The following is a 57671-nucleotide window of genomic DNA, read 5'->3' as shown; positions in this document are numbered from 1 at the left end:
TGCCACCAGACACTCTGTCATCGATAGCCGGTAATGCTCATACTGGATAACCTGCCTGACGGAGTTTCTCGACGGAGCGGAGACTGCCGACTTTGACAAGACTGCCTTTGACTTTTTCTCTTCGCCGTCCTCCATCCCTCTTCTTCTGCCCCTCATCCGATTCCTCCTCAAACCGAAACAGCGGATTCAACTGAATCTCCCCGTTCTCAAAGTCCCCCACCTCGACAATCTCGAGAACTTTCCTGCTCTTGTCCCGAAGTCTCCCGAGATGCACCATGATGTCAAGTGCTGAAGCGATCTGGCTTCTCACCGCCATCAGCGGAAGCTCTCCCGCCATCAAGGTCATCGTCTCAAGTCGCGAGAGCATATCTTTCGGACTGTTCCCGTGACCGGTCGACAGACTCCCCGCATGACCGGTATTGAGCGCCTGAAGCATGTCGAGACACTCTTTTCCTCTGACCTCTCCGACGATAATTCGATCAGGACGCATTCGGAGTGATGCCCGAATCAGATCGCTGATCTCAATCGCTCCCTCTCCCTCCGCATTTGCATTTCTCGTCTCAAGGCGCACAAGATTCGGCACTTGACGGATCTGCAACTCCGCCGAGTCCTCGATCGTCACAATTCGATCCGTCTCCGGGATAAACGCAGACATCGCATTGAGAAATGAAGTTTTTCCCGATCCTGTTCCCCCGCAGATAAAGATGTTGTAACCCGCACACACAAGTTTTTTCAGAAACTCGACAGCTTCCTCGCTCAGAGATCCCAGTTCCAGTAAACGTTGTACCGTGATTGGTTCCGGGAATTTTCGGATCGTCACGACAGGACCATCTAGCGCAATCGGTGGAAGCACGATATGGACACGCGAGCCATCAGGAAGTCTAGCATCTGCAATCGGATTTGCCACATTGACGGCGCGGTTGATTCTGCTCACAATCTGCTGAATCATATCCTCAAGCTGTTGATTGCTGTCAAATCCCTCCTCCCATCTCGAAATCCGTCCATGCTGTTCCACGAAAATCTGATCCTTTCCATTGATCATGATCTCTGTGATCTCCGGGTTATCCACAAGTTCCTGCAAGATATCAAGCCTCCGAAATGCATTCACAAGGCGATTTCTGAGTTCGAGCCTTCCCGCCAGTGGAAGATAGCGCGCTCTCGCCTCTTCCTCCACAGCTTCCTCAATACACGCATAGAGAACATCGTCTTCCACCTGACTTCGATCCCTCAATTGGATCCGAATCTTCTCCTTGATCTGCTCTAAATGTTCCCGCTTTTCATCCCGAGTCTCTTTTTCCATTCGATTCTGACTGTTTCCCCCCGTTTCACTCTGACCATCCGAATTCTCTTTGCGCATCTTCAACTCCTAATATTTTCGCTATTCTCCTTTTCTCACCTTCCTCTCTCGATCAATCTCTCATCCCTTTTTCCGCTCTTCCGGTCATCTCCCTCACAAAGTCTCCGACCGGTCCCCAGAGCAACTGTTCAAAATACTCTCCGGCAGACATGCAGTCCGCAGGCATCGGAAGTCTCAAAATCCGAATCTTCTCCGAGAGATTCATTCGCCCTGAATCCTCGAGATACTGCCTCCAATCCTGAATCTTTGTCTCTGATACAATATCTTTACGGATCGGCGCATACACGACATCACTAACTGCAAGAACTGCCTCCACATTTCTGAGAAAATGACCGACATCCACAATCAATACATCATACCCGCACTCTCTCGCGATCTTCTCAATCAGACCGGCCACCTCTGCGCCCTCCATCTGCGCGAGATCCTCCGCATAGGCAACCGGCGGTACATAATCAAGTCCCCCATAGTCATAGATCACACTTCCAAGCCTCATTCGATCAAATTCTCCCTGGCGACTGTAATAGACGAGATCCGAAAAACTTCCAGAATACTGTGTCCCCATCATCTGAGAAAAACCAGAAAATTCTTCCAAACTCAAAAACAGTACCTTGCTGTCTTTTGCAAGCACCTGACCGAGTGTGACGGCAAATCCGGTCTTTCCGCATCGTCCAATCGGAGAATACACCCCGATCACCCGGCTTCTCGTCCCCATAGCTGTCATTTGCTCTTCCCGATCTCCGGTCTGATAACATGCCATAACCTCTCTCAAAATACTGTCCGATGCCTGATACTTATAGACTGCCGGTGTTCCCGTCTTCACCATCGTGACCTCCGAGAGTCTCACAATCTGATGAATGCCGAGATCCTCAAGTTCCTGATCTGCGACCTCATCTCCCGCAAGCAGGATCTCAATCTGCTGTCTCTGCGCAAATGCTTTTAAGCGCGCCAGACTTGTAAACGCAATCGCCATAAATGGAGTCGATTCCTTCTGGTTGATAAACTCTGAAAATCTCTCCGCATAGAATGGGTCCACATCATAGACCGCCATGATTCTCTTATTCATTCGCACCTCCCTATCTCATTTTTACTTATCTGTTCTGTTGTCACACTTTCCCAACTTCATACTCGCCCATCTTCACACCTGCCCGTTGTCACACGAGTTTCTCTGGCATAACTCTATGCCCATATTCGATGCCACTCTGCATGCTCAGACTCTACTCGCCGCACTTCATTTATTCAATTCATCCGGCTACCCAGAAAAACAGCTGTCTCATAGATAAAAACTCCCATCGCCAGGCATGCCCCGAGAGGAATCTTCTCCTGTTTCGTCATCTGCTCAAATTGGACATAGGGTTCGATCTGTCCCGTCCGCCTCACAGTCTGAGCGTATCGAAACAAGCGAAGAAAACGCTCTTCCAAGCCAGCTTTCACCGGTCCTGCCCTCGCGATCTTCCAGATTGACCAAAGACATGCAATCAAAAGTCCAAGTCCAATCGCCAAACACCCCTGCCAGATGCCAAGATACCCGCCGACCAGAGACGAAAGTTTTCCGTCTCCTGCTCCCATCATCCGAAAACGAAACAGCAGAAAGCCCGTCACCCCAAACAACACAGCTCCGGGAAAGAATTCCGCTCTCCTCAACACAACTCCCAGAATCACGCCGAGAAGAATCCACTGATTCTTGACCTTTCCCGTTCGCAGGTCTGTCCATCCGGCTCCCACTGCAATCACCAAAAGACTGACCGCCGTTCGCCACTCCAACAGACATCCCCCTTTCTCCCGATATTGACCTTTCCTCTCACCAGAAAAAAATGAGAATCGTTCTAAACACCTGATTTTCCAAAACACAAAAACTCAAAAATACAAAAAGTTTAAAGAAATAAAATAATTAAAAAAATTTAAAAACTCAAAAAATCTTAAAAATTTAAAAATAAAATTAAAATACTGAAATTTTGCCGATTCGGCTGAATGTTCCTGACACATCCATAGACAGCGGATGTCGGAAACAAAAGATAGAAAATCTTCCACCCGGAACAGGTGGTGATTGTTGTCTCATTATGGCACACCGATCCCCAAACTGTCAATCCCCTTTTTCAAAATTGACATTTCCTCCAAATTTTCGACCGTTTTTTGTATGTATTGACCAAAGCAGTCGGATTTCTGTGCCTTTTTTTAGTTGACGTTGCCTATAAATCGTGATAGAATGGTTTTAGTTTAATTTTTTAAACCAAAGGAGGATTTTATGACAAACGGCAAAGAGCTGGAATCTCAGTTTCACTGCTGTATGCCCCTCTTCATCGCCCTTGGAGATGAAGTGCGTCTGGGGATTATCGAGACGCTGAGCCGGGCAGATCAGAACGGACGGACAGAAGGGCTCAACGTCAACGAAATTACACGGCAGACCAGCCTTTCTCGTCCGGCAGTCTCCCACCACCTGAAAATTCTGAAAGATTCCGGGCTTGTACAGGTAAAGCGCTCCGGAACCTCAAATTTTTACCGGCTTTCGCTGATCGCCGGCACCCGCAAACTCATGCAACTCGGCAATCTCGTGGAGGAAACCTTCCGCGACCGCCAATAATACCTGATGATTTTATGTTACAGTCCCTGTATTCCATTCCTGTATTGCACAAACTGTAACGATTTTATTCCATCTCCTGTATAAATTTCCATTTCCGGAAAATACTAAAACAAACGAAGGAGATGAAAACATGAGTTCAAAAACTTTTTTCAGAAAATTTCAGAGTGACCTGCTTTCCTTGGAAAGCCGGAGGCTGAAAGCAGAGATTGATCAGACACGGACCTCTATGGAATCTGCGCGAAACCATTTCGAGCAGGCAACCGATCCGTCACTGATTGACTGTTATATTTATGAACTGAACGCAGCCCAACTGCGTTATCAGTTTTTGCTCCGTCGCTTCAAATTCCTTGAGGAATCCTAAATCAACACAAAAATTCCAGAAAATCTGGATTTTTTAATACCTAAAAAGGACTTTTAAAGACTTCTCAAAAGGCATTTTAAGCGGATTTCGGAGCTTCGACTATATGATCCACATCAGGAGGACTTGCAAGTATGAGCACTTGGTATGAAAAAGCTGTATTTTATCACATGTATCCGCTGGGAATGACCGGCGCACCTCGTGAGAACCACGAGGAGGGCGTGACTCACCGCTTCGAGGAACTGGAACTCTGGATTCCTCACATGAAGAAGCTGGGATTCACCGCTCTTTACATAGGGCCGCTCTTTGAGTCCTCTTCTCATGGGTATGATACCCGCGACTTCCGCCTTGTTGACCGCCGTCTCGGCGACAACGACGATTTCATCCGTTTCGTGAAACTCTGCCACGAAGCCGGTATCCGCGTTGTTGTCGACGGTGTCTTCAACCACACCGGAAGAGAATTTTTTGCCTTCCAGGATATTCAGAAAAACCGTGAAGGCTCCCGATACTGTGGCTGGTATCGAAATGTGAACTTCGGATGGAGTTCTCCATATGGGGATGGATTCGGATACGACGCATGGCAGGGTCATTTTGAGCTCCCGTGCCTGAATCTCCAGAATCCGGAGGTCAAACAGTATCTCTTTGACGTGATCCGTTACTGGATTGACACGTTTGACATCGACGGCATCCGTCTCGACTGTGCGAATGTTCTGGACTTCCAGTTTATGCACGAAATGCGCGAACAGACCACCCCGATGAAGGAAGATTTCTGGCTGATGGGCGAAGTCATCCACGGCGACTACGCGCGCTGGGTCAACGATGGAATGCTTCATTCTGTCACAAACTACGAGCTTCACAAGAGCCTTTACTCCGGACTCAACGATCACAATTTCTTTGAGATCGCCCACAATGTTCGTCGTCTTGAGGCAATCGGAAGAAAGCTCTACACCTTTTTGGACAACCACGATGAGAACCGGATTGCGAGCAAGCTGAAAAAGAAAGCGCATCTTCCGCTCGCCTACCTGCTTCTCTACACGCTCCCGGGCATCCCGTCTGTCTACTACGGCGGTGAGTGGGGAGTTGAGGGCATGCGAACCTCAAACAGCGACACCGAACTCCGCCCCTGCATCTCGATGGCAGAAGGCGACAAAATGGAGTGTGAACTCACAAAATACATCGAAAAACTCGGAGAAATCCACGGCAAAGAACCGGAATTTCACAATGGCGTTTATCAGGAACTCCTTCTGACAAACCGCCAGTACGCGTTCGCGCGCAAGGCAGATCATTCGATTGCGATCACCGCCGGCAACAGCGATGATGCCCCGGCGAATCTGTCTGTTCCGGTCCCGATTCATGCGTCCGAAGCGAAAAATCTGATGGATGGAACCATCATTCCAATTACGAACGGAAGACTCAATCTCACATTACCAGGCAACAGTGGTGTTGTCCTGAAGATCACGGAGGAATAGGCTATGGCTGGCAAAGCTGTCAAAGATAAGAAAAAACAGGCAGGTATCGGTATCATCACAGAAGGAGACCGCTATCTGTTCGGCGAGGGCACCCACTACGAAATTTATAAGAAGATGGGCGCTCATCCCGCCACAGTGAATGGAAAGAAAGGCATGTACTTTGCAGTCTGGGCACCTCACGCCGTTCAGGTCAGTGTCGTCGGTGACTTCAACAACTGGGACCCGGATGCAAACCCGATGGAAGTGCTTGAGACTTCCGGCATCTATGAGACCTTCGTCCCGGGACTCGGCACGGGCGAACTCTATAAATTCACGATCACGACAAATACCGGCAAGCTCCTGTTCAAGGCAGATCCGTTTGCTCAGTATGCGGAGTATCGCCCGGGAACTGCCTCGATCACCGCAGATCCATCATTCAAGTGGAATGACGATACCTGGATGGAGCACAGAAAAGAAGTCAATCCGCGCGAACAGCCGATCAGCATCTACGAGGTACATATCGGTTCCTGGAAGCGCAAAGACCGCGAGGAAAAAGATGGATTTTACACTTACCGCGAGATGGCAGAGGAGCTTGCTGCCTACGTTCACGAGATGGGCTACACTCATGTCGAGCTGATGGGAATCGCCGAGCACCCGTTTGACGGCTCCTGGGGCTATCAGGTCACCGGCTACTACGCTCCGACCTCCCGCTACGGCAAGCCGGAAGACTTCATGTATTTCGTCAACTACCTGCACAAGAAGGGCATCGGCGTCATCCTCGACTGGGTTCCGGCTCATTTCCCGAAGGACGCTCACGGACTCGCTGATTTCGACGGTCAGGCACTGTATGAATATGCAGACCCGAGAAAGGGCGAACACCCTGACTGGGGCACAAAAGTCTTCAACTACGGCTGTCATGAGGTTTCCAACTTCCTGATCGCAAACGCCCTCTACTGGCTCCACGAGTACCATGTCGACGGTCTGCGTGTCGATGCCGTTGCCTCAATGCTCTATCTCGACTACGGTCGTCAGGACGGACAGTGGGTTCCGAACGAGTACGGTGGCAACCAGAACCTCGACGCGATCGAATTCTTCCGCCACTTAAACAGCATCATCGACCGCAGAGAGCACGGCGCAATGGTGATCGCGGAGGAGTCTACCGCTTGGCCTCTCGTGACCCACGATCCGAAGATCGGCGGTCTCGGCTTCACCTTCAAGTGGAATATGGGCTGGATGCACGACTTCCTCGAGTACATGAAACTCGATCCGTACTTCCGCAAATTCAACCACAACAAGATGACGTTTGGTCTGACCTACTTCAACAGCGAGAACTTCATTCTGGTACTCTCCCACGACGAGGTTGTCCACCTGAAATGCTCGATGATCAACAAGATGCCGGGATCTCTTGAGGATAAGTTCAAAAACCTCAAAGCCGGTTACACCTTCATGCTCGGACACCCGGGCAAGAAACTTCTGTTCATGGGACAGGACTTCGGTCAGCTCCACGAGTGGGATGAGAAAGTCAGCTTAAACTGGGAAGAGACAGAAGATCCGCTCCACAAGGATCTTCAGAACTACGTCAAAGATTTGTTACATATTTATCAAAAATATCCGTCTCTCTCCGAGGCAGATGACGACTGGGATGGCTTCCAGTGGATCAATGCAAACGACGGCGACCGGAGCATTTTCAGCTTCGTGCGTTACAGCCGTGACCACAAAAAGAGTCTCCTCTTCGTCTGCAACTTCACTCCTGTCGCACGCCCGGATTACCGCGTCGGTGTCCCGAAACGTGGCAACTACACGCTTTTGCTTGACAGTGAGCATGGCATGTACAAATCTCCGCAGAAACCGCCGGTTCTGCGCGCACAGAAAAAAGAATGCGACGGTCAGCCATACTCCGTAGCCCTTCCGCTTCCGGCATACGGAACCGCTATTTTACGTTTCACCTAAACAAAAGCGGATATTTTCTGACATTACCTGACGGGTAACGTTTTTCAGGTTTGAAATTTCGTTAAAAAATTATCAAAAAGTAGATGACATTCTGAACGGTTTGTAGTAAAATGATATCGGCTGATTGAATAATTACCAAGACGGTAACGTGTACGCTTGGAATCTCTCTCTGCCCGCTCCTGAGAGGGGAGTGTTATCCTCAGAAGCAAAAGCGTGAGAAGGACCAAGGTGCATGAGTGGAGAAAGGAGAGTTTCGTATGGCAAAAGAATTAGTATCCAGTAACGCAACCAAACGTGTTTACCGCGATGGCGACAAGGCGATTAAGGAATTCTGTAAGGGATTCCCGAAAGCAGAAGTTCTGAACGAAGCTTTGATCAGTGCCAGAGTTGAGGAAATCGGGGGAATCAATCTTCCTGCTACTCTGGCGGTATCCGTTGACGAGAACGGTTGCTGGTCCATCACAAGAGATTTTGTTGAGGGCAAGACCCTTCAGCAGTTGATGGAAGAGAACCCGGACAAGATGGACGAATACCTGAATCAGATGGTTGACTTACAGCTCTTGATTCATTCCAAGACCTGCCCTCTGCTGAACAAGTTGAAAGACAAGATGACACGGCAGATTTCTGAGATGGATGAACTGAACGCAGTCAACCGCTATGATCTTCTTACCCGGCTGGACAGCATGCCGAAGCACACCAAGCTGTGCCACGGTGATTTCCAGCCAAACAACATCCTCGTAAAAGAGGACGGCACGATGTATGTGCTCGACTGGGTTCATGCAACCCAGGGTAACGCAAGTGCCGATGTAGCAAGAACTTACCTGCTGTTCTGCCTGAAGGATCAGGGCATTGCTGACAAGTACATGGACCTGTTCTGCGAAAAGACAGGCACGGACCGCCGGTATGTACAGCAGTGGTTACCTCTGGTAGCAGCTGCACAGCTTACCAAGAAACGTCCGGAGGAATCCGAACTGCTTCACCGTTGGCTGAACGTCTGCGATTATTCATAAAGCCACATTCGGGGACGCAAAGGGCAGGTTCTCTGCCTGATGTCCGATCCGAAACTTTGGAAAGCTCACGCTGGGATCTAATCCTGGCAGACTTTCTCACCGAAGGGCGGGGGATTTCCCCCGTCCTTTTTCTTTTCCTGCCCCAATGTATTTTATGGTTAAGGGAATGTACCCAAGCATATTCTTTTTTGTGAATCGTGATTGCGACAAAATTTAATTTGCGTTATACTGATTCGTGAATCCCCCTAAAAGGAGGGTTGTGAATCCCACAAAAGGGATTGCAGATTGGAGGAACTTTTATGCAGAGAATTCTAGTATGTGATGACGATAAACAGATCGTCGATGCGATAGATATTTATTTGAGCGGGGAGGGCTTTGAGGTCGTCAAAGCCTATGACGGCTATGAAGCCCTCGAGATCCTCGACAAACAGCACATTGATCTGATGATCATCGATGTGATGATGCCGGGGCTTGATGGAATCCGCACAACGCGCAAGGTGCGCGAGACGAGCAGTATCCCGATCATCATCCTCTCCGCAAAATCCGAGGACACCGACAAGATTCTCGGACTGAATATCGGAGCAGATGACTATCTCTCAAAACCGTTCAACCCGCTTGAGCTTGTCGCCCGCGTCAAGTCCCAGCTTCGCCGTTACACTCAGCTTGGCAACCTCGCTCAGCAGACGAGCGACCAGGTTTACAAGTGTGGTGGTCTTGTGATCAACGATGACACAAAGGAAGTCTGGGTCGACGAGGAACCGATCAAGCTGACTCCGATTGAATACAATATCCTTCTGCTCCTCGTCAAGAATGCCGGAAAGGTATTCTCGATCGACGAGATCTATGAGCAGATCTGGAATGAGGAGGCAATCGGCGCAGACAACACCGTCGCCGTACATATCCGCCACATCCGTGAGAAAATCGAGATCAACCCGCGCGAACCGCGTTACTTAAAAGTCGTGTGGGGCGTCGGCTACAAGGTTGAGAAACAGTAAGGACGGGACGGTGTTGAAAATCGGATGATATGGAAGAATTGTTCTATGAGAATCAAAAAGAATTTTGCCGTTGTCCTTCACATTATCTTTCTGCTGACCGTAGTCGCAGGTATCAGCATCATGTACCTGCACTCTCAGATTGGCGCAGGCATTGGATGGATCTCGGACAACCATTATGAGGACTCAGAAGCCTTTCAAAAACAATTTCAGAGCGACATTGATCACATTTTAAAATACTCCGCCTACCGCGATGTCTTTGAGTCTGACGGAAGTCTCGATCTGTCGAAGCAAATGTTTTCCGTCTCGCGCGGAGACTCTCCGGAGGTTATCTACACACTTGAGGAGGTTCTTCGATACGCAAAGAGTCAGGGGTTCTACCTGAATGAACAGTTTGAGGTCGTCAATGATACCTTCATCTACGACAATGCCTCGACCGCTCGCGATCAATATGTCAACTGGAGAGCCTACGACCCGAACGCAATTCTCAAGGAACCGGGCGATGCCTACACCTCGCTCCTTGATCTGTGCCGGGAGGTTTTAAACTGTCTGAGCGAGTACTACACGGTTCACTACCGGATGCTCGTGAACCCGTCGAATTTCTACTTTAAGATCGTCTACCAGGATGAGGATCAGACAGAGCCGGACGCGATTTTCTCCAATACCGGCAACATGACGATCGATGAGATGAAGGAACTCGGACGCTACTGCTATCTGACAAGCGATTCAATTTTTATTGAAACGAACTTGAGCGAGATCCCGCAGAATATCACGGTCTCAATGGAAGACAACAATTTCTATGACGCAGACAGCTATTACATTATTGCGGGAGTCGACACGACCTACTCTGCCGAGGATGTCTACGCCGATCAGGCAAACGACTACCAGTTGCTTCGCAGTCACTTCCTGGAGGGACTTGCTGCCCTGCTGATCGGAATTCTCGGTTGCATCGTGACACTCTACTACCTGATTCTCGTCTCCGGCTACAAGACAGAGGAGCGCATCAATCCGTATCTTCACGGCTTTGACATGATCACGACAGAGAGCTGTATCGCGATGACGGCACTCAGCACAATGTTTGCCCTGTTCCTCGGGGAGAAAATCATTTACCGGTTGATTCACCTGCTCGTCATCGAATCAGAGTGGGATTATGCAGAAAGGATCGTGCGGGCACTGATTGTCTACGGTTGCTGCATGACCGGCGCCTTCAGCCTTCTGCGCCGTTACAAGAGCCGACAGCTCTGGGAAAACAGCGTCGTCCATCATGTCACGCAGAATATTCAGACTTATTTTGCAAACGGAACATTTTCCAAGCGTCTCGCCTGCCTCTACGGTGGATTTATCTCTGTTCAGGTTGTCGGTCTCGGACTGATCGGCGTTTGTCTTCGCTTCTGGAACTACCCGATCGCCAAGGCAGGAGCGATTCTTCTGACTGCAGGGCTGATCACGGTTGATTATCTCGCGTTCCACCGGCTCTACCTCTCGTCAACACAGGAAGATCGGATTGCCGACGCGATCTCGATGATTGCAAGCGGGGACACCGGATACCAGATGGATCTTGACGGACTCTCGGGCAAGGAGCTCGGTCTCGGAAAAATGATCAACAGCATCGGAACCGGTCTTGAGCAGGCACTCAAAGAACAGCTCAAGAGCGAGCGAATGAAGACCGACCTGATCACGAATGTCTCCCACGACATCAAGACTCCGCTGACCTCGATCATCAGCTATGTCGATCTGCTCAAGCGCGAAAATCTGCCGGGCGAGAAAGTTCAGGAGTACTTAAAGATTCTGGACCAGAAATCACAGCGCTTAAAGAATCTGACTGAGGATCTCGTCGAGGTCTCCAAGGCAAGCTCCGGCAACCTCAAGCTGGATATGACGACGATCAATTTCGTCGAGATGATCTGGCAGACAAACGGAGAATTTGAGGAAAAATTTGAGACCCGCCACCTAGAGCTCGTCTCCAACCTGCCGGATGAATCGATTCTGATCCGTGCCGACGGGCGCAGACTGTGGAGAGTTCTCGAGAACCTCTACAACAACACGTTTAAATATGCGATGGAGCACAGCCGTGTATACACCGACATCGCCAAAGTCGACAATATGGTTTACTTCACGATCAAGAATGTGTCCGAAAATCCGCTGAACTTTCAGGCGGATGAGCTGACCGAGCGTTTTGTGCGCGGGGATGTCTCGCGTGCGACCGAGGGAAGCGGTCTCGGACTCTCGATCGCAAAGAGCCTCACAAAGCTCCAGAAAGGCACGTTTGAGATCATCATCGACGGCGATCTCTTCAAAGTCCGTGTCGGTTTCCCTGTCGTGGAAAAGGAAAAAGAGAAAGAAAAATCCGAATAGGAAAAAGAAAGAAAGAGCCAATCACTTTTTGTAAAAAAATCGCTCAGACATATGCCATATGGTCTGAGCGATTTTTTATTTATCTGATGATTTATGTTATCCGAAAATTCTCCATCCAACGATGAAGTTCTTTGCCCACCAGGAACTCAAAGAACGGTGAACGACCTTTCCGTTACCGGAGGAGGCATCGATTACTGTACCGCCACCTGCGACGATTCCGACATGACCGCTTACCACGACGATATCACCGGCTCTCAGATTTGAGAAACTGCTGATTCTCGTGTAACGACCGACACTTCTCCAACCGGAGGAAGTGATGTAACTCTGGCGCACACCGACCTGATTTAAGCACCAGTAGACGAAACCGGAACAGTCAAATGTGTTCGGTCCCTTTGCTCCCCAGACGTAACGGCTTCCGAGTTTCGAGCTTGCAACTGAGATCAGAGCGCTTGCTCCTCCGCTTGCAGATCCGGTGTTGACCGATCCACTGCTTCCCTTGCTTCCAGAATTTCCCTTTGCGACAGAAGTCTTGTTTCCGCTTGAAGAGTTTTTCTTTCCTCCGGAAGTTCTCGCCGGAGCCTTTCTCGCATCACTCGACGTCAGCTTTGCCATCGTCTGCATGCCGACCTGACCATCCGGGCTAAGTCCATTCGTATTCTGGAAGAGCTTGACTGCATCCTCCGTCATCTCTCCGTAATATCCCGTCACGTTTCCGGAATTCAGATAACCCAGCTTGCTAAGAAGTGTCTGCACTCTCGAGATATTGTCACCGCTGTCTCCGATGCTGAGTGCATTCGGAACGGCAGTCGAACTGTTCAGAGCGATTCTCGTCGACGGTCCAAGATAACCATCCACGATCTGATCGTTTCTCGACTGGAACTGCTTGACAGCAACCGTCGTGTCATATCCGTAAGTACCATCCGGATCGGTCGTCAGATAGCCGAGCTCCTTCAGTCTCTTCTGTGCTGCGAGAACCACCTCACTCTGCTCGCCGTAGGAAAGCATATTCGGCTTCACCTCATCGCTGTACAGAAGGTTCATCGTCTTTCGTCCGACTTTACCATCCTGATCCAGACCATTGACACTCTGCATCTTCTTTACCGCATTCTCGGTGCTCTCATCAAAGTTTCCCGAAACCTGCTCTGCCTGAGCCAGATAGCCGAGCTCATAGAGACGGCTTTGAATCCGGCTGATATCGTCACCGACATCTCCCGGCTGAGCAGCGTAATATTTTGCATCCGGAGAGAACACAGCCGCCAGCGTATCCGGTCCGACGATGCCATCCTGTGCCAGATGATTCTGACGCTGATAGATCTTGATCGCGCTCTGTGTCACCTCGCCGTAATAATCGGTCGGCTCATCGTTGTCCATGAATCCTAAATCCATCAATCTCTGCTGTAATTTTTCCACAATCGGATGCTGTTCTCCGATGCGCAGATAATCCGGAATCGGATCCGTGTACTCGGCATCTACTCCCGCCACTGACGGCAGAAGCGGTCCATCCGGAGAAAGTGCCATCACAGTCTCATCCGCTGCCGTCTGAGGCAGGGTCTCGTCCGTCAGAACCAGCTCCGTCTCAGCGGACGCATCGGCAGATTTTCCATTTGCCTGACATCCTGCCAGTAAGGCTCCGGTCAGAAATACGGCTCCAAACCGGCATGCTCCACTCATCCATCGTTTGTATCGCTTGTATTTTCCTGTCATAAATATAAACAGTCCCTCGCTTCCTTTTCTCAACGGTTTCTCGTTACAATTCAAAAAAATTTCTATCCATGTACCGCAACCGTTTCTTCCTGTAACCTGCACGCACCCGTCTATTTATCTTTCGTCTGTCCGCATGTTTACGCCCTCGCCCTGTTGCTCATTCTGGCGATCTTCTCAAACGAGTGCAAGAAATCTCATCTATTTTATCACATTCCGATTTTGCTTTCAATGTACGAAATTCTTATAAAAAAATTAAATAGGAGGTAAAAAAACATCCCCCTGACCAATTTCCCGTGCGGTGGAGAAACGGTCAGAAGGATGTCTCGTAAAGCGCTTATGATCTTTATGGATGCGCAGTGTTTTTGATGGTAAGATGTCAGCAAAACTGACCAAAATCACGCGCCAAGTCGATGTTTGCGTCGACTTGAAAAAAATATAAATAACTGTCTCTGTCGAAAATGTTTGTTTTTCCAATCCGGATTCTTGGGGAGAAGTCCGGATTGTGTGGGGAAAAGGTAAAACTGATTGCTTAAATCGTCAAGACTCCGAGGATCAGACCTGCCACCATGCAGACCAGACTCACGCCCCAGATCCAGAAGAAGCTCGTCTTGATGTGATCCTTGATCTCAACTCCGGCAAGGCCGACACCGAGGAAGGTAGCCGGTACAACCGGGCTGATGAAGGTTGCACAGTTTCTGCACACAACCATCGTGATTGCTGTATGAATCGGATCTACGCCGAACTGGTTTCCCACTCCGATGAGTACCGGAAGCAGTCCGTAGAAGTAGGAATCCGTACAGAACATCAGCGTCAGCGGAACGGACAGAACACCTACAAACAACGGCAGGAAGCGTCCCATAGACTGCGGAATGAATGCTGCCAGAATCGTTGCCATGTGGTTCATGATCTCGCTCTCCTCCATGACACCGAGGAAAACACCTGCTGCCAGAATCGTGGAAGCCATCGTCAGAGCCGGACCGGCATGGGACTTGATGATCTTACCCTGCAACTTTGCGCCCGGGTAGTTTACAAGAAGGGCAACCACACAGCCGACCATGAAGATGTAGTAAGCCGGAACCTTTAACAGGATCAGAGCTACAATAATCAGAAGCGTCCAGATCAGGTTCACTGCAAACAGCTTCGGTCTTGCAAGATCGGTCTTGCTCGCACCGCTTCCTGCCTCTTCCATATCACCGTACTCAACCTCAAGTGTGCTGTTCTCGCCTGCACCGCGCTTCTTCTCAACTGTACCCCAGAAGAATGCAGTCAGCAGGGCAATCACCATTCCGACAGCCTGCATCGGCAGAATGTGCATCCAAAGCAGGTTGGAGTCCATGCTCAGAACAGATGCTGCACGCATCGTCGGACCGCCCCACGGCATCAGGTTCATAACACCCATTGCGGTGACACAGATCAGAAGCAGGGTCGTCGGACGCATTTTCAGTTTCTTATAAACCGGCAACATTGCCGGGATCGTAATCAGGAAGGTTGCTGCGCCGCTTCCGTCAAGATGAGCGATCATTGCGATAATGCAGGTCATCATAGCGACACCCACTACATTATTGCCTACTCTCTTTAACAGGGCGCCGATGATGACATCGAACATTCCCGCGTCGGACATAATTCCAAAAAACAATACCGAAAAGATAAAAAGTGCTGCGGTAGAATGAACACCTTTTACTCCGGCAGAAACAAAATCTCCCATCTCGCTGACTGAATACGTTCCTGTAAGAACCAGAATCAGCGCCGTCACTGTGGATACCCCGATAAATGCAATCGCCGGAACGGTCACATTTCTTAATAACAGCACAATGATCGCAATGATGGTTGCAAACCCCAGCAGGGCAAGCATCTGCTCACTCATGATACTCCTCCTTTGAACATCGCTACATCATTAATAAATTAACAATGTTTATTCTACGATACAATTCTTACAGGAGTACCATCTTCGCCTTACAAACTGTTCAGTTTCCCCTTAATGTTTATTAAGATTCCCGGAAAATCCTCCATTTGGATTTCTGAGCATACTGGGGCGCAACTTTCTATGAAACAAAAAAAATCCGAACACCTTCTCTACCGAAAATGCTCGAACCTTTTCTTCTAGTGCGCCTTCAGGGACTCGAACCCTGGACAAATAGATTAAGAGTCTACTGCTCTACCAACTGAGCTAAAGGCGCATATTCTGTTTTCTGTTATTGTGCTGTCTCACAAGCACGAGTGTTATTCTATCGCAGTTTTTCACTTTTGTCAACAGTTTTTTTGATTTTTTTAATTTTTTATTTTAAACCCAATTTTGAGTGAATTTTGCAAAATAAAAAGCACCAACCCCACAGCTCTCTGTCTGCAAAACCAGTGCTCTCGCGTGCGCCTTCAGGGACTCGAACCCTGGACAAATAGATTAAGAGTCTACTGCTCTACCAACTGAGCTAAAGGCGCATTCCTTATTCTGTTCGTACTGATGAAGTGTTTACCTCAACAGCACGAACATTATAATACCGCAACTTCCGACAAATGTCAACAGTTTTTTTGAAATTTTTTCAAGTCGATGCTTGCGTCGACTTGGCGCGTGATTTTGGTCAGCTCTGCTGACATCTTCCTATCAAAATCACTGCGCATCCATGCAAAGCTATGCTTCCTGAATCAGGCGCTCGATCACTTCTTTTGGCTGTACGCCGACGAGCTTTCCGGCAACCTCACCATTCTTAAATGCGATCAGCGTCGGAATCGACATCACACCGTAGCGAACTGCGATCTCCTCATTCTCATCCACATTGAGCTTTCCTACAACCGCGCGGTCTGCATACTCCTCAGCGATCTGTGCCACAACCGGGGCAACCATCCGGCACGGTCCGCACCAGTCTGCATAGAAGTCCACCAGAACCACTTTATCGGATGCCAGAACCTCTGTGCCGAAATTTTCCGTCGTAAATTTTTTCTCCATAGCGTTTCTCCTTCTCTATTTATTTTTTCCACATTTCCCGCGATTTATGCACGCATCCACTTCTTTCATACATTTCGCAAGATGAAGAAGTTTTCGGTTCAAATCAATCTTGTCGCAACAACTGCATTGCAGGCTTCGCACAATCTTGTCTCTCAGACACATGGCTTCTCTTCCTATTCTTAAATCTATCAGGTTTCGCCCTATCTTATGCGCTCTGCCTTTCATGATGCACGAATCTGCACAAATATGCACGAAGAACTATCTGCTCGCGATCAGTTTGCAGATCGGGTTTCCCATTGAGGAGAACTTGACCTCATACTCGGTCATGACATTTCCCTCAGCCATCTCGCTGTGGTGCAGATCGCGCGTGTACGCGTCAATCTTCCAGCCTGCCTCCGGGATCGACTCGAGGGAGTAGGTGAACAGATCCTGATTGTCCGTCTTGAACTCCACAGTTCCGTCCTTTCTCAGAATCTGATCATAGACTTTCATGAACTCCGGGGAAGTCAGACGTCTCTTCGCATGGCGATCCTTCGGCCACGGATCGGAGAAGTTTAAATAAATCCGCTCTACCTCCTCCGGCGCAAAGATCTCCGACAGTCCCTTCGCATCCACACACATAAAATAAATATTGGAAAGTTCCAGCTGTTCTCTCTTCTGGATCGCTCTCAGAAGAACACTGGAATATCGTTCAATTCCGATGAAATTGATCTCCGGATGACGTGTCGCAAGCTCCATCAGGAACTGACCTTTTCCCATTCCAACCTCAATACGGATCGGATGATCATTTCCAAACAGTTCATGAAAATGACCTCTGTGCTGTTCCGGCTCCTGAATCACAAACGGGCTGGTCGCAATCGTCTCCTCCGCCCCCTGAATATGGCGCAATCTCATATTTTCTTTTTCCTCCAAAACTGATTTACAGCACAAACCGCTGTTCCTTCATTCTAGCAGACTTCCCGACCATTGTCGACACATAACCTGCTAAATATCAACTATTTCTGAATAAAACTGTTTCCACTTCTTCCTGCGTTACAAAAACGATTTCATGCGTCGCAAAAACGGTAACAGCGATAATCCTCGCCCAAAATCTCCGAAACAGATCTCACGATTTTTAGGTGTACATGAGACCGGAAATTATAGTATAATGAAGGTGACCACAAAAGTACTTTGCGGTTATCAAAAAAGATATCATCCTGCATGTACAGTTGTTTTTTCGCTGTACTGCTTATACAAAGGAGGACGGCCTATGGGAACAAATTCAAATATCAACTGGGAAAAAATCCAGCAGGGCGTAAATGAAGTAGAACGGCTGATTGGTCAGAAGGAATACAATTCCGCGATGATCACAGCACGTCAGACTCTTGAGCTTATGGTCAGACTTCAGATGGAACGCGCTGACATCGTGACTGGAAGCAGTGATTTGATGAGCATGATCGACTGCCTGTACAAGAATCGCTGGATCAGCAAAGCCACCTGCGAGCGCTACCACAAGATTCGCATGATCGGCAACAAAGCTGTCCATGACGGGGACAACAACGCATACAGCGCCAATCAGGCATACCACGAACTCTCTCAGGAAGTCTACACCTTTGCCAATGACTATCGCAATGCACAGAAGGGTGTTCGACCCGCTCCCGCACGTCAGCCTGCCACCCGTCAGAACCGACCGGCGCGAAGCACCGCATCGGCAGGTGCCGAGTCGTCCAAGAGAAGCAGAAAGCAGAAAGGCATCACCTTCACTGGGGCCGATCTTCTCAAACTTCTGATCCCGATCGTCTGCATCGCACTCCTCTTCGCTGTCATCAAGATTGTGCGTCCGAACTCTGACACAGGAAAGAAGAAGACAACCGCTCCGATAACGACAGAAGCAGTCACCAGCGCAGATTCCACGGACGAGACGGATTCCGCTGAGACGGCTCCGGAAGTCATCTACCGCACCACGAGCAATCTGAACGTGCGCTCCCGCCCCAGCACGGACGGCGACAAGATCGGTCAGCTCTCCGCCGGCTCCGCGATTGAGTATATCGGCGACAGCGATGACGGCGCCTGGGCGAAGATCAACTACAACGGTCAGGAAGGCTATGTCTCCAAAGAATATCTGACTGCGGAGTAGCCATTTTCTTTACAGGATACAGCACAGTTTCTGCTGTATCCTGTTTTTTTGCCTTCCAATTTTATTTTTCCCACCGATCTCAATTCCCGTACTTGTTTCTTTTTATGCACTTTTTTATTTTTGTATCCATTATTTCTAATTCTGTATATGTTCCATGAAAAATGCTCCCATGCTCCCTCTATATTTTGTGCACAATGTTGTAAAAACTTTGTTAAAATTTTATTCTTGTTGCATTTTTGCTCTGGCTTTTTTTTGTAAAAGGTGTATGATGATACAGGAAAGACCTATTAAGTCAGAGCCTATTGTAATTATAGGTCGAAACTTATAGATCTTTTTCTTTCTCTCTCCGGATTTTTCCGTTCTGTTCGATTATGAGCCCATTTTTGATTTCTGGGACTCCGTTTTCGAGCTGAGCTGAAACAATTTCCGGACAGACATAAACAGACAAGGAGGAACGCGATGGATAAGGTTATCAAAAAGATTTCGGAAATCGAGGCAACCGCTTCATCCGTCATGGAAGATGCCAATGAACGCAAAAAGGCATTTGCCAAGGAAATGGAAGAAAAGACTGCCGAATTTGATCGAAATTTGGATGCACAGACAGAAGAAAAAATCCATGAGCTTCAACATCAGATGGAAATTGAGATGAATTCCAAGTTGTCAAAGCAAAAATCGGATGCAGATGCACTTCTTGCGCGGATGCAGACGAACTACGACAATCACCATCGGACTTATGTCCGAAAACTATTTGAGCAGTTGGTAAAGGAGTGATGGTATGAGCCTTCTGACTTACAGTGGAATCACAACCAAAGTAAGAGCCATGCAAAGCCGTCTGCTCTCAGAGGAACAGTTTCATGAGATGGCAGGACTTGAGGATGTCCGCAGTGCTGCCGACTATCTGAAACAGCTCCCCACCTACGCGGAGATCTTTGCGGGTGTAGATGATTCCAACTTGCACCGCGGTCACATCGAACAACTGCTCACGCTGTCCGAATACCGGGACTTTGCAAAACTTTACCGCTTTTCCAATCTCCCACAGCGCAGATTTCTGGATCTCTACTTCATGCACTACGAGATCAATATCATCAAGCGAATTCTCAGGCACGTCATGGGACATCAGGAAGCTGTCCTTGATCTCTCGATGTTTCAGGAATTCTTTGATCGCCATTCCAACATTGATCTGCCTGCACTTGCACAGTCAGAAAATCTGGAGGACTTTCTCTCACGGCTGAAAGGTTCCCCTTACTACGAGTTTCTGTCTGAGCTGGCTTCCAGAGAAACCTGCACAATGTTCGACCTTGAGATGAATCTGGATCTCTTTTATTTCCGGACACAGTGGAAGGTCAAGAACAAGATGCTCAGCCGTGAAGAACGTCACGCACTCGAACAGTGCTTCGGATGTCGACTCGATCTTCTGAATATTCAGTGGATTTACCGCGCGCGCCATTACTATCACCTGTCGCCGTCCGACATCTACGCACTTCTGATTCCGGTCAACTACAAGCTGAAACCGGATCAGATCCGTCATCTCGCGGAGTCCGCAGATAACGAGGAATTTTTCTCTGTCCTGCGCGAGACGTTTTACTGGAAGTTTCAGAAAGGCGAGATCACCGGAAAACCGGATATCGAGACGCTTTACCATCAGATCTGCAACCAGATCTATGCAAATGCAGGGCGCAGATATCCCTACTCCGTCGCGATTCTCGATTCCTATCTTTATTCAAAGGAACTGGAACTTCAAAAAATCATCACCACGCTCGAGGGCATCCGTTACCGGCTTGACGCCGGCGAGATTATCGCGCTGGTAGAGAAACAATAAGGGGGTCTTACCTGTGATAGAAAAAATGAAATTTCTGCGTATCACCGGTCCTAAGGCCGACATCGATCGCGTCATCGACCAGTATCTCTCCAAATATGAGATTCATCTGGAAAATGCGCTCTCCGAGCTCAAATCGGTGTCAGGACTGAGACCATATGTGGAAAGCAACCCATACAAGGGAGAACTTCAGACTGCCGTAGAACTTGCGACCGCCTTTCGTGACCCGCTTCCGGAACATCCCGCAAAGGATGTCACAATCGAGGAAGCTGTCCGGACTGTCCACACTCTTGACGAGAAGTTAAAAAAGCTCTCCTCCAAGAGGGAAACGCTCTTGAAAGAGCAGGACAGAATTCAGACATCGATCTCCAACATCATTCCGTTTACAGATCTGAATTACGAAGTCCGCGACATTCTGAATTTCAAGTATGTCCGCTTCCGTTTCGGACGCATGACGCATGAATATTACGAGAAATTCATGGCTTACGCTTACGACACGATCGACACCGTCGTTCACAAGTGTCAGGAGGATGCCGAGTATGTCTGGCTGATCTACTTCGTGCCGGATTCCGTTCACGAGAAGATCGACGCAATCTATGCCTCCCTGCATTTTGAGCGTTTCTTCCTGCCGGATGAGTACGAGGGAACACCGGTCGATGCGACGCACAGCCTCGAAAAACAGCTCGCCGACATTGACGAACAGCTTCGCAGTCTCGACAAACAGATCTCTGAGATTCTGGATTCTTATAAGGAAGATCTCGCCTCGGCGAAACATCGTCTCTCTGTGTATGCCTCGAACTTTGATGTCCGCAAGCTCGCCGCCTGCACGACAAACCACGATCACACCTTCTACATTCTGTGTGGATGGATGACCGAGGAGAATGCAAATGCATTCTGCAAGGAGATCGAGCAGGATGCTGACACCTTCTGTTTCCTTGAGGACAACCACGAAAACGTGATCAGCAAACCGCCGACAAAGCTGAAAAACCCGGGACTCTTCAAACCGTTTGAGATGTTCCTTCAGATGTACGGACTTCCGTCCTACGGGGAGATCGATCCTACGATTCTTCTCGGTGTCACCTACTCGATCCTCTTCGGATTCATGTTCGGAGATGTCGGTCAGGGACTCTGCCTTCTGATCGGAGGCTTCGTGCTCTACCGGACAAAGAAGATGAACCTCGCTGCGATCATCTCCTGCTGTGGAATCTTTTCGACGATCTTTGGATTCCTCTTCGGAAGCGTCTTCGGTTTTGAGAACATCATTGAACCTCTTTGGTTGAGACCAAAAGAAGCGATGACGAAACTTCCGTTTATCGGAAACTTAAACACCGTCTTCGTCGTTGCAATCGCACTCGGAATGGGAATCATCCTGCTGACCATGATTTTAAACATCGTCAACAGCCTGCGCTCCCACGATCCGGAGAAGGCATATTTTGACAACAACGGAATCGCCGGCATCGTCTTTTACGGATCTGCGGTTCTCACGATTGTCCTCTACATGACCGGACAGACTCTCCCGGCAACCGGAATTCTGCTCGTTATGTTTATCCTCCCTCTGCTGATTATCTTTTTCAAAGAACCGCTGACCGCAGTTCTGGAGAAAAAAGCAAAAGTCATGCCGGATGAAAAGGGCATGTTCTTTGTACAGGGATTTTTTGAAATGTTTGAATTGCTTTTAAGCTATTTTTCCAACACGCTTTCGTTTGTCCGTGTCGGCGCATTTGCAGTCAGCCATGCGGCAATGATGGAGGTGGTTCTGATGCTTGCAGGCGCTGAGTCGGGTGGAAATCCGAACTGGATCGTTGTCATCCTCGGAAACCTCTTCGTCTGCGGTATGGAGGGTCTGATCGTCGGAATTCAGGTGCTTCGTCTGGAGTACTACGAGCTGTTCAGCCGTTTCTACCGTGGAACGGGACGCGCGTTCAAGCCTTATGGGAAGTCGAAGGAAGCGTAATCGTTTTATTTGACTTATATAGACAGCTTCAACGCGACATATCCCAAAAATAATGCACGGCTCCAACACGACACAGCCAAAGAAACAAAGCACGGCTCCAACGGCGAAAGAAGTCATGCAAACACGCTCCCGCTCCGGGTTCGAGCGTAGCGGTGCATAAGACTGCAAAATACGCAGTCTAAGCACCGACGTCTCACACGGGTTTGCATTGACGTTCTCGCCTTTTGTCGCCGTTATAACCACTACAAGTTCAAGTCGACGCAAGCATCGACTTGGCGCGTGATTTTGGTCAGCTCTGGCTGACATTTTTCCATCAAAATCACTGCGCATCCACTCTGAGTTATAAGTAAGCTATAAAAAGCAAAGTTTTCATTCAAATAAAAATATAAAGGAGAAAACAGTCATGACCGTATTAGCAAAAATCACTTTAGCAGTAGCACTCATTTTAAGCATTGCCGTTCCGTTCGGCGCATTTGCAGTAGGAGAAAAGACAAAAGGTCGTTATAAGACCGCTCTCGCTGTCAACGTCTTCCTGTTCATGGGAACGATCGTTATCGCAGGCGCAATGATGTTCTCCGGTCAGGCATTCGCAGAAGAAACTGCGACAGCCGTATCAAATGTTGCAGGCTTTGGTTACCTCGCAGCAGCTCTTTCCACCGGTCTTGCCTGCATCGGTGGTGGTATCGCCGTTTCCGCAGCTGCATCTGCCGCTCTCGGCGCAATCAGCGAGGACAGCTCGATTCTTGGTAAATCCCTCATCTTCGTAGGTCTTGCCGAAGGTGTCTGCCTGTATGGACTGATCATTTCCTTCATGATCCTGGGCAAACTTTAATTCTATGAAAATGTATTTAATCAGCGACAACATCGACACCTGGACAGGAATGCGCCTGGCAGGTGTCGAAGGCGTTGTCGTCCACGAGAAAAAAGAGCTTAAGGAAGCACTCGATAAAGTTCTGACCGACCGTGAAATCGGAATCGTTCTTCTGACTGAGAAATTCGGCAGAGATTATCCGGATCTGGTCAACGAAGTCAAGCTGAACCACAGACACCCGCTGTTTGTGGAGATTCCGGACCGCCACGGAACCGGTCGCAAGCCGGACTTTATCACTTCCTATGTAAACGAAGCGATCGGATTGAAGTTATAACATTCCTTCAAAATTACAGATAGCGTAAAAGTACCGATATAAAATCGCTATAATATAGAAATATAGAAAGCAGGTGACCGTCTTGACAACCGAGGAAAAATTACAGCATTTTCTGGATACCTGTATGGAAGATGCCAGAACCCGGAGCAACCGGATGCTGGATGAATATATGAACGCACTCGAGGAGACCTTCAAACAGCATCAAGCTGACGCAAAGCGCCGTTCCGCCATGCAGATCGAACAGGAAACCGAGAAAATTGAGAGAGAGATCAACAAAAAGCTCGCTGTGGAGCAGATTGATATTCGTCGCGCACTCGGTCAGAAGCAGGAGGAGCTGAAAGACAAACTGTTCGTGGAACTGAGAGATCAGCTTGCGAACTTCCTCGAAACACCGGAATATCTGAAACTGCTGGAACACCAGATTGCAAATGCCGTCGAATTTGCCGCTGACGACCCGATCACGATTTATCTTGATCCGGTTGATGAGGACAAACAGAAACGGCTTTCTCTTCATTATGGACACGCACAGATCAAGATCAGCGAATTTTCCTTCGGTGGTGGCACGCGCGCAGTCATTCCGACGCGCCACATTCTGATTGACAATTCCTTTCAGACCCGCCTTGAGGAGGCAAGAGAAAACTTCCATTTTGATTTGAGCCTTGAGGAAGGAGACAGCGCAGATGAGTAAAACAGGTGTTATTTACGGAATCAACGGCCCGATCATCCATCTGAAGGGAGATCCGGGCTTTACAATGAATGAGATGGTTTATGTCGGCAAAGACAACCTCGTCGGCGAGGTCATCGGTCTGAAATCCGACGACACAATCATTCAGGTATACGAGGAGACGACCGGCATCCGACCGGGCGAGATCGTAACCGGAACCGGAGCTCCGGTCTCTGTCACGCTTGCCCCCGGCATTCTGACAAACATTTTCGATGGAATTGAGCGACCGCTGAGCGAGATCGCAAAGACCGGCGGTGCCTACATCAACCGCGGTGTCCATGTTTCCTCCCTTGACACGGAGAAAAAATGGAAGACCCATATGACCGTCAAGAAGGGCGACCGCGTCTTCGGCGGAACGATCATCGCAGAGGTTCCGGAGACCCCGGCAATCGTCCACAAAGTTATGGTTCCACCAGATAAAGAAGGCTTTGTCCTCGATGTCGTCTCCGACGGCGAATACACGATCGAGGAGCCCCTCGTGACGCTTCAGCTCTCTGACGGAACCGAGGAGAAACTCACGATGACCCAGAAATGGCCAATCCGTGTTGCGCGTCCGACTGCAAAACGTTTCCCGGCAACCCAGCCTCTTGTCACCGGTCAGCGTATCCTCGATACGATGTTCCCGCTCGCAAAGGGCGGTACTGCCGCAATCCCGGGTGGATTCGGAACCGGAAAGACGATGACTCAGCACCAGATCGCAAAGTGGTCCGATGCAAATATCATCATCTACATCGGCTGTGGAGAGCGTGGAAACGAGATGACTCAGGTTCTTGAGGAGTTCTCCCGCTTGGTTGACCCAAAGACCGGCAATCCGCTGATGGACCGCACAACGCTGATCGCAAACACTTCAAATATGCCGGTAGCAGCGCGTGAAGCAAGCCTTTACTCCGGTCTGACGCTCGCCGAGTACTACCGCGACATGGGCTACCACGTTGCAATCATGGCAGACTCGACCTCCCGATGGGCGGAGGCCCTGCGTGAGCTCTCCGGACGACTCGAGGAGATGCCTGCCGAGGAAGGTTTCCCGGCTTACCTTGCATCCCGCCTGTCCGCATTCTACGAGCGTGCCGGCATGATGCAGAACTTAAACGGAACCGAGGGAAGCGTGACGATCATCGGCGCTGTCTCCCCGCAGGGCGGTGACTTCTCCGAGCCGGTAACGCAGAACACAAAGCGTTTCGTCCGCTGTTTCTGGGGACTGGATAAGAACCTCGCCTATGCGAGACACTTCCCGGCAATCTCCTGGCTGACGAGTTACTCCGAGTACCTGACTGACCTCGCGCCGTGGTACACCGAGCATGTCGACAAGCGCTTCGTCGACTACCGCAACCAGATCGTCTACCTGCTGTCTCAGGAGAGCAGTCTGATGGAGATCGTCAAGCTGATCGGTGCTGATGTTCTGCCGGATGACCAGAAACTGATCCTTGAGATCGCCAAAGTCATCCGTGTCGGCTTCCTCCAGCAGAACGCCTTCCACAAAGATGATACCTGCGTTCCGATGGAAAAACAGTTCAAGATGATGGACGTGATCCTCTATCTCTATCAGAAATCCCGCTCCCTGATCTCGATGGGAATGCCGATGTCTGTACTGAAAGAGGACTCGATTTTCGATAAGATCATCTCCATCAAGTACGACGTTCCGAACGATCGCCTGGAGATGCTCGATGATTACAAGAAACAGATTGACCGCTTCTACGACGACGTTGTGGAGCGCAATGCCTAAGAAAGCACAAGGAGGGATTTATTATGGCAATCGAATATCTTGGTCTGAGTGCAATCAACGGCCCGATGGTCGTCTTAGAGGGCGTTCAGAATGCTGCCTACGATGAGATCGTGGAGATGACGGTCGACGGCTCGAAAAAGAAACTTGGCCGTATCATCGAGGCTTACAAAGATAAAGCTATCATTCAGGTTTTTGAGGGAACCGATGGACTCGGACTCAAAAACGTTCACACCAGACTGACCGGTCATCCGATGGAGCTTGGAGTATCCGAGGAAATGCTCGGCAGAACGATGAACGGCATCGGTGTCCCGATCGACGGTCTCGGTGAGATCTTCCCGGAAAAAATGCTCGACGTCAACGGTCAGCCGTTAAACCCGGTGACCCGTGAGTATCCGCGAAACTACATTCGTACCGGAATCTCCGCAATCGACGGTCTGATGACGCTGATTCGCGGTCAGAAACTTCCGATCTTCTCCGGAAACGGTCTTCCGCACGACCAGCTCGCTGCCCAGATCGTTCAGCAGGCTTCGCTTGGCGATGACTCCGATGAGGAGTTCGCAATCGTCTTCGGCGCGATGGGCGTCAAGCACGATGTCGCAGATTTCTTCCGCCGGACTTTCGAGGAGAGTGGTGTTTCCTCCCACGTTGCAATGTTTATGAACCTTGCAAACGACCCGGTCGTTGAGCGTCTGATCACTCCGAAATGTGCACTGACACTCGCCGAGTACCTTGCTTTTGAGAAACACATGCACATCCTCGTTATCCTGACCGATATGACCTCGTTCGCCGAGGCAATGCGTGAGGTCTCCTCCTCCAAGGGCGAGATCCCGTCGAGAAAAGGTTACCCGGGATACTTATACAGTGAACTTGCATCCCTTTACGAGCGCGCCGGTATCGTGAGCGGAGTCAACGGCTCTGTCACCCAGATCCCGATCCTGACAATGCCAAACGACGACATCACGCACCCAATCCCAGACCTGACCGGATACATCACCGAGGGACAGATCGTTCTCGACCGCTCGTTAAACGGTCAGTCGGTCTACCCGCCGATCAGCGTCCTGCCGAGTCTGTCTCGTCTGATGAAGGATGGTATCGGTGAGGGATTTACACGCGCCGATCATCAGGACGTCGCAAACCAGCTCTTCTCCTGCTACGCAAAAGTGGGCGATGCACGTGCACTTGCCTCCGTCATCGGTGAGGATGAGCTCTCCCCGATCGACAAGCAGTACCTCGTCTTTGGTCGCGAGTTTGAGCACCGTTTCGTCGGTCAGGACCCGCATGAGAACCGAAACATCATCCAGACACTGACAATCGGCTGGAACTTACTCGGTCTTCTGCCACGCGCAGAACTCGACCGTATCGACACCAAGGTGCTTGACCAGTACTACAAGCCTACGATGATCGACCACAACGGCGACCTCGTACCGGCTGACAAAACCGCTCATACTTCTGACGCGGAATAAGTGAGGGGAAGGAGGTTACTCTATGAATTTGAACACCTTTCCCACAAAGGGAAATCTGATCCTCGCAAAGAACTCTCTCGCACTCGCGAGTCAGGGATATGTGCTGATGGACAAGAAGAGAAATATTCTTCTGCGCGAGCTGATGGGACTCATCGACCAGGCAAAGGATATTCAATCTGAGATCGATGCGACGTTCACCTCCGCCTACAAAGCACTCGAGCGCGCAAACATCGAGCTCGGCATCAACTTCGTTCAGGAGATCGCAACCTCAATGCCGATCGACGATACGATCCGCATCAAGACGCGAAGCATCATGGGAACGGAGATCCCGCTCGTCCAGCACGACCCGACTCCGCCCGCGCTGACCTATGCACTTTACAGCACAAAGGAATCGCTCGACGATGCCCGGATGCAGTTCGAGAAGGTGAAGGAGCTGACAATCAAGCTCTCAATGGTTGAAAACTCCGCCTACCGCCTCGCCGGAAGCATCCGAAAGACGCAGAAGCGCGCAAATGCGCTCAAGAACATCACAATCCCGACTTACCAGACTCTCGTCACGAACATCACGAACTCTCTCGAGGAGAAAGACCGTGAGGAGTTCACGAGACTGAAAGTCATCAAGAGGATGAAGGATTCATAAAAAAAGCCCCTTTCGCCTTATATATTTTTTATAAGTGTGAGAGGGGTTTTATATTTTTTATTTTTCTACGTTTTTCATTTTTTCTTCCACTTTAGCAATAAAGCTGAGTTGATAATGACAAAGACCGAACCGCTGTTGTGGACGAGAGCTCCTGCGACCGGATTCAGAATTCCAGTGATCGCAAGGATAATCGCGATCAGGTTCAGCGTCATCGAAAACGTCAGATTACAGCGAATCGTGAACATCATTCTTCTCGCGAGAAGCAGAAGATGCGGAAGCTCACGGATCTCATCGTTGACAAGCGCAATGTCTGCGGCATCAACCGCGATATCACTTCCGACTCCACCCATCGCAATTCCAACATGGGCTTTTTTCAGCGCCGGAGCATCGTTGATTCCATCTCCGATCATGCAAACCGGCTCCCCGGAGTTCTGACGTTCCTCGATAAATCGCAGTTTGTCGACCGGGAGGCACTCGGCGCGGAACTGTTTGATTCCAATACTCTTTGCGATCGTTTCCGCCGACTGAATATGATCTCCGGTCAGAAGCACCGGAGTGACTTTCGCCTCAAAGATCTCTGCGATCGTCTTCTTTGCATCCGGACGAACTGTGTCAGCGAGTGCAAGAAATCCTCCTGCCCTGCCTCCAATCGCGAGATAAATGATCGTGCATCCCTGTTTTCGGTAAGTGTCTGCCGATGCCTCGATTTCTTGTGAAAGTGCGACCTTTCGCTCGCGCAGAAGTTCCTCATTTCCCGCAAGAACCTCCAAATCCATCAACGTATCTTCAGAACCATTCTTATTTCCCAGATAACTCGTTCCATCAATCTTCGCACGCACTCCGCGTCCCGGAATCATTTCAAAGTCTGCAAGTTCGGCAAGCGCACTCTGATCTGCACTCTTCTCCTTTTTTAAACAGCGCACAACCGCCTTTCCAAGCGGATGTTCCGATTTCTGCTCTGCGCACGCCGAAAGCCAGTAGAGTTCCCGATCGGAAATCTCCGGAAGAAAGCTGTGAACTGCCTGCACCTCGGGAGTTCCGAAGGTCAGGGTTCCCGTCTTATCAAACGCAATGTCTTTCACCTGAGCCAGACGCTCAAGCGCATCCCCCTCTCGCACAAGAAATCCATGACTCGTCGCATTTCCAATTCCTGCCATGATCGCCGTCGGTGTCGCAAGAACAAGCGCACATGGGCAGAACACGACGAGAATCGTCACAGAGCGGATGATCTCACCGGTCGCAATCCAGGTCAGAACGGAAGCTGTCAGTGCAGTCACGACAATCCATGTCGCCCAGCGATCTGCAAGACTCACAATCTTCGCCTTTCCTGCATCTGCCGACTGGACGAGACGAATCATGCGCTGAATCGAGCTGTCCTCCCCGACTCGCGTCGCACGCATATCAAATGCGCCAAACTGATTGACGGTTCCACTCGAGACCTCGTCTCCCTCTCCCTTGTCAACCGGCAGAGACTCTCCGGTCATGACCGCCTGATTGATCGAAGTCTGACCGGAAATAATCACTCCATCCACCGGAACTGTCTCACCCGGAAGCACGCGAAGAAGATCACCGATCTTCACGTTCTCAGCAGGAATGATATTCTCGGTCTCAGAACTCTGACTTCCTGAAACCTTTCCGATCACGCGAGCTGTCCGCGGAGTCAGATGAACAAGTTTCTCAATTCCCGCTCTCGCCTTGGCGACAGTCAGATCCTCAAGAAGTGCGCCAAGCTGCATGATAAATGCGACCTCACCGGCAGCAAAATCTTCGCGGATAATGATCGATGCAATCAGCGCGATCGAGACGAGCACGTCCGCCTTGATGTCAAACGCTGTGACCAGACCGATAACCGCTTCAAGGATAATCGGCACTCCACACAGAATGATCGAGATCCACGATGCATCAAACGGCAGTGGAACCAGATCAAAGATGCTGACAATCAGTGCAATCGCGGAGAGAATCAGACAGACAATATCCTTCTTCGTGCCTCCCCATTCCAGAAACTCTTCCAGTTTTTCTATCATACTGAATTTTCCTCCCTCTAACCTGTTACCTACCCAGAATAAGGTTTTTTGTACCTATACCCATATAGGTATATATTCTGTGTGCTATTATACCTATGGGGGTATTGGTTGTCAAGTATCTTGCTCCCGCTCGCCGCAAATTTTCCATAAAAAAAAGAGGGGACCATCCATCCAATTTCTCATGGACAAATGTATCCTCTCTTTATTCAATCTTTCGATTTTTCGTTAAATAAACAAATAAATGCTCATTATTTCATATTCGCAAATCGCTCAACAGCCTTCGTGAAATTTGCAATCGTCTGGTCGGCATCCCCGTGCTCAATTCCATCCCTCACACAATGCTGGATATGACCCTCAAGCACAACCTGACCAACCCGATGAAGCGCGGATTTTGCCGCATTGATCTGCGCTAAAATATCCTCACACGGCACATCCTCATCCACCATGCGGTCAATCGCCTGAACCTGCCCGATAATCTTTTTTAAACGGCGATGCAGATTGTCTGCATCCATACACTGTCTCATCGAAATTGCACCTCCTGTATTTTTTGTCTATACCATCATTTCTAACTTTTCTGTGCTAATAATCGTTATTCTTTACACCTTTGTTTTTACTGTTCACGCACACGTGCCCAGTAACGGAATTTGCCATTGCATCGCATTCCAAATTGTTAAAATCCGCTTGAATATCATTCGCTTAAATGCTATATTATATATCAAGAGGGATGTTACCGATAGACGGTCGTCTCTAATCAAACATAAGCAAAAAAATAATCGCCAGGTTTTTCGAGGACAGGGCGGTTATTTTTTTGCGTCTTTTCCCAAAGTGTATCCAAGTCCAAAGCATGTTAAGCCGAAGCTTACCAATGCTACGAAATCCATAATACTCATATGGCATCCCCCTCCTCCTATATTTTTCGTTACATCAAAATGTAATCGGAGGGTACGCATGCCCTCCCAAGAGAGCCGAACCGCCTACCGTTATGGTAACATCCATCTTTGGATTTTATCATATTTCTTCCATTCCGAAAAGAGATTTCTACAAAACACAAAAACCCTCGGAATAGATTTCCCTATCCCGAAGGTTTAAAATCATTCTTATTTTCTTATGGAAATGTCCTAAAACTCTGGAAATGTCCAGCGAAGCGCATCTGGGAAGCGCATTCTCCACTCCCTCTGATTGTGAATCGCATCCTGATACACATTATATTTCATCGTTTTCGGTGTCAGACCTCCGCGAACGAAATAACTGCGAATGATCTCCGATCCTGCAAGAAATTCCTCTTTCGTCGTCATCCGTCCAAACTCATTTGTTCCCGTGTCCAGATACAGTCTGCAAATATGTGAGTAATCCGCCATCTTCAATACTTCTTCCAACTTATCCATCCAGATGCAGACTGCCGCACTCATAATGATTGCGCGGTGAAACGTCTCCGAATGTGCAAGCAGTGCATAGGTGCTGATCAGACCACCCGTGCTGTATCCACAGATTCCGGTATGATCTGCATCCGCCAGAGTCCGATACCTGCGGTCAATCTCCGGCTTGAGTTCCTTTGTCATCCACTCAAGATATTCTACGCCCTTTCCCTCAATATGCGGTTCAAACGTCTTTCCCTCCGGAACAACAAAATCTTTCGTAAATGGCGAATACTGCGCGGTGCGCTTCGCGTGATCATTCGGCGACTCAATCGCCACAAGAATCACATCCGGCACAAACTTTCCATAGTCTCTATAATACTGCTCAAATCTCAGACTCTCTGCGCCCCAGAATGTCTGTTGATCGCAGAACAGATCCTGTCCGTCATTCACATAGAGAACCGGATACTGTTTTTCTCCCGTCTCATAGCCATCCGGTGTAAACACGCGAACCTTTACCTCTCTGCTAAGAGGTGTGATACAAAAATTCAATGTCTCAATCTTCATCCGTTTTCCCTCAAATTTTTTCTCACAATTTTTCTCAGAGTTTCTCACAGATTTCTACATAAAGGTACTGAACATGAAACTTGCAATGACGAGCATGATCGCTCCTCCGATTCTCGAGGAAATCTGAGCATAGCTCATCAGCTCCATGCGATGACTTGCTCCAAGAACCTGAATATCACCAGCACCACCTCCGTTTGCCATGCAAAGTGCCGCTGTGACAACCGTCTCGATTCGGAAGAATTTAAAGAGCGGAGCCATCAGCCATGCGCCAAGCGTTGCACCAGTAACAACGGCTGCAATAACAACAAGACTCTGGAAATTCAGTACTTTTACATAGTCCATCAGGTTTGTTCCGATTCCGACCGTAACCATAAGCGGAAGGGACATATACTTTACAAAAAACTGTTGCATTCCTCTTGTACCGGCACGCACATTGTCCGGAACCAGACCGGAAATATTTAAGAGTGCCACAAGAATAATCATAAATGCAAACTGGTGAATGGAGAATCCAAGACCTGCATGGTTAATGATCGAAATCTTGGAAGAATAAAATCCGCTGAATACAAAGCAGAACAGACCAAGTGCCAAACCCGCTGCATAATCAGCCACCGTCGGCTTGATTTCTGCTTCCTGTGTCCCAAGATCTGCCGGTGTCTTCATCAGCTCTCCGTTTCCGGTGAACTCCGGTTTCTTCTCTCCAAGTTTATTCATCAGGGCAGCAATCAGAACGGCAATCATGTTTCCAAGACTAAGGGTTGCAAATGCAGATGCATACCAGATCTGCGGGTCCTGTCCGCTTGCCTCTCCCCAGATCTTGCTCATCGGGATTGCTCCGGCACCATTTCCACCTCCCATGATCGGAAGTGCGTAATTCAAGATTGCATTGATCGGTCCGATTCCCACAACGATTCCTGCTACTCCTGCAAACAAAAATGCAAACACAATCGCAGAAAGGATGCACGGAATATATCCGCCCAGAGAACGAATCAGGAGCTTTCTGTTCACAGATAAAACTGATCCTGTGACAAGCACCAAAATATAAAGATTCAGAAATCCGGTCTTACCATTAAACGTATTCAACGTTTCCACAAGGGAATCCGGAATCAGATGGAATGTGGACATTGCTCCGGCTGCCAGACAGGTCAGAAGCATACCACCGCCGAGCCAGTCTTTCCAGATCGGAATCCGATCTCCAATAAATCCAATGAAAGTTCCAACAACAGTTGCAAAACAAAGTGCGCCTACCATATCGCCCGGAATCGACTCCGTCATTCCAACTCCCCAAGTTACCACAAGAAGAATCAGGAACATCCAAAGTGGCATTCCAAGCAGTTTTACTTCCTTCAGCTTGCTCATCTTTTTATCCTCTCCTATTCACCCCGACAACACCCAGAAATGGTTGTCCTCTCATTTCTCTCATTTCTTTCATTTCTTCTTTTGCTTTGTCTCTTTGTTTCGTTTGCTTTCACCGGTAAAAACATTGTCTGTATTATATATAAACTTTTTTTAATTGCGCAATACTTTCAACCGTCCTCAGCTATTCAGGTTTTCTCCACCTCCCATAACCATTTTTCTTCCCTCTTTCCGTCTGTTCCCCATCTGCTCTTCATTTGTTGTTCCTCTATCCTTTATTTATTTTTTATCTGCGCTTCATCCGTTCTCCGTTGAATATTCTCTGATCCGGATGCCCGTATCACTCAAATTTTCTGCCACATTTCTTTAAAATTCACATAAATAAACGCAAAAAAAAGAAGTACCCATCCTCCACTTGGACAAGCACTTCTCATTCATTTCTATGTTCTCTTATTCCTCTTTTTCACACAGCCCATTCCCATTCGTTATGGCTTAAATGACATATCAGCCAGTTTTACGGGGCAAACCGCTGACCCACCATAAACTTCCAGAAAAGTTCTGCTCCCGTTGACAGTTTTCTTCCCCGCTTCTTCGCAATCACTACATATCGGTAAAAGGATTCCCCCTTTATCGTCGCATAGACCACCTGATTGTTTGTATAAAGAGATTTCACCGTCTGTAACGGCACCATAACAATCCCTCCGCCTCCACAGGCAATCGCATATCGCGTATCAACATGATCCACATGAAGTGCATTTCCCACATGAATTCGACAGCGCCGAAACAGCTCCTGCTCCGCAAGAAACAGACTGTGCGTCGATGTAGAAAGAACAAAGCGGTTATTCGGTCTTCGCAGACATTCCACATCGATCTCGAGCGGATTCTGATATGAATTTTCCCCGATCTCAACTCCCTCAAGTGCCGGACTGTCCTTCGGGATTACGAGAAGAAGCGGATCTTCTTCCAAAGGCAGATATTCAATCCGGTCAGACTGAACGGGATCTGTGTATACTGCAAGCTCTCTCTCCTCACTCTCAAGCATCTCCTCGCAGGTTCTCGCATCTGTATTGTGATACTCCACATGGATTTCCGGATGTGCGTCAAGAAATGCCGAGGTGCGAACCCCCGCATACATTCCTCCTCGGCTTGTTGTCATCACAATCAAATCCTGATGTTTCTCTCCGGACACTGCATCCAGTTTTTGCTGAAATTCCTTTTCCAGTTCCAGATAACGTCCGGCAAATTCCAGAAAGATCTCTCCCTGTTCCGTAATTCCAAGAGGATTTTTACTCCTGTCAAAAATCTGAAACCCCAGCTCAGATTCCAATTTTCCAATCTGCTTTGTCAGCGCAGGCTGTGACAGAAACAGAGTTCTGGCGGCTGATGAGATTGTTCCACATTCCTCCACCGCCATTACATAATGAAATAATCGACTGTCCATATCGTTCTACTTCTTTCCTCGTCATTTCCATGACTACTAATTCTTTTGCTTTTTACTTACTTGCTCATAGCCCAACTTGTTTGTCGTGTAACTATCATTATAGCAACATTCTCTCTTAGTCGCAAACATATCCTCCTGTCTGCGGACACACACCGGCAAACTCTGCTTTCAGCACAGTATCCTACGGGATTTTCCCTTCCGAAAAATTCCTCTCCCCTGTGTAGGAAATTTCCCCGCACTTTTCCGCATTCCAGAATCGTGATATACTTGTATTATGAAAAATTCCAAGGAGTTAAAATTATTTATGAAGAAATTTACTATGGCGGACATCGCCGAGATGTCCGGTGTCGGAAAAAGCACAGTCTCCCGCTACTTCAACGGCGGATATGTGAAAGAAGAGACCCGCGAGAGGATTCAGGCTGTGATCCGCGAGTGCGGATATATGCCAAACTCATTTGCCCGACTCAATGCCCGTGAGAGCAACATCATCGGCGTTGTCGTGCCGACCCTGAATTCCAAGATCACCGGTCGCGTCATCACAAGCATCGACCGCCATCTGCGCGAACAGGGATACGAGACTTTAATCAAGAGCTCCGATCACCAGATCGCCCTCGAACTCGAAAACATTCGCCGTCTGATCAGCTTAAACGTGGGCGGAATCCTGCTCAGCTCCATCTCCATCACCGACCAGCACCGCAAGCTGATCGCCAACAGTCCCGTCCCGATCGTCGTGATGGCACAGGAATTCGACGCTGGAATCTCCGTCGTGGACGATGATTATCAGGCTGGATTCGAGATGGGAAAATATGTTGGAAAATCTCATCCGGAGCACGTTGTCTGGCTCGGAATCAGCGATACCGACCGCGCAGTTGGAATCATTCGCCGTCAGGGTGTTCTCGACGGTCTGAAATCCTGCGGGATCTCTGAGGTTCGCCTCTTCGCCGGTGATTACAGCTACGAGAGCGGTCAGCAGATGGCGAAGGAAGCACTCGAAAGCGGTCCCGTAGACGCGATGATCTGTGCAACGGATCGCCTTGCATTCGGCGCCTACTACACGCTCGCTCAGTTCGGAAAACGAATTCCCGATGATGTCTCCGTTGCCGGTTTTGGCGGTTACAATGAGAGTGCTCTGCTCTCCCCGGAACTCACGACTCTGAAATTCGATTCCTATGCGCTCGGTCAACTCAGCGCCGAGACAATCTTGCGTCTGATCCGCAACGAACCCGTCCCGGTCAAGCAGGTCATCGGTTTTGAGATGATCCCCGGAAAGAGTGTGAGATGATGACGCACGGTTTTGTGCGTTTTGCACAAAAAATCGCCTGATTTTTTGGCGGTCCAAATGTGGTATCGATTCCATATTCGTATTGACTTTACGGCAAAAATGCTGTATGATTCAGGTATGGAACCGATACTACATTTTGTTTCACGGTTCATCGTTCAATTCATTCATCACCACAAAAAAGGAGAGGTTTTTTATGGATTATGCAAAAATCGCCAGTGAAGTAATCCGACTCGTGGGCGGAAAGGAAAATATCCGCTCTGTCGCACATTGTGCAACCCGTCTTCGTCTTCAGTTGCGCAACAATGATCTGAGAGATGAAAATGCTCTCAGCGATGTAGAGGGAGTCAAGGGGGTCTTCCTCACACAGTCACAGTTCCAGATTATTTTCGGAGCAGGCACCGTCAATCTTGTCTGCGACGAGGTTCAGAAACAGCTCGGTGTTCAGGGCGAAACAACCGCCAATGATGAATCCGAGGAGAAGAAGGGCAATCCGCTTCAGCGCTTTGTAAAAATGCTCAGCGACATCTTTGTTCCGATCATTCCGGCAATCGTTGCAGGCGGTCTTCTGATGGGTCTTAACAACCTTCTGACCTCCAACCTGATCCATGGTCAGTCGATCATCGCCCTGTATCCGCAGTGGGCAGGACTTGCAACTGCGATCAACCTGTTTGCATCTGCACCGTTCACCTTCCTGCCTGTTCTGATCGGTTTCAGTGCCTCAAAGAAATTCGGCGGTAACCCTTATCTCGGCGCTGCGATGGGTATGATCATGGTTCACCCGGATCTGATGAACGCTTATCAGATCGGTGTCGGCACAGCCCCGGTATGGGACATCTTCGGACTCCAGATTCCGGCTATCGGCTATCAGGGCACGGTTCTTCCGGTTCTCGCTGTTTCATGGATCATCGCAAACATCGAGAAGCGCCTTCACAAAGTCACCCCGTCCTGGCTTGACAACCTGACCACCCCGTTAGTTTCCATCCTTGTAACCTCCTTCCTGACCTTCATCGTTGTAGGTCCGGTTCTGAGAGAGGCAGGAAACCTTCTCGCCGCTGGAATCACCTGGGTATACAACTCCCTCGGTTTCATCGGCGGAGCACTCTTCGGTCTTGTATACGCACCGATCACACTGACCGGTATGCACCACAGCTTCATCGCAATTGAGACCCAGCTGATCGCAGACAGCGCTCACACCGGCGGAAGTTTCATCTTCTCCACCGCAAGCATGAACAACGTTGCTCAGGGTGCAGCTGTTCTGGCAGTCCTGATGATGACCAAGAATGAGAAGATCAAATCGATCTGCTCCGCTTCCGGTATCTCCGCTCTGCTCGGCATCACAGAGCCGGCAATGTTCGGTGTCACCCTGAAACTGAAATATCCATTCTATGCAGCAATCATCGGATCTGCTGTCGGAAGTGCTTACCTCGCAGCAACAAAGACTCTCGCTCAGGCACTGGGCGCTGCCGGACTTCCGGGCTTCATCTCCATGAAACCGGACCACTACCTGTCCTTCGCAATCGGTCTTGCACTCTCCATGGGAGTTTCCTTCTTCCTGACCGTTATCTTCTGGAAGAAGTTCAACATGGGGGCGATGGAAGGCGAGGGAACAACCTCCGCAAACTCCACTCAGACCGTTGCTTCCACTGCAAACACTGTAACTTCCTCAACAACGGAAACCATTGAGAGTTCTGCATCTGCAAACACCGACGACGAAGTTTTCCTCACTCCGATGACAGGTGAGATCCTCCCGATCTCCGAGTCCGCAGATGAGGCATTTGCCTCCAAGATGCTCGGTGATGGAATTGCAGTCAATCCGTCCGAGGGCACGATCTACGCACCGTGCGATGGAACCGTGAGCCTGCTCTTCCCGACGAAGCATGCAATCGGCATCACAACCACAAAAGGCACAGACCTTTTAATCCATGCCGGTATTGACACCGTAAAGATGGAAGGCGACGGATTTGAAGCCTTCGTAAAGCAGGGCGATACCATCCACAAGGGCGACAAGCTCTTAAAAGTTGATCTTGAGAAAGTTCGCACCGCCGGATACAATCCTCAGACAATGATGATTCTTCCGCAGGCATCTGCCGATGTCACCTTAGAGGTTCACGCATCCGCAAATGCTGATCACACCAGTAAGGCAATGACAATCAAACACAAATAAGCACAAACAACCATGTATCATGATGTATCAAGGAGCAGACACATCCGTGTGTCCGAAGGAGGATTTGTCAACTACTCCCGCTTATAGAAGCTGGAGCTTGTAAGTCAGAGAAGCATAGGTATTAACGACATTACAAGGTGTCTCCCTAATTCTGCCTACATCATCGGGCAGTTGACAATGCCCGTTTTACCAAAGAGATTTACTCTGAGGTATTTGTTATTCTTTCGTAGCGAGGATGGTTATCTCCAAAATCCCCATTGCACCGAAGAGATGTACCAGCCAAATCTTCCAGAACAAATAACGTATCCTTACCATATTTCTTAACGAGTGTCTTAAAAATCTGATGATTTACATCGGATATCCAACGGTTCTCTCGTCCTGAAATGGCTTCTAGTCTACGCTTTACCTTTTGGATTGGATCTGACGGCGAACCTCTTTCAGCAATAATATTTTATTATATATTTTACTAAAAATCTAGCATTTAAGAAAGCGAGGTGTAACGGGCATCCCTCCCCGACCTAAGAGGTCGGAGTATCCTGCCCGCATTTAGATGAAATTTGAAAAATACCACAAAGTGACCAGAGAAGACTACAAGAAGTGGTATCAGGAAGATGCCGATTTTCGCAAGTTCGTCAGCGAAGATCCCTGCCGACTCCATTTTCACCTGATGCCGGAGACCGGATGGCTCAATGATCCGAACGGACTTGTTCAGGCAGACGGCGTGTACCACATCTATTTCCAGTACACCCCGTTTGAGCCGACCGGCGAACTCAAGTTGTGGAATCACTGCACAACTCGCGATTTCGTCCACTACGAGGATCACGGTCCTGTACTCTTTCCGGATCACGACTTTGACGCACACGGTGTCTACTCCGGCTCTGCATTCCGCGAAAACGGAACGATCCACTATTTCTACACCGGAAACGTAAAATACTTCGACCGCCCCGACTACGACTACATCAACGCCGGACGCGGAAGCAACACCGTCCATTTCACAAGTCAGGATGGCACGAATTTCTCCGAGAAAGAACTTCTGATGACTACCGACGATTATCCGTCCGACATCAGCTGTCATGTCCGCGATCCGAAAATCCTCAAATACAAGGATGCCTACTACATGGCACTCGGAGCGCGCGACCATGAAAGCCACGGTCTTGTCCTGCTCTACCGCTCAGATGACCTCACCCACTGGTCTTATTTCAGCCGAATTCAGACCTCCTACCCATTTGGATACATGTGGGAATGTCCGGATCTCTTCTTTCTTGACGGCACGCTCTGCCTGATCTGTTGTCCTCAGGGAGTCGCACAGCAGGGTGTGAACTACGCAAATGTTCACCAGTGCACCTTCATGAAGATTGATGCCGATTTCGAGAATCGCGAATTCCGCGTCATAGAGGAAACCCCATTCCAGCAGGTTGACCGCGGATTTGATTTCTACGCTCCCCAGAGCTTCGAGGATGAGCAGGGCAGACGGATTCTGATCGGATGGATGGGAATCCCGGAAGCTGATTACACGAACCCGACGACCGAGCACGGCTGGCAACACGCGCTTACCCTCCCGCGTGAACTCCATGTGCGAAACGGCAGACTGATCCAGCAACCGATCAGCGAGCTTACAAACCTTCGCACCGATCATGCACACTTTGCCACAAAAGAAGATCTGAACCAGGCAAATTCCCTCCCCATTGAGAATGCCTGTGGGTTCCCGGTCTTCGAGACTGAACTTACCTTCTCCGATTGCAAAAAGATGGCACTTACACTCCGCGACGGAGTTACCCTCTCTTTCTCCGACGGAGTTCTGACACTCAATCTCAAAAAAGGAGGATTCGGGCGAACTTCCCGCAGTGTAGAACTTACTTCGCTGAATCAGCTTTGCATCTACTCCGACACGACCTCCCTTGAGATCTTTGTCAACGGCGGTGAAGAAGTCTTCGCAACCCGACTTTACAGTCAGATCAGCGATCCCGCAAATGATCATGATCTGTCCACCAATGGCAATGCCCGCCTCCTCACACTGACCGGAGATTGCAGTGCCACAGTTGATGTCTGGAAACTTCGTAGTTTTGAGGTTTCCAGAACACAGAACTAAAACTTTTTATAACTCAGAGTGAATATTTCTCTCCTCTATAAATGGGAAAGATCGCAAACTTTCTCACTAGGAGAGACAATCCCCTTTTAAGTTATGCAGTAAACGTTGGTTTAAAAATTTTTCATGGCTTCGAGCGCGAGAAAGTCACTGCAAACCCGTGTGAGACGTCGGTGCTTAGGTTGCGTACTTTGCAACCTTATGCACCGCTACGCCGAACCCGGAGCGAGAGCGAGTTTGCAGGACTTTACTCGTCGGGAGAAGCCCCCATATTTACTGTTTTACCATTTCATATAACTTCACATAATTTCACATAATCCAAATCCTTCCCTATACAAAGAAGGAGAAAAACGAATTCCCCTCGTTTTTCTCCTTCTTTTTTATATCTTTATATCTCTTATATTCTATATATCTATTTATATTTCACTTACTTGTGCTCCACACCCTTAAAGCGCTCTCGGCAGATTCCACTTATAATGACGTGCCAACACACGGATCACCGTCACCAGAATCGCGCTGACAACCATCGCACCGCCCTCTCCGATATAATTCATCAGAACCACATAGCAGACTGCCCCAGCAATCGACGCACACGCATAGACATGTTTTCTCAGCACGGCCGGTGTCTGACCTGCCATCATATCTCTGAGGATTCCTCCGCCGACTCCGGTGATAACTCCGAGAAAGATCATCAGAAACTTATAATCTCCAAATCCCGCTCCAACTGCCGTATCAATTCCAACAACCGTAAATGCACCAAGCCCGATCGCATCGAGGAGATTCAACACCGCCTCATACATCGGAGATTCCAGAATATCCGCCGAGTGGTAAAAATATTTGACTGCCACAAACAGCACCATCACCGACACAAAAGCCGCAATCACATAGATCGGATCGACAAACAGTGCCGGCGGATGAATCCCAATGATAATATCACGAATCATTCCTCCTCCCACAGCAGTCGTCTCACCGAGCACGATGATTCCCAGAAGATCGAGACGTTTCTCATATTGCCACCATCGCTCCCGAACAGGCAAACGCCACTGTTCCGATCATTTCCATAAGAAAAAATACATCCATTTCGTTTCCCCCTCACTCTCCCTGTCGTTACTGTTCACGCGTTGCACAAACAGCAACTTCCTGTCCCCCAAAAGAACAGAACAACCTATATAGTATAAGTGAACGTTCTCCTCCGTGTCAATGTTCTGACTTCCCGCTTTTCTTTTTTAAGTCAGCTAATCATTTTTCTATGCAATCTTTCTGAAATTTAGGCAACTCAGTGCACTTGACTTTCTAAATCACGGTAGTATAATGATTAATAATATATCCTGGCAATGGCGTGAGGCTTTCTCAGCTATTGCCTTTTTTTGTATCATCTGCGCAACCTGCCATTATCACAACTAGCATTGCCGGATCATACAGAAAATACTCGTAACTATTCAGTGCCTTCTAACCTATGTTTTCTTACGGTCAGCGTAGCAAGTTCGCAGACCTGCTGAACAGTTACAAATACTCAAAGAAATCGGGGGATTCTTATGGCAAAATACATTCTGAAACGTCTCACAGCAGGAATCGTATCTCTGTTCATTCTTGTAACCATCACCTTCTTTCTGATGCATGTCATTCCGGGTGGCCCGTTCAGCCCATCTGAACAGCGAAACGTCCCTGAGAAAATTCTCGTGCAGATCTCAGACAAGTACGGACTCAATGACCCGCTGATCGTCCAGTACGGACGTTACATCGGCAACCTGCTCCACGGAGATATGGGTATTTCATTTAAAAAACAGGATACCACCGTCAATGAGCTGATCGCCACCGGATTTCCGGTATCTGCCCGCGTCGGTGCCCTCGGAGTCTGCACCGCTCTGATTGTCGGAATTCCGCTCGGAATCATTGCAGCTGTCCGGCGAGGCAAACTTGCAGATGGATTTTCGATGGTCTTTGCAACGATCGGTGTCTCCGTTCCGAGTTTCGTCATCTGTGTTCTGATGATGTATCTGTTCTGTGAGAAATGGAAGATTTTCCCATCCTATGGACTGAAATCCTGGAAGGGCTACATCCTCCCCGTTTTCTGTATGGCATTCTCACAGATTGCCTACATCACCCGCCTGATGCGCTCAAGCATGCTCGAGACTCTGCGTCAGGATTACATCCGCACCGAGCGCTCCAAAGGCGTTCCTGAGTTTCAGGTAATCGGAAAATACGCACTGAAAAACTCGATTCTTCCCGTTGTAACTTATGTTGGACCGATGGTAGCAAGCCTTTTAACCGGAACCTTCATCATTGAAAAACTGTTCAGTATTCCCGGTCTCGGACGCTATTTCGTGTCCGCAATCACAGACCGCGACTACTCCGTTGTGCTTGGACTGACCGTTTTCCTTGGTTCCATGATTATCCTCTGCAACCTTGTGGTAGATATCATGTACGCAGTCATTGACCCGAGAGTAAAAATCACTGAGTAAAACCGAGTCATACTAAGTAAGACTGAATCATATTGAGTAAGACTAGCTCATACTGAGTGACACGGAATCACTGAGAAAAAAAGAACAAACACGACTGCGAAAAGCGGAACAATCCGCGAAAATCGAGAAAAAGGAGGATCTTCCAAGATGCCGACGATTGAACCAAATGAACCAACCCACTCTCTTTCCATGACTGATGAGATTCCGGAGACTCTACTTGCCCCGCTTTCTGATTCGGAACGTGAGAAAGAGACGATCAGCCGTCCAAGTGTTTCCTACTGGAAAATGTGCTGGATGCGCTTAAAAAAGGACAAGCTCGCAATGCTCGGACTCACGGTTCTCGTGATCATGACGCTGTTAGCGATCTTTGTCCCGATGTTTTCCCCATATACCTATGATCAGACCGATTTCGCCCATCCGCTTGAATGGCCGAGTGCCCTTCACCTGTTCGGAACCGACAAGATGGGACGAGACATCTTCGTCCGCACAATGTACGGAGCAAGAATCAGTTTGACAATCGGATTTACCGCTGCCGCAATCAACATGGTGATCGGCGTTCTCTACGGCGGAATCGCCGGTTACCTCGGCGGTATGGTTGACCTCGTGATGATGAGAATCGTGGATATCCTGACCGGAATCCCGAGTCTGATCTACATGATTCTTCTGATGATGTTCCTCGGAAACAACATCCAGAGCATTTTGATCGCGATGTGCCTGACCTACTGGATCACGACCGCGCGCATGGTGCGAGCCCAGATTCTCACACTCCGCGAGCAGGATTTCGCCCTCGCCGCAAAAGTCTGCGGACTGAGCAAATGGCAGATCCTGATCCATCATCTGATCCCGAACAGCATGGGATCGATCATCGTGACTGTCACCTTCCTGATCCCGTCCGCAATCTTCCAGGAGGCCTTCTTAAGCTTCCTTGGAATCGGCATTCAGGTTCCGATGGCAAGCTGGGGAACTCTCGCAAACGACGCGATCGAGTACCTGTTCTCTTACCCGTACATGATGCTGTTCCCGGCAAGCGCGATCAGTATCACGATTTTCTCTCTGAACTTCATCGGTGACGGACTGCGCGACGCGCTCGACCCGAGACTGAAGAAATAAAACGCACCAAAAGAAAAGACAAAAGAAAAAAGAAACGCCAAAGAAAAAAATACAAAAAAGAACACCAAGAAAAAACAGAAAAGAAAAAGAGAGAAAAAAGAAAAAACTCGAACTGGTACAAACAGAGAAATAGAAACAAACGATAGAATAGGCGATAGGCGGAAAAACTATGAGTGAAAAAACAGGTGAAACCTTACTAGAAGTCAAAAACTTAAAAACCAGCTTTCAGACTGACGCCGGCATCGTACAGTCAGTCCGTGGCATCAGCTTCCATGCAAATCGCGGAGAGAGCCTTGGAATCGTCGGAGAGTCCGGTTGCGGTAAAAGCGTATCGATGCTCTCGATCATGCGCCTTCTCGCAGATAATGCTCATCTCGAAGCAGACAAAATTCTGTTTAACGGCGAAGATCTCCTACATAAAACGGCAAAGGAAATGCGCTCGATTCAGGGCAACCGCATCGGCATGATTTTCCAGGACCCGATGACGAGCTTAAACCCACTTTTTACGGTTGAGGAACAGCTCTGCAACCCGCTGATGCGCCATTTGAAACTCTCCAAAAAAGAGGCAAAGGCACGCGCCCTCAAGATGCTTGAGGATGTCGGCATCCCAAGTCCGGAAAAGCGCCTTGCACAGTTTCCTCACGAACTCTCCGGCGGTATGCGCCAACGAGTGATGATTGCAATCGCGATGTGTTGTCAACCGGAGCTTCTGATCGCAGATGAGCCGACGACAGCCCTCGATGTGACGATTCAGGCACAGATTCTTGATTTAATGGCTCACATGAAGGAGGAGTACGGAACCTCCGTCATTCTGATCACCCACGACCTTGGCGTAATCGCAAGCATCTGCACCCGCGTCCTCGTCATGTACGGCGGACTTGTGATGGAGGAGGGCTCGATCGAAGATATTTTCTATCGAACCGGTCATCCCTACACAGCCGGTCTTCTCGCCTCGATTCCAAAAGAGACGAAAGAAAAACTGATTCCGATTTACGGCACCCCGCCGGATCTCTTAAATCCGCCGAAGGGCTGTCCGTTCACGGCTAGATGCCCTCACGCGATGGAGGTTTGCAGACAGTACCAGCCACCGCTCGCTCCTCTCGGCGAACACCACAACAGTGCATGCTGGTTGCACCATAAATCCGTAAAAGCAAAACTCGGGGAGGTGAAACTCGTATGACACCGATGTCTGAACAGGTGACAGCAAACACAAACTTGACAGAAAAGACCTGCATCGAAGCGCAGGATCTCAAGATTCATTTTAAACTCAAAAGCGGGATCTTCTCAAAGCCCCGCTACCTAAAAGCCGTCGATGGAGTTTCGTTCTCAATCGCACAGGGAAAGACGATGGGACTCGTCGGAGAGTCCGGTTGCGGTAAAAGCACCGTCGGACGCGCTCTTCTTCGCCTGTATGATCCGGCGGGAGGAAAGATTCTGTTTAACGGCGAGGACATCACTCATCTGAATGATGCGCAGATGCAACCTTACCGAAAAAAGATGCAGATGATCTTTCAGGACCCTTACACCTCCCTCGATCCGCGAAAAAATATCCGCGACATCATTGCCGAACCGATGTGGGCGTTAAAGCTCCACGAGGGCAAGGATCGCGAGGATCGCGTTCGGGAACTGATCGAGATGGTTGGATTAAAACCCGATCATCTGAATCGTTATCCGCATGAGTTTTCGGGCGGTCAGCGACAGCGAATCGGCATTGCCCGCGCACTCGCCGCAGAGCCGGAGTTCATCGTCTGCGACGAGCCGATCTCGGCACTCGACGTCTCGATTCAGGCTCAGGTCATTAACATTTTGGAGGAGCTTCAGGAGAAATTCCATTTCACCTATCTCTTCATCTCCCACGATCTCTCAATGGTTCGCCACATTTCCTCGGAAGTCGGCGTGATGTACCTCGGAAATCTCGTGGAATATGCACAGGTGGATGAGCTCTATGACAATATGATGCATCCGTACACGAAATCCCTGCTCTCCGCGGTTCCGGTCGCAGATCCGATTCGAGCTTCGCAGAGCAAGCGAATCATCCTTCAGGGCGATGTGCCCTCACCGATCGATCCGCCGTCCGGATGTCCGTTTAGAACCCGATGCGCTTATGCAAAAGACATCTGCGCAAAGGAAAAACCAGTTCTTCAAAATATAAATGACAAGCATAAAGTTGCCTGTCATCTATATAAATGATTATGAAACCGTAACGCAAAGTCAAAGAGTCAACGGAAACGTTACGGAAACTCATGAATCATTCATCACAAATCATGCCGGAAAATCCGGTAAATCAAGGAGGTTACGATTATGAAAAAAAGTCTGTGTGCACTTCTCTTCAGTGTGGCAATGGCAACCGCACTGACCGGCTGTGGCGGTAACTCAAACTCTGGTTCCGCTTCCTCCGCCGGTGGTACCGAAACATCCGCTTCCGCATCTGCCGGAACGGATTCCTCCGCGGACGGAAAAGTCCTCAAGTATGTCATGTCCAAAGAGCCGGAGACGCTCGATCCGAACATGAACAACTACTCCACTTCTTCCTCCGTCCTTCAGAACCTCTTCACCGGTCTGATGCAGGTCGGCGCAGATGGAAAACTGATCAATGGATGTGCAGAGAAGTATGAAGTCAGCGATGATGGTCTTACTTATACCTTCACACTCCGCGATGGTCTGAAATGGTCGGATGGTTCTGACCTGACCGCAGGCGATTTCGAGTACGCGTGGAAGCGTGCGCTGAATCCGGAGACCGCATCCCCGGGTGTTGCTTACCTCTACTATGTAAAGAACGGACAGGCTTACAACGAGGGAAATGCAACCGAAGATGAGGTTGGTGTCAAGGCAGTCGATGACAAGACCCTTGAGGTTACGCTTGAGAATCCGACCGCTTACTTCCCGGATCTGACCGCAGTAACCGTATACTTCCCGACGAAGAAGGATGTCGTTGAGAATTCTACCCCGTGGACAAAGTCCGCTGACACCTATGTCTGCAACGGTGCCTTCCGTCTGAAGGAAATCAATCCGCAGGAGAGCTACATCCTTGAGAAAAACCCGGAATACTATGACGCAAAGAACGTCAAGCTCGACGGTGTTGACATCATCTTCATCGAGTCCGCAGAGGCTGCTCTCTCCGCTTACAATGCCGGTGAGGTCGATGTCCTCGACAACGCAATTCTCGGAACTCAGGCTCGTACCCAGTACGACGGAAGCGATGAGCTTCAGTCCTATGACCTGATCGGAACCCGTTACTATGATTTCAACTGCTCCAAGGATTATCTGTCTGATGCCCGCGTGAGAAAGGCACTCTCCATGGCTCTGAACCGTGAAGTCATCACCCAGACAATCGAGGCTTCCAAGCCGGAACCGGCTTATGCATTTGTTCCTCACGGAATCACTTACGAGGGTTCTGACAAGGACTTCCGCGACACCGTCGGCAACCTGTTTGAGGAGAATGTTGACGAGGCAAAAGAGCTGATGGCTGAGGCAGGATACCCGAACGGCGAAGGTTTCCCGACCCTGACCCTGATCACCCAGAACGATCAGGAGCAGAAGGATATGGCTCAGGCAATGCAGGCAATGTGGAAGGACAATCTCGGTGTCAACGCAGAGATCACAACCTACGAGTCCAAGGTATACTGGGATGAGCAGAGAAACGGAAACTTTGATATCTGCTACGATGGCTGGGTAGGCGACTATCCGGACGCAAGCACGAACCTTGAGTGCTTTACCCTGACAAAGAACGATTATCAGTGCCGTTGGCTCAACGATGACGCTCAGAAGTACAACGACATGCTGATGGAGGCAAGAAGCCTTGCAGACAACACAAAGAGAATGGAGCTCTTCACCGACGCTGAGAAACTGCTGATCGATGAAATGCCGATCATCCCACTCAACTACCGCAATGCACAGCTCCTTGTAAAGCCGAACTGCCAGAACGTTCTGAAGACTTACATCGGACACACCCTGCTGAAATACGCAGACAAAGAGTAATAAAGAATAATTGTGACTGTGAAGGTACTGAACATGAACAGTTACGAATCATTTTGGAGGCATACCTATGATCGTTTTTCCATCTCCGTTAAAGCCGGGCGATACCATCGGTCTTATCGCTCCGTCTTTTCCAATCAAAGAGGAAGAATTAAAAGACTGTATCGCCCTTCTTGAGGCGATGGGATATCACGTTAAGGTTGGAGGAGAGCTTGCAAAGCTCTCCAACTTCCACAACTACCTCGCAGGAGAGGCAAAGAAGCGCGCCGACGACATCAACGCGATGTTCGCTGACCCGGAAGTAAATGCAATTTTCTGTGTGCGTGGCGGATACGGAAGTTCTCAAATCATGGAATTTCTTGATTTTGATGTGATCCGCGCAAATCCCAAGATTTTTGTCGGATACAGCGATATCACAAATATCCTGTCTGCGCTTCAGATGTATGGCAATCTCGTCGCCTTCCACGGACCGATGGTTTGCTCGAATATGAGAAAACATTTTGATCCATATACAAAGGAGAGCTTCTTTAAGGCGCTGAACCTCGGCGAGGAGCCGATCGCGTTCACGAATCCTCCGGAAGAAGACGGATTCCACACCATCTGTCCGGGAACTGCCTCTGGCATGCTCGCCGGTGGAAATGTCTCCCTTCTCGGAAGAGCCTGTGGAACCTTCTATCAGCTTGAGACTGCCGAAAAGATCCTCTTCCTTGAGGACGTCGAGGAGTCCATCCCGTCGCTCGACATGTATCTGACACAGATGCGGATGGCTGGTCTCTTCCAGAATGTAGCCGGAATTCTCCTCGGAGACTTTACCGACTGCACGAATAACCGCTACGATGAAAGTTATAAGATTGATGAATTTCTTCAGGATTGGTTCGGAAGATTCTCCGTTCCGGTGATGAGCCACATCCGCTCCGGTCACAGCAAACCGATGGGAACGCTCCCAATGGGAACACTCTGCCGGATGGATGCAGATCAGAAAACGATTACGTTTGAGAAGTTTCGATAGGGACAAACCCGAATAATATATCTGAACGAAATAAATTGAACGAAAATTTCAGAACAAAATCAAAAACAACTTAAAGTCAGTCACAGCTCCTTCGACAGAACAGAGCATGCAAACACGCTCTCGCTCCGGGTTCGGTCAGCGGAAGCGTCACTGGCGCTTCCTAGACATGCAGAGCAACGTAGCGGTGCATAAGACTGCAAACTACGCAGTCTAAGCACCAACGTCTCACACGGGTTTGCATTGCTCTTTCTGTCTCCGGAGCTTTTTTCTTTTCTGGCTTTATATGGTTTTCAAGTCAATGCTTGCGAAGTAAATAACTCAGAAAAAAGACATCCACTCTGAGTTATTTACAAGAATAAACCACCGAGACTGAATACTCCAACCATTGCCATCAAAACATTAATCAGCACGTTTCCGACAGACAGCAGGAACAGCGTATAGAACATCTTGTTCATCTCCTCGGTTGTCGTCTCTCTCGCTGCGGAATAGGAGGACATGATGATCGCTCCACCTGTGGAGAGTGGGCTGATTGCTGCTGCAAAAGAAGTTGCAGTGATTGCAGAAATCAACTCCACATAATTGACTCCGGCAAATCTCTGGCAGATCTCTGCGGAGATTGGATACAGAGTCGGCATCACGACTGCGGTTGTCGAGCTCACCCAGGAAAGAATTCCTGACGTCATTGCCATGATCGGAGCTGCGGTGCGCGCCGTCATGAAGGAAGCCAGCGTATCAGAAATCAGATCAATTCCACCCATCACACTGATCATATTTACGAGGACACCAACTCCACAGATCATAATCAGAGTTCCCCACGGAATACTCTTGATCGCCTTCTTCTCATCTGCACAACCAAGCAAAATCAAAACACCTGCCATGACGAAAGCAAAAAGACCGGTATCCAGCTTAAATCCGATACAGCAGATAACCATAATTACAATGGAAGCCATTGTGATCTGCTGTTTCCGGTTGAACTTCGGAATCTCTGAGAGTTTCATCGGGTTATCCGCTTTTACTTTATAACCCTTATACAGAATATAGACAACCAGAGTAAATACAAATCCTGACAGAAGCGTGCTCAGAAAAAGATGAAGCGAAAAGCCATCATATCCGAGTGGTGTGGAAAGCTCTTTTGCGAGAATTCCTGTCAGAGACAGCGGAGAGGCACAGCCCGCATTCGCTCCAAGTTTTGCATACAGCGCAGTCGCCATCGGATTGATGTCCAGCTCAAGTGCCAGATAAACCGCAAATGTTGTCATCAGAATTCCTGCTGCGATATGACCCGGACCGATTGCGGAGATAAATGCGGAAAGGAAGAACATCAGCACCGGAATCAAATAGGTTCTCTTTCCGACAAGTGCCACAATCTTCTTGGAAAACAGATCAAGCGTACCATTCTGGGAAGCCATTCCAAACAGGAACGTGACTCCAACCAGCGTTACAAACATTGAACTTGAAAAACCTTTTGTCACATCGCTCGCCTTTAACGCGCGCATTGCCTCCCCGGCAGGAACCTGAAAATCTACCGCCATTCCGAAAAGCATCAACAGAAATGCTGCGCCGATCGAAAAAAATCCAATATTAATTTTTTTGATAAATCCAACTGCAATGACCGCTACCAGTACAAGCAATGAAATCTGTGGCAGAAACTCTCTGATCATTCTCCTCTTCCCCCTTTATCTTCTGACTGTCGCTACACCTTCCATGAGAAGGTTTGCCGTGCGAAAACCGAATGTATCCTCAATCACAGGCTCATTATCTTTTTTCTGGTAATCTACCCCACATTCCAGAATTCCTCCCGGATGACCAATGCGAATAAACTGTGTATCCACATCCGAATTTAACACCTGCTGTACTACACTTCCCGGAATCACGGAAGCACCCGCCGTACACATCGCACCTGTCATCGCATAACTCGGATGCGTCTTCTGCATCGACATCATTCTTGAGAGAAGATCAATCTGATCTTTCTCAATTCTTGTTCCATCTGAAGTCACATACGCTTCCGGTTCTGCGACAAAAGTCATTTTCGGAATTCCCGGTGTCTCCCACGCTGATTTCGTGTAATCTTCAATCAATCCAAGTTTAACTGCCGAGAGTCCCCGGATCGTCTCAAGAAGATTCAATTTTTCTTCATCGGCATTTAACTCATCTGGAAGTTCTTTTCCGGAAAGCCCCAAATCTTTTGCTTTCACAAATACAAGCGGATTTGCCACATCTACAATGGAAACCTCAACCTTACCGTATCCCGGAACTTCCAAAATGTCAACTGCATGTCCCGTCGGCAAAAGTCCTTTTCCAAGAGTTCCTGCCGGATCAATAAATTTCAGACGGATCGGAGAAGCACTTCCCGGCACCCCGGCAATCTGAAAATCACCATCATAGACAACCGCTCCCTCTTTCGTCTGCACATCCTCTGAAATAATTTTATCTGTGTTCGTATTGTAAATCCGGACACTTGTCGTCTCCTTGTCCCCCTTCACCAGACCTTTTTCAATCGCAAACGGTCCTACACCGGAGGAAATATTTCCACAGTTTCCCTTGTAACTGACGATCGGCTTGTCCACAGACACCTGAGCGAATGTATAATCCACATCTGCATCATCCCGTTTTGATGCTCCGACAATCGCAACTTTGCTCGTCACAGACTGGGAACCGCCAAGTCCATCAATCTGTTTCTTGTCCGGGCTTCCCATCATTCTCAGAAGAAGCTCATCCCATTCTCCGCGATTTTCTGGCATGTCCTTTTCTAAAATATAAACTCCCTTGCTTGTTCCGCCCCTCATGATTGTGACTGGAATTCTCGTCACATTCGACTGTTCTTCCCGCATGAAATCCTCGCTCCTTTTTCTATCTCTACCTTTATGATTGTGATCTCTATCCACCGGCGTTGATTTCATTATAGGGAATGTTTTTATATTTGTACAATTCATTATTTAAATTAAAACTATGGTTTAAAAGAATAGTTTTTCGTATTTTCCCCCTGCTCTTGATGTTTTTCACGGATTTTCAGTCAAAAAATAGTTATTAAAATACATATATTTTATTATTTTCATAGTTTAAATGCATAGTATCAAAATAATACGTCAGAGAATTTCTCAAAAAAAATAGAATCTCGCTCTCAAATATGCTACATTTGTATTGTTCAGATCGTTTTATTACTTATATGCGTTCTTCAAGAGTACCTTTATACATGATGGGGGTTTTTATGGATTTTAAAGATTTGTCATATGTTCTTGCGATTGCAAAATATCAGAATATCACAAAGGCAGCCAATGCGCTGTATATCACTCAGCCGACACTGACAAAGTTTCTCCAAAATTTAGAGTCGGATCTCGGGCAGAAACTTTTCCGAAAGCTTGGTCATCGCTTTGTTCTCACCTATGCCGGAGAGCGATATGTCGCAAAAGCAACCGAAATTTTAAATTTAAAAAAAGAGCTGGATCAGGAGATGGGTGACATCATCAAAGACAACCACGGTTCTCTCAAGATTGCCTTTCCCACTATGCGCGGAACTTACATGCTTCCCTGTACGCTCCCGATCTTCAATTCTCTTTACCCAAATGTCCAGCTCAATATTTTAGAATCACACTCCAATCAGCTTGAGAGCATGATTCTGAATGGTGAGACTGATCTCGCCTTTTTTAACCTGCCAATCAAAAGCCCTGACATTGACTATGAAATCATCAGCCATGAGGAAGTTCTTCTGATTATGCCCGACCATCATCCCCTCGCAGAAAAAGGAATTCCGCGAGAGGGATGTAAATTTCCGTGGATGGATATGAATCTGATTCGGGATGAAAAATTCATTCTGCAAATTCCGGGACAGAGAACACGACAGACCGTCGATCATCTCTTTAAGGAGAGTGGATTTGCGCCAAATATCAAGCTCCAAACTGCCAACATCCCGGCGATGATTCATCTCGTCGCAAAGGGATACGGATGCGGATTCGTCACAGAAACTCATTTAAAACACATTCAGCCACCGCCATCCGTTGTGCGTTTCTCTGTCGGGAAACCATGCACAACGGTCGACTTTGTCGCTGCCTATCGGCGTGGCAGTTATCTTCCCTACCACGCAAAAGAATATATCAGCATCGTAAAAAATTTCACCTGATGCTCTGGCTCTGGGACTTTTTTATTTCATCTCACTTTTCTCTTGTCAAAAGTTTCAGCACAAGCTCCGTCTGCATCCGCACTCCGATCGGAAGACAGCGCTCATCGAGATCAAAGTGATCGCTGTGCAGAGGAGCAGTGATTCCCCGCTCTTTGTTTGCGCATCCAAGATGGTAAAAGGAGCCCGGCGCTTTCTCCAAGAAGAACGAGAAATCCTCGACTCCGAGACTCGGAAATTCTTTCTCGTGAATGTGTTCTTTTCCGAGAATCTCTGACGCAGTCTCTGCGACGAGATCGACGATCTCATTCGTGTTGATCAAAGCCGCATATCCCGGAACGACTTTGAGTTCTCCGCTCCCACCGTATCCCTCACAGATGCACTCGACCTGACGGCGGATCGTGTCGATGCAGAACTGTCTCGTCTGTGGATCAGTTGTGCGGAGTGTTCCGGTCAGCTCAACCTCCCCCGCAACGATATTTCCGGCTGTTCCACCCTGAATCTTTCCGAGTGTGAGAACCGCATTGTTGAGCGGAGAGACATTCCGGCTCACAAGACTCTGGAGCGCATTGATCACAGTCGCCGACATCACAATCGCATCGACTCCGGTCTCCGGGTAAGCGCCGTGACAGCTCTTTCCATGAATGTAAATGTGAATCTCATCTGAGGATGCATTCAGCTTTCCATGGCGGATCTCGATCTCCCCGACCTCATACGTCGGCATCACATGAAGACCGAGCACATAGTCGACTTTCGGATTTTCCATGCATCCTGCCTTGACCATGCGGTCTGCACCTCCGATTGTCTCCTCCGCGGGCTGAAAGAAGACTTTCACGCAACCGCTCCACTCGTCCTCATGCTCCTTGAGAAGTTTTACCGTTCCGAGCGCAATCGTCATGTGTGCATCATGACCACACGCGTGCATGACTCCCGGATTTTTCGAGCAATACGATCTCGCCGGATCTTCGTTTAACGGGAGCGCATCAATGTCGGCGCGCAGTCCGATCGTATTTCCCTTCTTCTCATTATCGGCTACCGCCTTCTTTCCCTCGAGCTTTGCGACGATTCCCGTATCTGCCACCGGAAACTCATAGGAGATTCCCCACTGGTCGAGGTATTCCCGAATCTTTTCCCCAGTCCAGTGCTCATTCGTCCCCAGTTCCGGATGCTGATGAAACGTCCGGCGAATCTGCGTCAGCTCCTCCTGTCTCTCTTCCATATGTTCCAACTGCTCTCTGATTGTCATCTTTCTCCCTCAACTTTCCGCTGTCATCCAGTCGTCTTTTCTGGCATTCCCACTCAACATTTCTTATCTTAGATTTTATTTCTCAATTTTCTGTTTTCTGGTCTCCGTGTGTGTAGATTCGCGGAGAACGTCTTGTCAACCGGGATACAATCTCATTCTTGTTTGTCCCCGCGAGCGTGCTGACTGCCTGCACATCCAGCGTGTTTTCGCTTCCATCGCCGTAAATGATGACCTCATCCCCGATCTGAGCCTCCGGAACATCCTTCAGATCAACCATGCACTGATCCATGCAAATCACGCCGACAATCGGAACCTGTTTTCCGTGAATCGTCACGATTCCTTTTCCGCGAAGATTTCTCGGATATCCGTCCGCATATCCAAACGGCAGAGTGCCGATCCTTGTGTCCTCCGGTGTTGTCCACAGGAAATCATAGCTGACTCCCTCTCCCTTTTTCAGCTCCGAAATATGGCTGATTCTCGTCTTAAATGTCAGAGCCTGACGAATATCCAATTGCCCCTTGTGGAAGCCCTTCAGACCGTAAATAATCGCTCCTGCGCGGATCATATCCATGCGGTACTCGGGGTAATCGACCGAGGCAATGCTGTCCGCGATATGGCGATACTTGAACTGACAGTTTTCTTTTTCAAGCGCAGTAAGAACTTTTGTAAAGCGCGCAAACTGCTCCTTGTTCGACTCGTCATCTTTCAATACCAGATGTGTGTAAATTCCCTCCGCCTCGATCCAAGGCAGACGGCAGACACTCACGATCTCTTTTATGCCGTTTTCTGTGTCTGGAAATCCCAGTCGGTGAAATCCCGTATCGAGCTTGATATGAATGACCGCCTTCTTTCCTCGCTCCTGTGCCAGCTCATTCAAAATCTCTGCCTGATGAAGCGTGTCGATCGTCTGGATGATCCCATAATCTGCAACGACAGAGAGCAGACGATCCGGCGTCAGTCCCATAATCAGCACCGGATAATCCGGGTATGCCTCCTTGAGCTCAATCGCCTCCGAGAGCGTTGCAACCGCCAGCAAGGTTGCTCCGTTTTCCATCAGCGTTTTTGCAATCCCGACTGCGCCGTGACCGTACCCGTCCGCCTTTACAACACCTGCAACTGCGGTATCCTCTCCAACCATCGCCTTGATTGCTCTCATATTTCCGGCAATCCGATCGAGGTCCACCTCGATCACCGTATCTCTCAAAATCATCTCTTCGTCTCTCTTCATCATCCTATGCTCTCCCCTCCTGAGAAGACTGGCAATCCCCCACCTGTCACTGAGGAGTCATCTTCCCTGAGTTATTTGATGTATTTCGCATCTCACAGTTCTGGTATCATTATAAAACTTTACACTAAAATTTCAATTTGCTTTTGTTCTCTCATATCTACAAAAAAATCCGACGGGAAATTCGGAAAATTCGACAAATTCATTCATCAATCATTCGATGGATCAACTCCGAAGGAGGAAGATCGAAATATGCTGTTCAATCGTCTCTTGATGGTAGCAGTTCTGATCAGCGTTATTTGGGGAGCTGTTTATAACTTTGCACTTGCAATGATTTTATAAGCACCAACATGTTCTTATCTTGTTGATATATCTTGATATACATACATATACAACACATAAAAAAAGAAGCAGGACATAGCTTGCGCTATCTCCTGCTTCCGTTTTTATTTCTATCTTGATTATTTTATTTTGATGCCTTGGCATCCTTCTCGTCGCCGTCTGCTTCCTCATCATCCGGAACATCTGCGTTCTTAGGAGCGACAACCGATACAACGACAGCCTCCGGATCGGTCTTCAGATGAATGTTCTTGTTGCTTGCGATCGGCAGATCTGCAACCTTCAGAACATCGCCCGGCTTCATATCGCCGACATCGATCTCAACCGTCTCAATCATCTCTGACGGAACTGCCTTATAGGAAATTTCCTCCAGAATCAGCTCTACAACTCCACCGACAACCTTTGCCTCATTCTTCAGAACAACCTCTGCAACAGAATGAACAGCTTCACCGCTTACAAGTGCCTGGAAATCAATCTCTTCAAGCTGACCCTTTACCGGATTATAATCAATCTCTTTTACCAGAACGTCCATCTGCTCGCCATCGACATCCAGCATGATCTGACTGCCTTTCTTCTTGGTCTTGAACAGGCGCTCTGCATCTTTCTTCTCAATCTTAACCGGGATAGAACCCTTGATTGCATGGCCAAATACGTTTCCGGTCACATAACCTTCTCTTCTCAGTCTCTTTGCCTTTGTTGACATGTCTCTTTTCTCAGCCTTTAAAGTATCCATATTATCTATTCCTCCAAAATACTGATAGTCCGCAGACCTGCCATTTCATTTCTGCAATGGTATGTGTCTCTGTTTCCTGTCTCTTTCTTGTTACGTCTGTATTATAACACGCAATTATAAAAAAGATTTACCAAAAGGCAATTTTTTTGAGTAGGATTTTCCGCCATTTTTTCTGTCCTTATTTTCTCTTTGTCAAATTTCCTGTTTCCATTCTGGACACTTTTTATTTTCTATCATTTATTTCTCCACTACAAATTTCTTTACTTTTCTCTCCCGAAACATTAAAATGAAATCCGTAACTGTACATTAATTTTAGGACATCTAAGCGGGAATCCTCGGCCATTCAATGACCGAGATGAAAGCGCCATTCTGCTATAATAATTCATACTGTATGCATAGAACTATTACTAAATAAAAATTGAAATTTAATGCATATAATGCTATACTGTGTGTATGAATAAAAATAATCTAAAACATGCACGAACTTGCGTGTATAATATCAATTATCATATTGTGTGGTCTGTTAAATACAGAAGAAAAATTATAACTCCTGAGATCGAGTCTTATATGAGAGACTTGATTCAACACATTGCTTCTGATAAAGGGTTTGAAGTTGCTGAGTTTGAGTCAGGAGAAGGAGATCATGTTCACCTTTTTGTTTCGGCGCCACCTAAATTATCGCCGTCCTTAATTGTTCAATATTTGAAAGGAATTACTGGTCGCAAATTATATGAACAGTACCCGGATTTGCGAAGTAAATTATGGAAGGGGGAATTATGGAATCACTCTTATTATATCGAGACGATAGGGGATGTATCCGCAGAGACCATTCGCAAATATATTGAACACCAGTCAAAACAATATTAAGAAGGGAGAATTACCATGCCTAAGGCAAGACGCAGAAAAGACAGT

At 48.5% G+C, this 57671-nt stretch carries 46 protein-coding genes, 2 tRNA genes and 1 pseudogene (1 of these 49 running past the window's edge); 28 read left to right on the top strand and 21 right to left on the bottom strand.

Features of this window, described 5'->3' with window-relative positions; genetic code table 11:
• The 4 genes from ACR0QT_RS07815 to ACR0QT_RS07800 form a co-directional block, all read right to left on the bottom strand.
• Positions 1–156, bottom strand: the 5' end (the start) of a protein-coding gene (locus ACR0QT_RS07815) for a type II secretion system F family protein (RefSeq protein ID WP_432630261.1). Its footprint begins 690 nt before the window's first position; only the first 156 of its 846 coding nucleotides appear in the window; its start codon is at positions 154–156; its stop codon lies off the left edge, out of view.
• The gene (locus tag ACR0QT_RS07810) at positions 38–1300 is read right to left on the bottom strand and encodes a CpaF family protein (protein ID WP_432630279.1); all 1263 of its coding nucleotides are present in this window, start codon (positions 1298–1300) and stop codon (positions 38–40) included. The genes ACR0QT_RS07815 and ACR0QT_RS07810 overlap by 119 nt, the downstream gene beginning before the upstream one ends.
• A gap of 109 nt (positions 1301–1409) precedes the next feature.
• Positions 1410–2420, bottom strand: a complete 1011-nt coding sequence (locus tag ACR0QT_RS07805) for a hypothetical protein (protein ID WP_432630260.1) — start codon at positions 2418–2420, stop codon at positions 1410–1412.
• A 173-nt stretch (positions 2421–2593) separates the two neighbouring features.
• The gene (locus ACR0QT_RS07800; protein ID WP_432630259.1) at positions 2594–3118 is read right to left on the bottom strand and encodes a prepilin peptidase; all 525 of its coding nucleotides are present in this window, start codon (positions 3116–3118) and stop codon (positions 2594–2596) included.
• Between the two features lie 481 nt (positions 3119–3599).
• Between ACR0QT_RS07800 and ACR0QT_RS07795 the strand changes: the two genes are divergently transcribed.
• The 7 genes from ACR0QT_RS07795 (at position 3600) to ACR0QT_RS07765 (ending at position 12048) form a co-directional block, all read left to right on the top strand.
• Positions 3600–3935: an ArsR/SmtB family transcription factor gene (locus tag ACR0QT_RS07795; protein WP_308450255.1), complete on the top strand. Its 336-nt coding sequence runs from the start codon at positions 3600–3602 to the stop codon at positions 3933–3935.
• Between the two features lie 130 nt (positions 3936–4065).
• Positions 4066–4296, top strand: coding sequence for a YaaL family protein (locus ACR0QT_RS07790; protein WP_432630258.1), 231 nt, complete (start codon positions 4066–4068; stop codon positions 4294–4296).
• A 131-nt stretch (positions 4297–4427) separates the two neighbouring features.
• Positions 4428–5762, top strand: a complete 1335-nt coding sequence (locus tag ACR0QT_RS07785; protein ID WP_432630257.1) for an alpha-amylase family glycosyl hydrolase — start codon at positions 4428–4430, stop codon at positions 5760–5762.
• A 3-nt stretch (positions 5763–5765) separates the two neighbouring features.
• Positions 5766–7691 carry a 1,4-alpha-glucan branching protein GlgB gene (glgB, locus tag ACR0QT_RS07780; RefSeq protein WP_432630256.1) on the top strand — a complete coding sequence of 642 codons (1926 nt, stop codon included), beginning with the start codon at positions 5766–5768 and terminating at the stop codon, positions 7689–7691.
• Between the two features lie 257 nt (positions 7692–7948).
• Positions 7949–8701 carry a phosphotransferase family protein gene (locus ACR0QT_RS07775; RefSeq protein WP_432630255.1) on the top strand — a complete coding sequence of 251 codons (753 nt, stop codon included), beginning with the start codon at positions 7949–7951 and terminating at the stop codon, positions 8699–8701.
• Positions 8702–9000: 299 nt separating this feature from the next.
• Positions 9001–9696, top strand: coding sequence for a response regulator transcription factor (locus tag ACR0QT_RS07770; RefSeq protein WP_308450251.1), 696 nt, complete (start codon positions 9001–9003; stop codon positions 9694–9696).
• Positions 9697–9741: 45 nt separating this feature from the next.
• On the top strand, positions 9742–12048 hold the full coding sequence (locus ACR0QT_RS07765; RefSeq protein WP_432630254.1) for a sensor histidine kinase: 2307 nt from the start codon (positions 9742–9744) through the stop codon (positions 12046–12048).
• 96 nt (positions 12049–12144) lie between these two features.
• Here the strand turns inward: ACR0QT_RS07765 and ACR0QT_RS07760 are convergent, their stop codons facing one another.
• The 6 genes from ACR0QT_RS07760 to trmB all read right to left on the bottom strand — a co-directional run bounded on the left by ACR0QT_RS07760 (position 12145) and on the right by trmB (position 17587).
• Positions 12145–13752, bottom strand: a complete 1608-nt coding sequence (locus ACR0QT_RS07760) for a peptidoglycan-binding protein (RefSeq protein WP_432630253.1) — start codon at positions 13750–13752, stop codon at positions 12145–12147.
• 529 nt (positions 13753–14281) lie between these two features.
• Positions 14282–15616, bottom strand: a complete 1335-nt coding sequence (locus ACR0QT_RS07755; protein ID WP_432630252.1) for a CitMHS family transporter — start codon at positions 15614–15616, stop codon at positions 14282–14284.
• A 240-nt stretch (positions 15617–15856) separates the two neighbouring features.
• Positions 15857–15929, bottom strand: a tRNA-Lys gene (locus ACR0QT_RS07750).
• A gap of 186 nt (positions 15930–16115) precedes the next feature.
• Positions 16116–16188 (bottom strand) — tRNA-Lys (locus tag ACR0QT_RS07745).
• A 190-nt stretch (positions 16189–16378) separates the two neighbouring features.
• Positions 16379–16693 (bottom strand): thioredoxin, encoded by a 315-nt coding sequence (gene trxA, locus ACR0QT_RS07740; protein WP_432630251.1) that lies wholly within the window; start codon positions 16691–16693, stop codon positions 16379–16381.
• Positions 16694–16951: 258 nt separating this feature from the next.
• Positions 16952–17587, bottom strand: a complete 636-nt coding sequence (trmB, locus tag ACR0QT_RS07735; protein WP_177978361.1) for a tRNA (guanosine(46)-N7)-methyltransferase TrmB — start codon at positions 17585–17587, stop codon at positions 16952–16954.
• 355 nt (positions 17588–17942) lie between these two features.
• On the opposite strand from trmB, the gene ACR0QT_RS07730 reads away from it, so the two are divergent.
• The 10 genes from ACR0QT_RS07730 to ACR0QT_RS07685 all read left to right on the top strand — a co-directional run bounded on the left by ACR0QT_RS07730 (position 17943) and on the right by ACR0QT_RS07685 (position 28274).
• Positions 17943–18809 carry an SH3 domain-containing protein gene (locus tag ACR0QT_RS07730; protein WP_432630250.1) on the top strand — a complete coding sequence of 289 codons (867 nt, stop codon included), beginning with the start codon at positions 17943–17945 and terminating at the stop codon, positions 18807–18809.
• 459 nt (positions 18810–19268) lie between these two features.
• Positions 19269–19580: an ATPase gene (locus ACR0QT_RS07725; protein ID WP_432630249.1), complete on the top strand. Its 312-nt coding sequence runs from the start codon at positions 19269–19271 to the stop codon at positions 19578–19580.
• A gap of 4 nt (positions 19581–19584) precedes the next feature.
• The gene (locus ACR0QT_RS07720; RefSeq protein ID WP_432630248.1) at positions 19585–20628 is read left to right on the top strand and encodes a V0D/AC39 family V-type ATPase subunit; all 1044 of its coding nucleotides are present in this window, start codon (positions 19585–19587) and stop codon (positions 20626–20628) included.
• 13 nt (positions 20629–20641) lie between these two features.
• Positions 20642–22579, top strand: a complete 1938-nt coding sequence (locus ACR0QT_RS07715; RefSeq protein WP_432630247.1) for a V-type ATP synthase subunit I — start codon at positions 20642–20644, stop codon at positions 22577–22579.
• Positions 22580–22982: 403 nt separating this feature from the next.
• Complete coding sequence (locus ACR0QT_RS07710) at positions 22983–23411, top strand: ATP synthase subunit C (protein ID WP_432630246.1); 429 nt, start codon at positions 22983–22985, stop codon at positions 23409–23411.
• 4 nt (positions 23412–23415) lie between these two features.
• A complete protein-coding gene (locus ACR0QT_RS07705; RefSeq protein ID WP_432630245.1) occupies positions 23416–23724 on the top strand; it encodes a V-type ATP synthase subunit F in 309 nt (102 codons plus the stop codon).
• Between the two features lie 82 nt (positions 23725–23806).
• Positions 23807–24412 carry a V-type ATP synthase subunit E gene (locus tag ACR0QT_RS07700; RefSeq protein ID WP_432630244.1) on the top strand — a complete coding sequence of 202 codons (606 nt, stop codon included), beginning with the start codon at positions 23807–23809 and terminating at the stop codon, positions 24410–24412.
• Entirely contained in the window at positions 24405–26171 is a 1767-nt protein-coding gene (locus tag ACR0QT_RS07695; protein ID WP_432630243.1) for a V-type ATP synthase subunit A, read from the top strand. Before ACR0QT_RS07700 ends, ACR0QT_RS07695 begins: the two co-directional genes overlap by 8 nt.
• Before the next feature lie 23 nt (positions 26172–26194).
• Positions 26195–27634: a V-type ATP synthase subunit B gene (locus tag ACR0QT_RS07690; RefSeq protein ID WP_432630242.1), complete on the top strand. Its 1440-nt coding sequence runs from the start codon at positions 26195–26197 to the stop codon at positions 27632–27634.
• Positions 27635–27656: 22 nt separating this feature from the next.
• Positions 27657–28274 (top strand): V-type ATP synthase subunit D, encoded by a 618-nt coding sequence (locus tag ACR0QT_RS07685; protein ID WP_432630241.1) that lies wholly within the window; start codon positions 27657–27659, stop codon positions 28272–28274.
• Between the two features lie 74 nt (positions 28275–28348).
• Here the strand turns inward: ACR0QT_RS07685 and ACR0QT_RS07680 are convergent, their stop codons facing one another.
• The 5 genes from ACR0QT_RS07680 to ACR0QT_RS07660 form a co-directional block, all read right to left on the bottom strand.
• Positions 28349–30298, bottom strand: coding sequence for a heavy metal translocating P-type ATPase (locus ACR0QT_RS07680; RefSeq protein WP_432630240.1), 1950 nt, complete (start codon positions 30296–30298; stop codon positions 28349–28351).
• Between the two features lie 248 nt (positions 30299–30546).
• Positions 30547–30822: a metal-sensing transcriptional repressor gene (locus tag ACR0QT_RS07675; protein ID WP_432630239.1), complete on the bottom strand. Its 276-nt coding sequence runs from the start codon at positions 30820–30822 to the stop codon at positions 30547–30549.
• A gap of 594 nt (positions 30823–31416) precedes the next feature.
• Positions 31417–32220, bottom strand: coding sequence for an alpha/beta hydrolase (locus ACR0QT_RS07670; protein WP_432630238.1), 804 nt, complete (start codon positions 32218–32220; stop codon positions 31417–31419).
• A gap of 54 nt (positions 32221–32274) precedes the next feature.
• Positions 32275–33576 (bottom strand): 2-hydroxycarboxylate transporter family protein, encoded by a 1302-nt coding sequence (locus tag ACR0QT_RS07665; RefSeq protein ID WP_432630237.1) that lies wholly within the window; start codon positions 33574–33576, stop codon positions 32275–32277.
• A 511-nt stretch (positions 33577–34087) separates the two neighbouring features.
• Positions 34088–35014: a LysR family transcriptional regulator gene (locus ACR0QT_RS07660; protein WP_432630236.1), complete on the bottom strand. Its 927-nt coding sequence runs from the start codon at positions 35012–35014 to the stop codon at positions 34088–34090.
• 304 nt (positions 35015–35318) lie between these two features.
• Here ACR0QT_RS07660 and ACR0QT_RS07655 point away from each other — a divergent pair, with 304 nt between their 5' ends.
• The 3 genes from ACR0QT_RS07655 (at position 35319) to ACR0QT_RS07645 (ending at position 40549) form a co-directional block, all read left to right on the top strand.
• Complete coding sequence (locus tag ACR0QT_RS07655; RefSeq protein WP_432630235.1) at positions 35319–36296, top strand: LacI family DNA-binding transcriptional regulator; 978 nt, start codon at positions 35319–35321, stop codon at positions 36294–36296.
• A gap of 193 nt (positions 36297–36489) precedes the next feature.
• Entirely contained in the window at positions 36490–38460 is a 1971-nt protein-coding gene (locus ACR0QT_RS07650; RefSeq protein WP_432630234.1) for a sucrose-specific PTS transporter subunit IIBC, read from the top strand.
• 550 nt (positions 38461–39010) lie between these two features.
• Positions 39011–40549, top strand: a complete 1539-nt coding sequence (locus ACR0QT_RS07645; RefSeq protein WP_432630233.1) for a glycoside hydrolase family 32 protein — start codon at positions 39011–39013, stop codon at positions 40547–40549.
• Positions 40550–40992: 443 nt separating this feature from the next.
• Here the strand turns inward: ACR0QT_RS07645 and ACR0QT_RS07640 are convergent.
• Positions 40993–41626, bottom strand: a pseudogene (locus ACR0QT_RS07640) (trimeric intracellular cation channel family protein).
• A 455-nt stretch (positions 41627–42081) separates the two neighbouring features.
• Here ACR0QT_RS07640 and ACR0QT_RS07635 point away from each other — a divergent pair.
• From ACR0QT_RS07635 to ACR0QT_RS07610, 6 genes are all read left to right on the top strand, one after another.
• A complete protein-coding gene (locus ACR0QT_RS07635; protein WP_432630232.1) occupies positions 42082–43008 on the top strand; it encodes an ABC transporter permease in 927 nt (308 codons plus the stop codon).
• 147 nt (positions 43009–43155) lie between these two features.
• Positions 43156–44118, top strand: a complete 963-nt coding sequence (locus ACR0QT_RS07630; RefSeq protein ID WP_432630231.1) for an ABC transporter permease — start codon at positions 43156–43158, stop codon at positions 44116–44118.
• Between the two features lie 169 nt (positions 44119–44287).
• The gene (locus ACR0QT_RS07625; RefSeq protein WP_432630230.1) at positions 44288–45298 is read left to right on the top strand and encodes an ABC transporter ATP-binding protein; all 1011 of its coding nucleotides are present in this window, start codon (positions 44288–44290) and stop codon (positions 45296–45298) included.
• 5 nt (positions 45299–45303) lie between these two features.
• Positions 45304–46308, top strand: a complete 1005-nt coding sequence (locus tag ACR0QT_RS07620) for an ABC transporter ATP-binding protein (protein WP_432630278.1) — start codon at positions 45304–45306, stop codon at positions 46306–46308.
• A 111-nt stretch (positions 46309–46419) separates the two neighbouring features.
• Positions 46420–48096 carry a peptide ABC transporter substrate-binding protein gene (locus tag ACR0QT_RS07615; protein WP_432630229.1) on the top strand — a complete coding sequence of 559 codons (1677 nt, stop codon included), beginning with the start codon at positions 46420–46422 and terminating at the stop codon, positions 48094–48096.
• A gap of 67 nt (positions 48097–48163) precedes the next feature.
• Entirely contained in the window at positions 48164–49102 is a 939-nt protein-coding gene (locus ACR0QT_RS07610) for a S66 peptidase family protein (protein ID WP_432630228.1), read from the top strand.
• 347 nt (positions 49103–49449) lie between these two features.
• Here the strand turns inward: ACR0QT_RS07610 and ACR0QT_RS07605 are convergent, their stop codons facing one another.
• Entirely contained in the window at positions 49450–50763 is a 1314-nt protein-coding gene (locus tag ACR0QT_RS07605) for an SLC13 family permease (protein ID WP_432630227.1), read from the bottom strand.
• Between the two features lie 15 nt (positions 50764–50778).
• Positions 50779–51933, bottom strand: a complete 1155-nt coding sequence (locus tag ACR0QT_RS07600) for a 2-methylaconitate cis-trans isomerase PrpF family protein (RefSeq protein WP_432630226.1) — start codon at positions 51931–51933, stop codon at positions 50779–50781.
• 377 nt (positions 51934–52310) lie between these two features.
• Here ACR0QT_RS07600 and ACR0QT_RS07595 point away from each other — a divergent pair, with 377 nt between their 5' ends.
• The gene (locus tag ACR0QT_RS07595; protein WP_432630225.1) at positions 52311–53219 is read left to right on the top strand and encodes a LysR family transcriptional regulator; all 909 of its coding nucleotides are present in this window, start codon (positions 52311–52313) and stop codon (positions 53217–53219) included.
• A gap of 31 nt (positions 53220–53250) precedes the next feature.
• Here the strand turns inward: ACR0QT_RS07595 and ACR0QT_RS07590 are convergent, their stop codons facing one another.
• From ACR0QT_RS07590 to ACR0QT_RS07580, 3 genes are all read right to left on the bottom strand, one after another.
• The gene (locus ACR0QT_RS07590) at positions 53251–54462 is read right to left on the bottom strand and encodes a M20 metallopeptidase family protein (RefSeq protein ID WP_432630224.1); all 1212 of its coding nucleotides are present in this window, start codon (positions 54460–54462) and stop codon (positions 53251–53253) included.
• Positions 54463–54544: 82 nt separating this feature from the next.
• Positions 54545–55693, bottom strand: a complete 1149-nt coding sequence (alr, locus tag ACR0QT_RS07585) for an alanine racemase (protein ID WP_432630223.1) — start codon at positions 55691–55693, stop codon at positions 54545–54547.
• A 460-nt stretch (positions 55694–56153) separates the two neighbouring features.
• On the bottom strand, positions 56154–56759 hold the full coding sequence (locus ACR0QT_RS07580) for a 50S ribosomal protein L25 (protein WP_432630222.1): 606 nt from the start codon (positions 56757–56759) through the stop codon (positions 56154–56156).
• Positions 56760–57212: 453 nt separating this feature from the next.
• Here ACR0QT_RS07580 and tnpA point away from each other — a divergent pair, with 453 nt between their 5' ends.
• On the top strand, positions 57213–57626 hold the full coding sequence (gene tnpA, locus ACR0QT_RS07575; protein WP_432630221.1) for an IS200/IS605 family transposase: 414 nt from the start codon (positions 57213–57215) through the stop codon (positions 57624–57626).
• Positions 57627–57671: the final 45 nt, after the last annotated feature.

Source organism: Brotaphodocola sp., from assembly GCF_050873365.1.
Classification (GTDB): Bacteria; Bacillota; Clostridia; order Lachnospirales; family Lachnospiraceae; genus Brotaphodocola.
This window is presented reverse-complemented; position numbering and strand designations above follow the sequence as displayed.

Coding starts and splice junctions, on each gene's coding strand:
- ACR0QT_RS07810 (WP_432630279.1), bottom strand. CDS start 1,300: ATGGAAAAAGAGACTCGGGATGAAAAGCGGGAACATTTAGAGCAGATC.
- ACR0QT_RS07805 (WP_432630260.1), bottom strand. CDS start 2,420: ATGAATAAGAGAATCATGGCGGTCTATGATGTGGACCCATTCTATGCG.
- ACR0QT_RS07795 (WP_308450255.1), top strand. CDS start 3,600: ATGACAAACGGCAAAGAGCTGGAATCTCAGTTTCACTGCTGTATGCCC.
- ACR0QT_RS07790 (WP_432630258.1), top strand. CDS start 4,066: ATGAGTTCAAAAACTTTTTTCAGAAAATTTCAGAGTGACCTGCTTTCC.
- ACR0QT_RS07785 (WP_432630257.1), top strand. CDS start 4,428: ATGAGCACTTGGTATGAAAAAGCTGTATTTTATCACATGTATCCGCTG.
- glgB (WP_432630256.1), top strand. CDS start 5,766: ATGGCTGGCAAAGCTGTCAAAGATAAGAAAAAACAGGCAGGTATCGGT.
- ACR0QT_RS07775 (WP_432630255.1), top strand. CDS start 7,949: ATGGCAAAAGAATTAGTATCCAGTAACGCAACCAAACGTGTTTACCGC.
- ACR0QT_RS07770 (WP_308450251.1), top strand. CDS start 9,001: ATGCAGAGAATTCTAGTATGTGATGACGATAAACAGATCGTCGATGCG.
- ACR0QT_RS07765 (WP_432630254.1), top strand. CDS start 9,742: ATGAGAATCAAAAAGAATTTTGCCGTTGTCCTTCACATTATCTTTCTG.
- ACR0QT_RS07760 (WP_432630253.1), bottom strand. CDS start 13,752: ATGACAGGAAAATACAAGCGATACAAACGATGGATGAGTGGAGCATGC.
- ACR0QT_RS07755 (WP_432630252.1), bottom strand. CDS start 15,616: ATGAGTGAGCAGATGCTTGCCCTGCTGGGGTTTGCAACCATCATTGCG.
- trxA (WP_432630251.1), bottom strand. CDS start 16,693: ATGGAGAAAAAATTTACGACGGAAAATTTCGGCACAGAGGTTCTGGCA.
- trmB (WP_177978361.1), bottom strand. CDS start 17,587: ATGAGATTGCGCCATATTCAGGGGGCGGAGGAGACGATTGCGACCAGC.
- ACR0QT_RS07730 (WP_432630250.1), top strand. CDS start 17,943: ATGGGAACAAATTCAAATATCAACTGGGAAAAAATCCAGCAGGGCGTA.
- ACR0QT_RS07725 (WP_432630249.1), top strand. CDS start 19,269: ATGGATAAGGTTATCAAAAAGATTTCGGAAATCGAGGCAACCGCTTCA.
- ACR0QT_RS07720 (WP_432630248.1), top strand. CDS start 19,585: ATGAGCCTTCTGACTTACAGTGGAATCACAACCAAAGTAAGAGCCATG.
- ACR0QT_RS07710 (WP_432630246.1), top strand. CDS start 22,983: ATGACCGTATTAGCAAAAATCACTTTAGCAGTAGCACTCATTTTAAGC.
- ACR0QT_RS07705 (WP_432630245.1), top strand. CDS start 23,416: ATGAAAATGTATTTAATCAGCGACAACATCGACACCTGGACAGGAATG.
- ACR0QT_RS07695 (WP_432630243.1), top strand. CDS start 24,405: ATGAGTAAAACAGGTGTTATTTACGGAATCAACGGCCCGATCATCCAT.
- ACR0QT_RS07690 (WP_432630242.1), top strand. CDS start 26,195: ATGGCAATCGAATATCTTGGTCTGAGTGCAATCAACGGCCCGATGGTC.
- ACR0QT_RS07685 (WP_432630241.1), top strand. CDS start 27,657: ATGAATTTGAACACCTTTCCCACAAAGGGAAATCTGATCCTCGCAAAG.
- ACR0QT_RS07680 (WP_432630240.1), bottom strand. CDS start 30,298: ATGATAGAAAAACTGGAAGAGTTTCTGGAATGGGGAGGCACGAAGAAG.
- ACR0QT_RS07675 (WP_432630239.1), bottom strand. CDS start 30,822: ATGAGACAGTGTATGGATGCAGACAATCTGCATCGCCGTTTAAAAAAG.
- ACR0QT_RS07670 (WP_432630238.1), bottom strand. CDS start 32,220: ATGAAGATTGAGACATTGAATTTTTGTATCACACCTCTTAGCAGAGAG.
- ACR0QT_RS07665 (WP_432630237.1), bottom strand. CDS start 33,576: ATGAGCAAGCTGAAGGAAGTAAAACTGCTTGGAATGCCACTTTGGATG.
- ACR0QT_RS07660 (WP_432630236.1), bottom strand. CDS start 35,014: ATGGACAGTCGATTATTTCATTATGTAATGGCGGTGGAGGAATGTGGA.
- ACR0QT_RS07655 (WP_432630235.1), top strand. CDS start 35,319: ATGAAGAAATTTACTATGGCGGACATCGCCGAGATGTCCGGTGTCGGA.
- ACR0QT_RS07650 (WP_432630234.1), top strand. CDS start 36,490: ATGGATTATGCAAAAATCGCCAGTGAAGTAATCCGACTCGTGGGCGGA.
- ACR0QT_RS07645 (WP_432630233.1), top strand. CDS start 39,011: ATGAAATTTGAAAAATACCACAAAGTGACCAGAGAAGACTACAAGAAG.
- ACR0QT_RS07635 (WP_432630232.1), top strand. CDS start 42,082: ATGGCAAAATACATTCTGAAACGTCTCACAGCAGGAATCGTATCTCTG.
- ACR0QT_RS07630 (WP_432630231.1), top strand. CDS start 43,156: ATGCCGACGATTGAACCAAATGAACCAACCCACTCTCTTTCCATGACT.
- ACR0QT_RS07625 (WP_432630230.1), top strand. CDS start 44,288: ATGAGTGAAAAAACAGGTGAAACCTTACTAGAAGTCAAAAACTTAAAA.
- ACR0QT_RS07620 (WP_432630278.1), top strand. CDS start 45,304: ATGTCTGAACAGGTGACAGCAAACACAAACTTGACAGAAAAGACCTGC.
- ACR0QT_RS07615 (WP_432630229.1), top strand. CDS start 46,420: ATGAAAAAAAGTCTGTGTGCACTTCTCTTCAGTGTGGCAATGGCAACC.
- ACR0QT_RS07610 (WP_432630228.1), top strand. CDS start 48,164: ATGATCGTTTTTCCATCTCCGTTAAAGCCGGGCGATACCATCGGTCTT.
- ACR0QT_RS07605 (WP_432630227.1), bottom strand. CDS start 50,763: ATGATCAGAGAGTTTCTGCCACAGATTTCATTGCTTGTACTGGTAGCG.
- ACR0QT_RS07600 (WP_432630226.1), bottom strand. CDS start 51,933: ATGCGGGAAGAACAGTCGAATGTGACGAGAATTCCAGTCACAATCATG.
- ACR0QT_RS07595 (WP_432630225.1), top strand. CDS start 52,311: ATGGATTTTAAAGATTTGTCATATGTTCTTGCGATTGCAAAATATCAG.
- ACR0QT_RS07590 (WP_432630224.1), bottom strand. CDS start 54,462: ATGACAATCAGAGAGCAGTTGGAACATATGGAAGAGAGACAGGAGGAG.
- alr (WP_432630223.1), bottom strand. CDS start 55,693: ATGATGAAGAGAGACGAAGAGATGATTTTGAGAGATACGGTGATCGAG.
- ACR0QT_RS07580 (WP_432630222.1), bottom strand. CDS start 56,759: ATGGATACTTTAAAGGCTGAGAAAAGAGACATGTCAACAAAGGCAAAG.
- tnpA (WP_432630221.1), top strand. CDS start 57,213: ATGAATAAAAATAATCTAAAACATGCACGAACTTGCGTGTATAATATC.